Annotated in this window: 52 protein-coding genes (2 of these 52 cut by a window edge); 27 read left to right on the forward strand and 25 right to left on the reverse strand. The window is 46.0% G+C overall.

From position 1 onward, the window contains the following. The 6 genes from hpsO to hisH all read right to left on the reverse strand — a co-directional run. Positions 1–1,098, reverse strand: the 5' portion of a protein-coding gene (hpsO, locus tag QUA38_RS00240; protein ID WP_333158120.1) for a hormogonium polysaccharide biosynthesis glycosyltransferase HpsO. Its footprint begins 72 nt before the window's first position; only the first 1,098 of its 1,170 coding nucleotides appear in the window; it begins with the start codon at positions 1,096–1,098; its stop codon lies off the left edge, out of view. 27 nt (positions 1,099–1,125) lie between these two features. Beyond that, positions 1,126–2,100: a hormogonium polysaccharide biosynthesis glycosyltransferase HpsN gene (gene hpsN, locus QUA38_RS00245; RefSeq protein WP_333158122.1), complete on the reverse strand. Its 975-nt coding sequence runs from the start codon at positions 2,098–2,100 to the stop codon at positions 1,126–1,128. Positions 2,101–2,118: 18 nt separating this feature from the next. Beyond that, on the reverse strand, positions 2,119–3,786 hold the full coding sequence (locus QUA38_RS00250; RefSeq protein WP_333158124.1) for a glycosyltransferase family 39 protein: 1,668 nt from the start codon (positions 3,784–3,786) through the stop codon (positions 2,119–2,121). 194 nt (positions 3,787–3,980) lie between these two features. Next, a complete protein-coding gene (glmM, locus tag QUA38_RS00255) occupies positions 3,981–5,441 on the reverse strand; it encodes a phosphoglucosamine mutase (protein WP_333158224.1) in 1,461 nt (486 codons plus the stop codon). 256 nt (positions 5,442–5,697) lie between these two features. Next, the gene (gene rsmD, locus QUA38_RS00260) at positions 5,698–6,240 is read right to left on the reverse strand and encodes a 16S rRNA (guanine(966)-N(2))-methyltransferase RsmD (protein WP_333158126.1); all 543 of its coding nucleotides are present in this window, start codon (positions 6,238–6,240) and stop codon (positions 5,698–5,700) included. Between the two features lie 178 nt (positions 6,241–6,418). Then, the gene (gene hisH, locus QUA38_RS00265) at positions 6,419–7,054 is read right to left on the reverse strand and encodes an imidazole glycerol phosphate synthase subunit HisH (protein ID WP_333158128.1); all 636 of its coding nucleotides are present in this window, start codon (positions 7,052–7,054) and stop codon (positions 6,419–6,421) included. A gap of 46 nt (positions 7,055–7,100) precedes the next feature. Between hisH and QUA38_RS00270 the strand changes: the two genes are divergently transcribed. Then, entirely contained in the window at positions 7,101–7,607 is a 507-nt protein-coding gene (locus QUA38_RS00270) for a pyroglutamyl-peptidase I family protein (RefSeq protein ID WP_333158130.1), read from the forward strand. A 42-nt stretch (positions 7,608–7,649) separates the two neighbouring features. Here QUA38_RS00270 and QUA38_RS00275 read toward each other — a convergent pair whose 3' ends face one another. After that, positions 7,650–8,132, reverse strand: coding sequence for a flavin reductase (locus QUA38_RS00275; protein WP_190659726.1), 483 nt, complete (start codon positions 8,130–8,132; stop codon positions 7,650–7,652). Positions 8,133–8,418: 286 nt separating this feature from the next. On the opposite strand from QUA38_RS00275, the gene QUA38_RS00280 reads away from it, so the two are divergent. Continuing rightward, positions 8,419–9,618: a glycosyltransferase family 87 protein gene (locus QUA38_RS00280; RefSeq protein ID WP_333158132.1), complete on the forward strand. Its 1,200-nt coding sequence runs from the start codon at positions 8,419–8,421 to the stop codon at positions 9,616–9,618. A gap of 173 nt (positions 9,619–9,791) precedes the next feature. Here the strand turns inward: QUA38_RS00280 and QUA38_RS00285 are convergent, their stop codons facing one another. From QUA38_RS00285 to lgt, 3 genes are all read right to left on the reverse strand, one after another. Then, a complete protein-coding gene (locus tag QUA38_RS00285) occupies positions 9,792–10,631 on the reverse strand; it encodes a dienelactone hydrolase family protein (RefSeq protein ID WP_333158134.1) in 840 nt (279 codons plus the stop codon). A 94-nt stretch (positions 10,632–10,725) separates the two neighbouring features. Next, positions 10,726–11,532, reverse strand: coding sequence for a precorrin-4 C(11)-methyltransferase (gene cobM, locus QUA38_RS00290; protein ID WP_333158135.1), 807 nt, complete (start codon positions 11,530–11,532; stop codon positions 10,726–10,728). Between the two features lie 120 nt (positions 11,533–11,652). After that, entirely contained in the window at positions 11,653–12,546 is an 894-nt protein-coding gene (gene lgt, locus QUA38_RS00295) for a prolipoprotein diacylglyceryl transferase (RefSeq protein ID WP_333158136.1), read from the reverse strand. Positions 12,547–12,968: 422 nt separating this feature from the next. Here lgt and QUA38_RS00300 point away from each other — a divergent pair, with 422 nt between their 5' ends. Together QUA38_RS00300 and rlmN are read left to right on the forward strand one after the other, a co-directional pair. Beyond that, on the forward strand, positions 12,969–14,036 hold the full coding sequence (locus QUA38_RS00300; RefSeq protein ID WP_333158138.1) for an acyltransferase: 1,068 nt from the start codon (positions 12,969–12,971) through the stop codon (positions 14,034–14,036). A gap of 111 nt (positions 14,037–14,147) precedes the next feature. Next, entirely contained in the window at positions 14,148–15,263 is a 1,116-nt protein-coding gene (gene rlmN, locus QUA38_RS00305; protein WP_333158140.1) for a 23S rRNA (adenine(2503)-C(2))-methyltransferase RlmN, read from the forward strand. Positions 15,264–15,494: 231 nt separating this feature from the next. On the opposite strand, the gene QUA38_RS00310 is transcribed toward rlmN, so the two are convergent. From QUA38_RS00310 to QUA38_RS00320, 3 genes are all read right to left on the reverse strand, one after another. Continuing rightward, entirely contained in the window at positions 15,495–16,604 is a 1,110-nt protein-coding gene (locus QUA38_RS00310; protein ID WP_333158142.1) for a class I SAM-dependent methyltransferase, read from the reverse strand. Continuing rightward, positions 16,597–17,289, reverse strand: coding sequence for a phosphoribosylglycinamide formyltransferase (gene purN / locus QUA38_RS00315; RefSeq protein WP_333158144.1), 693 nt, complete (start codon positions 17,287–17,289; stop codon positions 16,597–16,599). Before purN ends, QUA38_RS00310 begins: the two co-directional genes overlap by 8 nt. A gap of 131 nt (positions 17,290–17,420) precedes the next feature. Further along, complete coding sequence (locus QUA38_RS00320; protein ID WP_333158146.1) at positions 17,421–17,996, reverse strand: GNAT family protein; 576 nt, start codon at positions 17,994–17,996, stop codon at positions 17,421–17,423. A 59-nt stretch (positions 17,997–18,055) separates the two neighbouring features. Here QUA38_RS00320 and QUA38_RS00325 point away from each other — a divergent pair, with 59 nt between their 5' ends. Next, entirely contained in the window at positions 18,056–18,946 is an 891-nt protein-coding gene (locus QUA38_RS00325; RefSeq protein ID WP_333158148.1) for a sugar ABC transporter permease, read from the forward strand. Positions 18,947–19,075: 129 nt separating this feature from the next. Here the strand turns inward: QUA38_RS00325 and QUA38_RS00330 are convergent, their stop codons facing one another. Further along, the gene (locus QUA38_RS00330) at positions 19,076–19,693 is read right to left on the reverse strand and encodes a DJ-1/PfpI family protein (RefSeq protein ID WP_333158150.1); all 618 of its coding nucleotides are present in this window, start codon (positions 19,691–19,693) and stop codon (positions 19,076–19,078) included. 78 nt (positions 19,694–19,771) lie between these two features. On the opposite strand from QUA38_RS00330, the gene QUA38_RS00335 reads away from it, so the two are divergent. Further along, complete coding sequence (locus tag QUA38_RS00335) at positions 19,772–20,131, forward strand: hypothetical protein (RefSeq protein ID WP_333158152.1); 360 nt, start codon at positions 19,772–19,774, stop codon at positions 20,129–20,131. A 272-nt stretch (positions 20,132–20,403) separates the two neighbouring features. On the opposite strand, the gene QUA38_RS00340 is transcribed toward QUA38_RS00335, so the two are convergent. Then, on the reverse strand, positions 20,404–20,550 hold the full coding sequence (locus QUA38_RS00340) for a photosystem I protein PsaX (RefSeq protein ID WP_333069608.1): 147 nt from the start codon (positions 20,548–20,550) through the stop codon (positions 20,404–20,406). A gap of 126 nt (positions 20,551–20,676) precedes the next feature. Further along, positions 20,677–21,633 (reverse strand): lipoyl synthase, encoded by a 957-nt coding sequence (lipA, locus tag QUA38_RS00345; RefSeq protein ID WP_333158154.1) that lies wholly within the window; start codon positions 21,631–21,633, stop codon positions 20,677–20,679. 198 nt (positions 21,634–21,831) lie between these two features. On the opposite strand from lipA, the gene QUA38_RS00350 reads away from it, so the two are divergent. The 4 genes from QUA38_RS00350 to QUA38_RS00365 all read left to right on the forward strand — a co-directional run bounded on the left by QUA38_RS00350 (position 21,832) and on the right by QUA38_RS00365 (position 26,863). Beyond that, positions 21,832–22,383, forward strand: coding sequence for a response regulator (locus QUA38_RS00350; protein WP_333046474.1), 552 nt, complete (start codon positions 21,832–21,834; stop codon positions 22,381–22,383). A gap of 286 nt (positions 22,384–22,669) precedes the next feature. Continuing rightward, positions 22,670–23,764, forward strand: a complete 1,095-nt coding sequence (locus QUA38_RS00355; protein WP_333158155.1) for a PfkB family carbohydrate kinase — start codon at positions 22,670–22,672, stop codon at positions 23,762–23,764. Positions 23,765–23,867: 103 nt separating this feature from the next. Then, on the forward strand, positions 23,868–24,959 hold the full coding sequence (locus QUA38_RS00360; RefSeq protein WP_333158157.1) for an RNA-guided endonuclease TnpB family protein: 1,092 nt from the start codon (positions 23,868–23,870) through the stop codon (positions 24,957–24,959). 149 nt (positions 24,960–25,108) lie between these two features. Next, positions 25,109–26,863 carry a Rieske (2Fe-2S) protein gene (locus tag QUA38_RS00365; protein WP_333158159.1) on the forward strand — a complete coding sequence of 585 codons (1,755 nt, stop codon included), beginning with the start codon at positions 25,109–25,111 and terminating at the stop codon, positions 26,861–26,863. A 146-nt stretch (positions 26,864–27,009) separates the two neighbouring features. Here QUA38_RS00365 and QUA38_RS00370 read toward each other — a convergent pair whose 3' ends face one another. Beyond that, positions 27,010–28,755: a CapA family protein gene (locus QUA38_RS00370; protein WP_333158161.1), complete on the reverse strand. Its 1,746-nt coding sequence runs from the start codon at positions 28,753–28,755 to the stop codon at positions 27,010–27,012. A gap of 905 nt (positions 28,756–29,660) precedes the next feature. Between QUA38_RS00370 and QUA38_RS00375 the strand changes: the two genes are divergently transcribed. From QUA38_RS00375 to QUA38_RS00390, 4 genes are all read left to right on the forward strand, one after another. Beyond that, on the forward strand, positions 29,661–30,854 hold the full coding sequence (locus QUA38_RS00375) for a HEAT repeat domain-containing protein (protein ID WP_333158162.1): 1,194 nt from the start codon (positions 29,661–29,663) through the stop codon (positions 30,852–30,854). A gap of 107 nt (positions 30,855–30,961) precedes the next feature. Next, positions 30,962–32,047: a glycosyltransferase family 4 protein gene (locus QUA38_RS00380; protein WP_333158164.1), complete on the forward strand. Its 1,086-nt coding sequence runs from the start codon at positions 30,962–30,964 to the stop codon at positions 32,045–32,047. Positions 32,048–32,182: 135 nt separating this feature from the next. After that, entirely contained in the window at positions 32,183–32,944 is a 762-nt protein-coding gene (gene map / locus QUA38_RS00385) for a type I methionyl aminopeptidase (RefSeq protein WP_190659689.1), read from the forward strand. A 158-nt stretch (positions 32,945–33,102) separates the two neighbouring features. After that, on the forward strand, positions 33,103–34,017 hold the full coding sequence (locus QUA38_RS00390) for an LD-carboxypeptidase (RefSeq protein WP_333158166.1): 915 nt from the start codon (positions 33,103–33,105) through the stop codon (positions 34,015–34,017). Between the two features lie 26 nt (positions 34,018–34,043). Here the strand turns inward: QUA38_RS00390 and QUA38_RS00395 are convergent, their stop codons facing one another. Beyond that, entirely contained in the window at positions 34,044–34,601 is a 558-nt protein-coding gene (locus QUA38_RS00395; protein ID WP_333158168.1) for a hypothetical protein, read from the reverse strand. A gap of 309 nt (positions 34,602–34,910) precedes the next feature. Here QUA38_RS00395 and QUA38_RS00400 point away from each other — a divergent pair, with 309 nt between their 5' ends. The 5 genes from QUA38_RS00400 (at position 34,911) to QUA38_RS00420 (ending at position 41,477) form a co-directional block, all read left to right on the forward strand. After that, positions 34,911–35,693 (forward strand): hypothetical protein, encoded by a 783-nt coding sequence (locus QUA38_RS00400; RefSeq protein WP_333158170.1) that lies wholly within the window; start codon positions 34,911–34,913, stop codon positions 35,691–35,693. A 240-nt stretch (positions 35,694–35,933) separates the two neighbouring features. Continuing rightward, positions 35,934–36,998, forward strand: a complete 1,065-nt coding sequence (gene hemE / locus QUA38_RS00405) for a uroporphyrinogen decarboxylase (RefSeq protein ID WP_333158172.1) — start codon at positions 35,934–35,936, stop codon at positions 36,996–36,998. Positions 36,999–37,293: 295 nt separating this feature from the next. Next, positions 37,294–38,259, forward strand: a complete 966-nt coding sequence (locus tag QUA38_RS00410; protein WP_333158174.1) for an NAD(P)-dependent oxidoreductase — start codon at positions 37,294–37,296, stop codon at positions 38,257–38,259. Positions 38,260–38,683: 424 nt separating this feature from the next. Next, the gene (locus tag QUA38_RS00415; protein ID WP_333158176.1) at positions 38,684–40,276 is read left to right on the forward strand and encodes a B12-binding domain-containing radical SAM protein; all 1,593 of its coding nucleotides are present in this window, start codon (positions 38,684–38,686) and stop codon (positions 40,274–40,276) included. A 304-nt stretch (positions 40,277–40,580) separates the two neighbouring features. Continuing rightward, the gene (locus tag QUA38_RS00420; RefSeq protein ID WP_333158178.1) at positions 40,581–41,477 is read left to right on the forward strand and encodes a M48 family metalloprotease; all 897 of its coding nucleotides are present in this window, start codon (positions 40,581–40,583) and stop codon (positions 41,475–41,477) included. A gap of 66 nt (positions 41,478–41,543) precedes the next feature. On the opposite strand, the gene QUA38_RS00425 is transcribed toward QUA38_RS00420, so the two are convergent. From QUA38_RS00425 to QUA38_RS00445, 5 genes are all read right to left on the reverse strand, one after another. Further along, complete coding sequence (locus QUA38_RS00425) at positions 41,544–42,185, reverse strand: hypothetical protein (protein ID WP_333158180.1); 642 nt, start codon at positions 42,183–42,185, stop codon at positions 41,544–41,546. 30 nt (positions 42,186–42,215) lie between these two features. After that, entirely contained in the window at positions 42,216–42,659 is a 444-nt protein-coding gene (locus tag QUA38_RS00430; RefSeq protein WP_333158182.1) for a Tse2 family ADP-ribosyltransferase toxin, read from the reverse strand. 303 nt (positions 42,660–42,962) lie between these two features. Continuing rightward, positions 42,963–44,837 (reverse strand): ATP-dependent zinc metalloprotease FtsH4, encoded by a 1,875-nt coding sequence (ftsH4, locus tag QUA38_RS00435; protein ID WP_333158184.1) that lies wholly within the window; start codon positions 44,835–44,837, stop codon positions 42,963–42,965. A 229-nt stretch (positions 44,838–45,066) separates the two neighbouring features. Further along, positions 45,067–45,540, reverse strand: coding sequence for a tryptophan-rich sensory protein (locus tag QUA38_RS00440; RefSeq protein ID WP_333158186.1), 474 nt, complete (start codon positions 45,538–45,540; stop codon positions 45,067–45,069). 112 nt (positions 45,541–45,652) lie between these two features. Then, complete coding sequence (locus QUA38_RS00445) at positions 45,653–46,498, reverse strand: M48 family metallopeptidase (protein WP_333158188.1); 846 nt, start codon at positions 46,496–46,498, stop codon at positions 45,653–45,655. Between the two features lie 317 nt (positions 46,499–46,815). Here QUA38_RS00445 and QUA38_RS00450 point away from each other — a divergent pair, with 317 nt between their 5' ends. Together QUA38_RS00450 and QUA38_RS00455 are read left to right on the forward strand one after the other, a co-directional pair. Beyond that, positions 46,816–48,180, forward strand: coding sequence for an ATP-binding protein (locus QUA38_RS00450; protein ID WP_333158190.1), 1,365 nt, complete (start codon positions 46,816–46,818; stop codon positions 48,178–48,180). A gap of 172 nt (positions 48,181–48,352) precedes the next feature. Then, entirely contained in the window at positions 48,353–48,919 is a 567-nt protein-coding gene (locus QUA38_RS00455) for a hypothetical protein (RefSeq protein ID WP_333158192.1), read from the forward strand. 311 nt (positions 48,920–49,230) lie between these two features. Here the strand turns inward: QUA38_RS00455 and QUA38_RS00460 are convergent, their stop codons facing one another. Beyond that, positions 49,231–50,427, reverse strand: coding sequence for a GNAT family N-acetyltransferase (locus QUA38_RS00460; RefSeq protein WP_333158194.1), 1,197 nt, complete (start codon positions 50,425–50,427; stop codon positions 49,231–49,233). A gap of 236 nt (positions 50,428–50,663) precedes the next feature. Next, complete coding sequence (locus QUA38_RS00465; RefSeq protein ID WP_333158195.1) at positions 50,664–51,392, reverse strand: dihydrofolate reductase family protein; 729 nt, start codon at positions 51,390–51,392, stop codon at positions 50,664–50,666. Positions 51,393–51,678: 286 nt separating this feature from the next. Between QUA38_RS00465 and QUA38_RS00470 the strand changes: the two genes are divergently transcribed. The 6 genes from QUA38_RS00470 to QUA38_RS00495 form a co-directional block, all read left to right on the forward strand. Further along, a complete protein-coding gene (locus tag QUA38_RS00470) occupies positions 51,679–52,062 on the forward strand; it encodes a photosystem I reaction center subunit IV (protein WP_333097845.1) in 384 nt (127 codons plus the stop codon). 2 nt (positions 52,063–52,064) lie between these two features. Further along, complete coding sequence (locus tag QUA38_RS00475; protein WP_333158198.1) at positions 52,065–52,997, forward strand: DNA-formamidopyrimidine glycosylase; 933 nt, start codon at positions 52,065–52,067, stop codon at positions 52,995–52,997. A gap of 351 nt (positions 52,998–53,348) precedes the next feature. After that, a complete protein-coding gene (locus tag QUA38_RS00480) occupies positions 53,349–53,564 on the forward strand; it encodes an NAD(P)H-quinone oxidoreductase subunit O (protein WP_015178120.1) in 216 nt (71 codons plus the stop codon). A 116-nt stretch (positions 53,565–53,680) separates the two neighbouring features. Then, positions 53,681–54,634, forward strand: a complete 954-nt coding sequence (gene mdh, locus QUA38_RS00485; protein ID WP_333158200.1) for a malate dehydrogenase — start codon at positions 53,681–53,683, stop codon at positions 54,632–54,634. Between the two features lie 173 nt (positions 54,635–54,807). Continuing rightward, entirely contained in the window at positions 54,808–55,065 is a 258-nt protein-coding gene (locus QUA38_RS00490; protein ID WP_333158202.1) for a hypothetical protein, read from the forward strand. Between the two features lie 973 nt (positions 55,066–56,038). Beyond that, positions 56,039–57,671, forward strand: the start of a protein-coding gene (locus tag QUA38_RS00495) for a PAS domain S-box protein (RefSeq protein WP_333158205.1). Its footprint extends 2,927 nt past the window's final position; only the first 1,633 of its 4,560 coding nucleotides appear in the window; its start codon is at positions 56,039–56,041; its stop codon lies off the right edge, out of view.

Here is a 57,671-nt window from a genome sequence, read left to right on the forward strand (position 1 = left end):
CTGATAACCCCGATCGCCCACATCAGCAGCCAACTCCCGTCCCTCCATCAATTGCTGCAAACACTCCCGCAAAACCCCTGCATTTCCCTCGGGGAATATTAACCCCGCATCGCCGATGACGTGGGGAATTTCCCCGCAGTCGGAACCGATAACCGGAATTTTACAGGCCATCGCTTCAATTAAAACGTGACCGAATTGTTCTTTCCAGCCCACAGTGGTCAAAGTTTTGAATTTATAGCTGGTTTGCGAGGGCAATACCAAACAGTTCATTAAGTTAATGTAGGGGGGAATCTCTTCGTGGGAAACGCTTTCTACCCAGATTATTCGATCGCTGATTCCCCATTCAATACATTTTTCTGCGAGGCGCGTCCGCAATTTTCCTTGTCCTACTAACAGCCACTTCCAAGAGCTTTTTTCCAACCCTGCCAAAGCTTCAGCTAAAGTCAACAGTCCTTTTTCTTCGACAAATCGCCCTACAAATCCTACCACAAAATCGGTCGGCTCAATGCCGAACCTGCGCGAGAAATTAGCGTCTTTACCAGTGTGGCGAAACAAAGTTTCATCTACTCCTAGTTGTGGCATTACTTTTACCGCACCTTGATAGCCCCGCTGCCGCAAAATTTTAGCTCCATCTAAGTTGCCTGCAATAATTCCGTCGGTGTGCTGAAGATTGTAATTTTCTAATACTGAAACAGGCCAATTCAATTGATAAGGCAGATTCCACCAAGTAAAGAGTATATTTTTTGCTTTTAATTTGAGCAGTTTATTTAATAAAATTAATTGAGCGCAAGCAAGGGATTTTGAACCTTGTTCAACTTGGATTATCTGGGGTCTAAAGTTTTGCAAAACTTTAATTAAATCAAAGCCAAAGCTTAGCAATCCTTGATTATTTTGACTAAAGTTGGAGACAGGGATTACTTTAAAAGAACCCTTTTGATAAAATTCCGTTTCTATAATTTTATTTTGAACCCCTCCGGGTTTCCAACGCTGAGGCACTACAACTGTTACTTCAATATCGGATTCTAGGCTTGCTAATATCTTGAATTTTTCCCTGTTAATGTCCACAATATAGGTGTGACTGGCAACGAGAATTCTCATTTAGGGGAAGGGGGAAGGAATAGGGAATTATTGAGCGTTAATGTTGTCTATCTGGGTGTAACTTTGTCCATCATTCCACAGAGATTGAAATACTGTATTTATAGCACTGAGAAAACCCAAGATATAAAAAGCAAATCTAGTTATAATTTTAATGGGCGAGTGGCTTTTATAACAAGGCGGATTTCCCAAAACGTGGCAGTCAAAGAGTTTGGCAAAAAATCGCAGGCATTGAAAAGCTGTTAAATTTTTCAATCCCATTAGAAAGTGATTGTGATAAAATGTGATTTGATATTCGATCGATCGCGTGCTGACATCGTGACACCCGCCGCTCTCTTCCCCTAAGTGAACTAAACAGGCATTGGGATCGTACCAAATTTTCAGACCAGTCGATCGCAATCTCAAACAAAAATCCGACTCCTCCCGCACCGCACTCCCTGCAAACCGCTCATCAAACCTCAGCCCCCACTCGGCAAAAACCTGCCAGCGAAATGACATATTGCAGCCTCTAGCCGAGAGCACCTGCTGCGGTTTTACTGTATGCACCAAATCGATAAAATACCAGGCAATGCCAGCATCCATCGCTTCTGAGGGCAAATATTCGATCGCCAAATCCCCTCCAGAATTATCTAGTTTCATTCTGTCAAAAACCCGGCCCGCCACACATCCCACATCGGGTTTTTCTAAATAGTTGTCAGCGTGAGCCGCTAAAAAACCCTCTGGCAATTGTACATCATCATCAATAAATAAAATAATCTCTCCAACTGCGCGGCGCACTGCATAATTTCGAGCTGCGGGCAAACTTGCCCAATCTACCCGAAACCACCGAATTTTGCCAGCATTTGCCAATTCCTCTAAATAAACTTGAGTTTCCGGTTCGTGGGTGCGAGTTTGATCGATTACCAGCACTTCAAACGTCGGGTAATTTTGCCGAAGCGCATCAGCCAATGTCTCTCGCAGAGGTTGCTCGCGGTTGTAGGTGGGTATCACAACAGAAATCATCATTTGCAGTTGCCACTTTCATTATTTCTCTACACGCCAAAGCCAGACATCGCCGGGTTTGTAAATTGGTGTGATTTTATATTTTTGCACTTTTTCTAGTTCAATTTGCAATGCTTCTGTAGCTCGGTAGAGAAATACATCGCTAAAACCATCAGGAATTTTTACTTGTTCAGGTTTAACTGCCAGCAAAAGCTGTACTTCCGGCTTTAGCAGATAGCTGACAGACAGTATTTTTCCTGTGATGTTGTTGCCTCCGTGAGTGATTACTAAAGGTTTTTTCGCTTGATTGACAATCGCGGCTACTTGGGGATTGTATTTAGTGCTAGAAGGATATTTGTTCCACCAAAGTTGTGACTGTGAGCTGACGGCACAAGAAACTATTTCACTCGATATTAGTGCTATTAAACCGAGCTGCCACAGTTTTTGTTGGCGGGGATTGGGGGTGACTGCAATTTTAGCGGTGAATAGATAGGCAACAGCTATCTGGATTGCTAAAATATAGGGAACTAGATAGCGATCGGCAACGCCTCGCACTGCTATCAATACTATCGCTGTAATTCCGATCGCTGTCAATACAAACAGCCAAACTCGTTTGGGAGTTGAGCGACAGAGGGAGTATATTGAATGTGCGAGCGTTAACAGCAATACTGCCACTACAATCAGTCGGATTAAATCTGTAGTCATATTGCTCGAAGCCAATTTGATGATTCCACCCGCCCAATGCGTGTCGATAAACATTCGGCAGGTGATGAAAATTAAAGGCTTAAGTGAAGATATAAAAGAGAGGGAAAGGCGGGGGAAGCCTACGGTTGATTCGATTTTTGGCGCGTTCTCCAGTAATACCCAAATCCAAGGAGCAAAAAGAACTATTGCTATCGCGGCCGTTACTGAATAAGTAATTAATGTCTTGCCAAAAAGCCAATTCTCTTTGAGAATTACATAAAGGCCGTGGGCAAATATTACTAAAAAAAATAATAAACTACAATACAGTCCTAAAGTCAGGGCGATCGCATAAATAAACCAAACAGCCTTGCTCAATTTAGATGTGGCGGGAGAATTTTGTAGGGCGATCCTCTTCGTTGGCGTAGCCCCCGTAGGGGCGGGCTTCGCTAACGCCCGCAACAGAATTGCATTGGATAGCAAGACGAGGACTGCAAACATCATGTACGGTCTTGCCTCTTGCGCGTACAAGACGTGAAAGGGGGAAACAGCAACGATTGTAACAGCCATCCATCCCACAGACGCAGAACGAAATAATTCCCAGCACAACCAATAAATGCTGGGAAAAACTAAGAAACTAATCAAAGCTGAAAGACTTCTGACAGTCGCCACTTGCGGGCCGAACAAGTGCACCCAAAACCTGGCTAAAATAAAATACAAAGGCGACAGTTGAGGTTCTTCTGTAGCTAAACCTTTAACAGTATCCCACCAAGTTTTTTCGGGATTTATCTGCTGATATTTTCGCTGCAAATCTGCGACGCTAATTGTTTTGCCTTGAAAATCTTGCTGCACCATTTCCGTCCAAGTGTAGCCAGAAATTCGCAGCGAGGTGATAGATTCGTCGAACGAGTAGACTTTGCGATCCAGATTAGTAAAACGAAACCATATCCCCGTTATTAATATGACAACAATTAAAATTTTTAACGAAATTCGATGCAGTCGCCCATTTTGAATTGATTTGGTGTTCATACAATCAGAAATGGGGAAATGAAGAAAGAAGGATTTAGTTATTTAGGGGAGAGGGAATAAGCAAGAGATAATAAAGAATGAGACATTGGTTTCAATAATATCCCCTATATTTATCTAGAGGGTTCTTTATTCTTGCTTCTTTATTATTCCCTCTTGCTTATCCCTTCTTCCTTCAGATTAATTCCCCATTTCCATCAGATAGCTATGTGTTGCTGAACGGCTAAAACTAAATTCTCAGTCCAGAAATTAGCCAATTCTGCGCTGGCAGCTTCCACCATAACTCGAATTAGCGGTTCAGTGCCAGAAGCGCGCACCAAAACCCGTCCCTGTTCGCCCATTGCTGTTGTAGCACGTTCGATCGCATTTTGCATTGCTTCGCACTCGTGCCATTTCAGGCGTTTTTCGCGATCGTCCACCCGAATATTTCGCAGCAACTGCGGATAAGTTTGGAAACTGCCACTTACCAATTGTGCTAAAGATTGCCCGGACTGGCGCACCAGCGAAGCCAAATGCAAAGCTGTCAGCAAACCGTCGCCGCTGACACCATAATGCGGACAAAGAATATGTCCTGACTGTTCGCCGCCCAACATCGCACCGGTGCGCTGCATTTCAGCATGAACGTACTGATCTCCCACGTTGGTTCTAGTTAGTTTGCCCCCCAATTCTTCCCAAGCTCGCTCGAAGCCGAGGTTAGCCATTACAGTAGAAATAATTAAATTGGATGGTAACTGTTGGGAGTCGCGCAACTGCCGGCCCCACAGATAAAGAATGTAATCGCCGTCAATCGTTCGACCTTGGTTGTCAACACACAAAACTCGATCGGCATCGCCGTCAAAAGCAAAGCCCAAATCAGCATTGTGTTCCAAAACTGCGGCTTGCAAACTGTCGAGATGAGTAGAACCGCAGTTAACATTAATGCGAGATCCATCAGGAGAGTCGTGCAAACAGATTACATCCGCCCCCATTTGCGCGAACACCGCCGGACCCAAACCCGCGGCCGCCCCCCAAGCCAAATCCAAAACTATCCGCATTCCCTCCAAATTCATCTGTTCCAGCGAATCACAGAGCGAAGTGGCATAATCTCTAATCAACTCAGACCGATGGTAGTGCTGCCCCCAACCCACGCTAGCAACCGGAACTTTTGCCCCCCGGATTCCCGCTTCGATTTGTTCCTGCAACTGCTGCGACAGCTTGGAGCCGTTTGAGCCGAAAAATTTAATGCCGTTGTCTTCTGGGGGATTGTGAGAAGCCGAAATCATCACTCCGCCGACCGACTCCGAAACGCTTGCCAGATAAGCAACGCAGGGAGTGGGACACAATCCCAAATTCCACACTTCTAAACCGGCGGCCGTCAAACCCGCTGACAGTGCCATTGCCAGCATATCGCTGGAATTCCTGCTGTCTTGCCCCAAAATCACAGGCCCCTGGTTGGGGGTATTTTGGCGTAGAACTTGTCCAGCCCAGAAGCCCACTTGCAAGGCTAGGGGTGCATTCAGCAATTCTCCAACTTTCCCGCGAATGCCGTCTGTGCCGAAGAGTTTGGTATTTGGCAGGGAGAGGCTATTTCCCAGCAGAATCGTATCCAGTTTGGCTGGCTGTACCGAGTTAACAGCCGGAAACTCGCTGCCACGAGGGCGCGAAGGTGTCTGAACCATATTCACTCCTTTAGGAATATTCACACTCACACTTTGGGTTCATGTTACAACTGAAAGTCTTTATTTTCAGCGTAAACTCCATTTATTTCGTCGATTGCTCAAGCAACTTACTGTGACAACCTACGCACAAAGCTTAACTTCATCGGAAAAATTTGTATTGTACCCAAGGGAAAAACTTGGAGTACCGGGCGCGCCAACGCCCGGAAACCCGGTTTCTTTTTGCGTCGAGTAGTGACGCTGCTGCTGTTTGAGCCTATCAGCAACTGCGTGTGTAGAAGGTTAATGCTGTATTGCCGTATATTTTATGGCGGCAAATTTCTAGACCGGAAATCGGTTGTGTCGATAGCTCCGGGCTGTGTTCGATCGCGATTTCGCCGTTTGGTGCTAGCATTTCTTGGCTGGCGATCGTGTTTAACACAGGTTCGTACAAGTCGCTGGCGTAGGGCGGATCGAAGTAAATGCGATCGAACTGCTGCCCCGCTAATGTCGCCAATTTCGCCGTCGCGTTTCCCCGCAATATTTGGAATGTTTGCGACGAGTCTGCTACTTGCTCCCAGTTTTCGCGGATAATCGCACAAGCTTTCGCCGACTGTTCGATGCCAGTGACACTCGCGGCTTGACGACACAAAGCTTCTGCACCCATCGAACCGCTGCCGGTACAAATGTCAAGCCATCTGCAATCTGCGATCGTCCCTTGCCAAATATTAAATAAAGCTTCTCTGACTCGCGAAGGTGTAGGGCGAGTTGCGAGTCCCGGCAGGGTTTTGATTTGGCGATTGCCACAGATTCTTAGGCTCATTTAGGAAGAAGGAAGTTCGGCAACGGATTCTGTAACAAATGTAACGGATGTAATGAATGTCAGGAAGAAGGAAGTTCGGCAACGGATTAGCAAGGGCGGATGTCAGGAAGAAAGAAGACTTTTAAAAATGTCAAACCCGGTTTCGACAATCTACCGGGTTTTTCAAGATTCATGCCACCTAAGCGGGTACTTTTTCCCTCACCAGACTGACAAAATTTGACAGCATTTGCAATCCCGTACTCGAAGACTTTTCCGGGTGAAATTGCACGGCCATCACATTGTCTTTAGCTATTGCCGCCGTCACGTTTTGATTGCCGTGACTCACCATTGCCGATCGCACTTCTAACTCCACTGGATCGACATAATAAGAATGCACGAAATAAACCCAAGGATCGGACGGTAAGTTTTCCCACAGCGGCAAATCCGGCTGAGTAAATTGCAATTGATTCCATCCCATGTGCGGAATTGTCAAACTCGGTTCCGAGCGAAATCGGCGCACTTTTCCCGCAATAACGCCCAATCCCGGTTCTACGCCTTCTTCAGAACTTTCAAACAGAATTTGCAAACCCAAACAAATGCCTAAAAAAGGTTTTCCCGAGGCGATCGCACTTTTTATAGGTTCTATCAAATTGCGCGATCGTAAATTCTGCATTGCCGGGTCAAACGAACCCACCCCCGGCAAAACCACTGCATCAGCCTGCTCGATTATAGCAGGAGAATCTGTAATTTTTGGCACTGCACCCACATTTTCCAAGCCTTTACAGACTGAGTGCAGATTGCCCATGTCATAGTCTACTACTGCAATGACAGACATTGACTTACTTGCCTTATATTATCAATATCAGTATTATTGCACAAATATGACAGCGAAAATCCTGCTAACCTCATTTGATACTTGGCTTCCCCATCAGGAATCCAACTCTTCGGACGACTTATTAGCCAAGATTTCCCAAATCAAATCTTTGCCTGATTCCCTGACTTTTTTGAGGAAACTGCCAGTAGATTTTCAGCTAGCACCTAATTTAGCGATCGCCCAAATCAACCAACTCCAACCAGATACTATTATCTGCTGCGGCATGGCCGAAAGCAGGCAAAAATTAACCGTAGAATCCTGCGCTTGTTGTGAGAGCGACATTATGAAAACAACAGTTAATCTCGAACTGGTAGTCGCTGATTTAGCTGCAACAGAAATCAGTCACGAAGCCGGAAAATTTGTTTGCGAAGCTCTATATTATGCAGTTTTAAAACACCTTGCAAATTCTCAACTTAGCACCCAATGTATTTTCGTACACGTACCAATTTTGACAGAAGAAAATGCTGACAAAATTATCGCCAATTTTTTATTAATTTTAACTCGCCTCCCTTAACAACTGACAACTGACAACTGCCAGTTGCCAATTGCCAACTCTTTAGCCGCCGTAATTCCAACCCGTGCTTTCTAGTAGCAACGGATTGCCTTCTCGGTGGACGCCTGCAGCCACAACTTCTCCCACATAAACCGTGTGATCCCCGTGTTCTACAGCACCGACAACTTTGCACTCGACGTAACCCAGAGAATCCGAGATAATCGGACAACCAGTTTCCGCGCCGGGATAAAATTCTACATCCTCAAATTTATTGCCAACGCGGCGCTGCTGCTTGAAGAATTTCTGGGCTAACTCTTTTTGCCCTGCTTCTAGGAAACTCAAAGCAAAGACACCGCTGGCTTTGATCATGCCGTGGGATTTGGAGTCTTGCTTGACGCAGTTAACAACTAAAGGAGGGGTAAAGGAAGATTGCATCACCCAGCTAGCGGTGAAACCGTTGACTTCCTCCCCGTCTTTGACACCACAGATGTACAATCCGTGAGGGATTTTCCGCAAGATGGTTTTTTTAGCTTGTTCGTCTAGCACGGGCTTACCTGTTCGATCGATAATTCTACACCGCCCAGTTTACCAATGTCGGGCCCACAAACCCAACTGTCTTAAGGGCGATCCCCATACCGAAACTGTTGAGATTGCCAATATTGTTTTTTTCGATACCAAATCTTCTGCTTCGCCCAACATTTATTTTTATTAACTTAAATTAATTTGCTTGGATTTGTTTGCAACTAACTATATCCTGTGTTAAAACTTTAGCCATTAATATTGCAATCTCAAAGTAGTCCCTCAATTCCTTAGTAAAATCGGAGATAATTTGATGACAGAATCGTTTAAGCGGAACTTTGGTTTAGGTCTTTTAGCCGTCAGTATATTATCTCTAATTTGTTTCGGCATAATAGGGATTGGCAGAGACGGTCAACTCAATGCTGATGGTGGCGTCCTTTACGCTGCTGGACGTGCTTGGCTTAAGGGTTTAAATCCCTACAACCACGATTTACTCGTTCAAAGTGTAGCAGGAGTAAAGGAAATTGACGGTCTAGAAAATGCCGCTTTCTTTTATCCTCCTCCATCAGCCGCATTGTGTATGTTTGTCGGTCTGTTCGATTACTCGGTTGCCAAATTCGTCTGGCTCTTACTCAACTTGCTGTCAATCGCAGCTATTATTGCGATGACAGTTCGCACCATCAACCAGCATCAAAATAATAGTGAAAATCAACTGGGTATTTGGGTAATCAGTGCGATGATTATCGGCAACCCATTCACTGCCCACGTTGTCTGGATGGGTCAAACTTCTTTGATCGCTTTTGCTGCGACGATGGGTGCTTGGTTCTTCAGCGAACGGCAAAAATTTGTATTAGCAGGAATCTGTTTGGGTGTAGCCAGCTTTAAACCGCAACTATGCTTATTGCTTGGTATTTGGTTTTTGCTAGAACGGAACTGGAAAATACTAGCTGTAGCCTTCGCAACTGTTACAATTATGAGCGCTTACCCATTGGTGCTGCACGGCGGACCCGTTGATCTCCTGGCAGCGTGGCATCAAGGAATTCAAGACAGCTATAGCTCTTTGCCTTTCAATCAACCGGGGTTTCAAGATAAAGTTGGTATGGAAAGTCTTTTTGCTTCTTTAGGCTTGAAGATACCGGCTATCAAGATTGTGGCAGTAATTTTAGCGGTTCTGCTTTGGGTGTTCCGCAATAGAATTAATCGAGAAGATGTCTTGGCTCTGCTGATGGGTATATCCTTCACATTCCTCGGATATACTCACGTTTACGATTATGTAGGTTTGTTCCCGATTCTGACCTCGCTGTGGCTGTACTCTAGAAATAACCGCAATGCTTTGCTCACCAGTATTAGTTTAGTTTTTCTGCTCTTTTTTCCGAGACGTATATTTTTAGCAGCGGGTCTGCCTTTTTTGATTCACTGGAGAACAATTGTTGTTTTGATGCTGGTAGTTGGTGTTCTTGCATTCAGCATGAAAGCTAAATCTCGTCAAGGATTTCAGCAAGAAATGGCTTGATTTTCGCAGAGTTGCCAGGGGCAGAAATTATCATAAGGGGTGCTTGCCTCATAAACCCGGTTTATACGAAAACATCCTGGTTGGGCGACTAAGTATCTACGAATAAACCGGGTTTATGAACTTCAAAACTCATCGAGAGGCGAAGGGGTGCGAAGAACGAAGAAATCTCAAAACTATTGTGCAACTCCGTGCTTCTTAAACCAATCTTGCATCAGTTTCCAAGCATCCTCAGCTTCTTTTTTCCGGTAACTGGGGCGGTAGTCAGCGTTAAAACCGTGCGGCGTATCTGGATAAAGCACAATTTCTGAACCGCTGCTACCAGTTTTGAGAACTTCCCGCATTTTCTCGACTGTATCGTTGGGAATTCCCTCGTCTTTGCCGCCGTAAAGCCCCAATACAGGCACTTTCAAAGTTGCTGCAATGTCGATCGGCTGTTTGGGAGTTAAATCCGTAGAATTGCCAACTAAACGCCCGTACCAAGCCGCGCCAGCTTTGACTTTGGGGTTGTGGGAAGAGTACAGCCAAACAATTCTGCCACCCCAGCAAAATCCTGTAATTCCCAACTTATTAGTATTGCCTTTTCCGGACTTTTGCGCCCAATCTACGGTTGCATCTAAATCGGACATAACTTGAGCGTCAGGAACTTTCGAGACAACTTTACTAATAATTTCGGGAATCTCGGTGATTTTAGAAACATCACCTTGACGGGCAAACATTTCTGGGGCGATCGCTAAATAACCTAATTTGGCAAAACGGCGGCAAATATCTTGAATGTGGGCGTGAACTCCGAAGATTTCTTGAATTACTAAAATTACGGGAAAATTGCTGCCGCTGGCTGGCATTGCTCTGTAGGCTGGAATTGAGCCTTCTTTTACCGGAATTTTTACCTCACCTGCAACTAAACCAGCAGCATCCGTATTGATAACGGCAGCCGCAATAGGATGAACTGCTAAGGCAAATCCGGCGCTTAATGCGGTGACAGTGATAAATTGTCTGCGAGTTAAATCAGTCATGGCGATTTTAGATTTTAGATTTTAGATTGGGCCATTGAGAATTGGGAATTGCTCTTTTTTCTCTCTTTCTTTTTCCTGACATCCGTTACATCGGTTAGACAGTGCGTTGGCGAACTTCCTTCGAGGGTCTAAAAAGCCGATCGTGCTCTGGATGGTACAAGCGCGATCGCCCTTCTGCTGATTTTCCCAATGCCGGACTAATAACGTACATTGTCGTTCTGATCAAATTATTTTCCCGCGTAGCAACGGCCATTTTGTCAAGGGGAACTAGCACAATTTTTTCATCCGGCCAGCCCAACCGATAACAAATCGCTACAGGCAAATCCGATGGGTAATGTTCCATCAATTTAGCTTGAGCCTGTTCCACATGGCGGGCGCTCAAATAGAGGCACAAACTCGCTTGATGAGCCGCTAAACTCGCCAATTCTTCGCGTTCCGGTACTTCGGTTCTACCGCTAATTCGCGTCAAAATAATTGTTTGCACAACTCCCGGAACTGTCAACTCAATTTTAAGTTTAGCTGCGGCAAGTTGGAAAGCGCTAATTCCCGGGATTACCTCAAAAGCAATTCCCTCGGAAGCCAAAGCTTGCATTTGTTCGCCGACAGCCCCGTAGAGACAGGGATCGCCCGAATGGAGGCGGACGACGCTTTTCCCCTCGCGCACTCGTTCCACCATCAAAGGTACAATCTCTTCGAGGGTCTTATCCGCAGTTTGGATCACTTCAGCATCGGCGCGCACCCCCTGCAAAATTTGCTCTGGAACTAACGAATCAGCAAATAATATGACATCGGCTGCAGCCAGTAATTTTTGAGCCTTAACAGTCAACAAATCCGGATCTCCCGGGCCTGCACCTACAATGTATACCCCTGGAATTAGGGCTTCAGTCTCTGTCAAACTCATTGCTGCTAAAAAATTTGCTAAATTTACGGACTCTTCCGGATGTACCTATTTTAGTTGGAAGTAAGAGATGGTAGATGCACCCTGGTTTTGAACCCTAGAGACTAACCTCTCTGGGGTTTTTTATTGATCCTCTGGCAATTTCTGAGTGATCTTTGCCCGATCGCTATTGGGGGAGACAACATCAGGTAAAGGTCGATCGAGCAAATAAAGCCAAGTTAACCCACCCAACCCTAAAACAATCCCAGTCAAGCTTACCATTTGCGCTGTCCGCAGCGGTCCGAACATCAAACTATCAGTCCGCAACCCTTCAATCCAGACTCGACCGGAACTGTAAGCTGCGATATAAACCAAAAATAAAGCACCAGTTTTTAATCTAATTTTGCCCTGCAAATCGCGGAAAAACAAAGTCAGAAGCAACCCAAATACTGTCAAATTCCACAGGGATTCGTAGAGAAATGTGGGGTGGAAGTATTCAAAATTAGCGTAGGCGGGCGGGCGGCTGTTTGGGGGAATATAAAGTTTCCAGGGCAAATCCGTAGGACTGCCAAAAGCTTCAGAGTTAAAGAAATTTCCCCACCGTCCGATCGCCTGACCGAGAATTGCCGAGGGCGCGATTAAATCTGCCAATTGCCAAAAAGAAACTCGCTGGATTTTCGCAAAAATTAAAGCTGCGAGCGTGCCACCCAAAATCGCCCCGTGAATGGCAATTCCGCCTTTCCAAATCGCAGTAATATCCTCTGGCCTCTGGGCGTATTGCTGCCACTCGAAAGCTACGTAATAAATTCGAGCACAGGGAATAGCGCCCAGAACCAGCCAAATTGCCAAATCGCCCAGCAATTCAGGGTTGACGCGGCGTTTTTGGGCCAAGTATTGGGACAGACTCACCCCAATTAAGACGGCAGAAGCTATCAACAGTCCGTACCAGCGGATGGCTAGAGGGCCGAGTTGAAAGATAATCGGGCCTGGCGATGTAAATTGAAACGCTAAGGGCAGCGCAAGAATATTTAGCACCATAAAAGTTGCATTAATTGTGATGGAAAGCAGTTAAATTTTGCATACCCTTTAACAAACTACAGAGTTTATTTTAGGTGGCTGCGGTCATTTATACGCAATTTTTGGGGAATTTTGCCAAAAATTAACTTTGTTGTCGAGATTTTTGTTATTGCAACCTTGTTGACGTGGCACGACGGACTCAAAGGCTACACTCAGAATCACAGAATTACCTTGAAATGCGTCCAGGAATATACAGCAGGTTGCAGGTTGATGAAGTACACCCGCTTATCGATCAATTCCCGCCGGGACAAGGCCCTGCCGTCTCCCTACTGCACTTCATAAACCGGGGATACGCTGTAAGCATCAGTGAGGCTTGACATAAAAAAACTATGGGTGTTAGTATGCACTCATCAAAAAAATAATTTTTTAAAATAAATATTATTGTGACACCATCCAAATTTTACATTCCTTCCTTAGACGGAATTAGGACGATTGCTTTTCTCATTGTCTTTTTATCTCATGCAGGGGGCAAGAATATTTTCCCTGGACCCTTTGGTGTAACAGTGTTTTTCTTTTTAAGCGGATATTTGATCACAACTTTGCTGAGGCGTGAATATGAACAAAACCAATTCATTAATTTAAAACATTTTTTTTTACGACGTTTTCTGCGAATCTGGCCGGGGTTTTATCTAGTCTTATTCGTAGCATCTACCTTGACATTGATAGGTGTACTTGAAGGAGAAATACAACTACCAGGTTTTTTAAGCCAGGCTCTCCATTATTATAACTATTATGCAACTTTTGCTGGTGGTTACGGAGTAGCTCCTGGTAGTGGTGTATATTGGTCTCTGGCGGTGGAGGAACACTTCTACTGTCTTTTCCCTTTTCTCTACATAAGTTTACTCAAAATGCGTGTGAGTCCCAAAAGGCAAATGTTAATTATTTGGGGAATTTGCTTAGCTATTCTAATTTGGAGATGTTTTCTAGTGTTTGGCATGGGAGCAGGTGAGAATAGCATCATTTTTTTATCAGATACGAGAATAGATAGTATATTGTTTGGCTGTGCATTAGCGGTAAATGGCAACCCAGTATTAGATACTCCCTATGGCTCTGATAGACTGTGGAAGTATTTCGTACTACCAGCCGGAATTACTGTAATTATTTTGTCGTTTATATGTGATTCTATTGAATTTGAAAGTACATTGCGTTACACTATTCAAGGTATTGCACTACATGGTCTTTTTATTGCTGCTATCCGTTTTCCCGATTGGGGAGTATTTCAAATTCTCAATTGGAATTGGATGCGGTTTATTGGTTTGCTTTCATACTCGCTTTATTTAGTACACCATACTGTAATTAAGGCTGTTTATCTTTATTTACCTCAAATTTCTGTAGCTTTGCAAGGAGTAATAAGTATGCTGATTTCTCTTATATTAGCCTATGCAATGTATAGGTATATAGAACTGCCATGCGGAAAGCTACGCAAGCAGTTGTCATCCTCATCAAGTTAAGTGCCAGAAAATATTTACCAAGTCTATTTTCGCCAATTTCGTCACCGATCGGCGGCCACTTTGGTCGAGAAGTTTTAATATAGAGGGTGGCTTTAAATTTTATGATGACCTATGTCTCCTACTTCCGTTTCTCAGGTGTACTCTTCTGGTAATTCCAAGGGTGCGAATCAGTCTCGCAAGACTGCTGTTTTGGCTTTTGAGTCGGGTAAAATTCCGCCCTTGCTGGGGGCTAGTTTAGCTGAGTTAACGGAGTGGGTGCAGCAGCAGGGACAACCGGCTTATCGGGGAAAGCAGTTGTACCAGTGGATTTATGAGAAAGGTGCGCGATCGATCTCTGACATTTCTGTATTCTCGAAACAGTGGCGCGAGACTGTTGCTAAAATTCCGATCGGGCGATCGACCATTCATTATCGATCGGTCGCACCAGACGCCACGGTAAAGTATCTCTTAAAATTGGCAGACGGTCAAATCATTGAAACAGTAGGCATTCCCACCGATAAACGGCTGACTGTGTGCGTCTCAGCCCAAGTTGGCTGCGCGATGGGATGCGACTTTTGCGCTACGGGCAAAGGTGGTTTCAAGCGCAATTTAGAAAAACACGAAATCGTCGATCAAGTCTTGACTGTACAGCAAGATTTCGGCCGCAGAGTCAGCCACATCGTATTTATGGGAATGGGCGAACCCCTGCTGAATTTCGATAATGTTGTAGCTGCTGTCAAGTGTTTGAATCAAGACGTAGGAATTGGACAGCGAAATATCACCATTTCCACAGTAGGAATTCGCAATCGCATCAGCCAACTAGCCGAACATCAACTGCAAGTTACCCTTGCCGTCAGCCTCCACGCTTCCAATCAAAGATTGCGCGAAGAGTTAATTCCTAGCGCCCGCCCTTATCCTTTGGGTGAGTTAGTAGCAGAATGCCGGGAATATGTGCGATCGACTGGACGCAGATTGAGTTTTGAATACGTGCTTTTAGCAGGTGTGAATGACTTACCGGAGCACGCAGCCGAGTTAGCAACTCACTTGCGCGGTTTTCAGTGTCACGTCAATTTGATTCCTTACAATCCGATTCAGGAAGCTGAATATAAGCGACCGACTCCCAATCGAATTAACAGTTTCGTTGCGGCTTTGAAGGAGAAGAAAATTGCAGTTAGCGTGCGCTATTCTCGCGGATTAGAAGCAGATGCAGCCTGCGGACAATTGCGGGCATCCGAGGTTGAGAATTGAATTTTTAACCCCTAAAAATTGTCGTAGGGTGCGTTAGACCTGAGATGTTGGACCCTTCTCAATTAGCCTTTTGCGGGCGGGCAGGATGCCCAACCCATACTCCCGACAATAAAACTCCGTCTTTGTGGAACAGGCATCTTGCCTGTTCTTGAAAATGGTGCAAGATGTGAGTTAGACCGCATTATTTTCTCAATCATCGATCAACTACAGGGTGACGCACTCTACTAATCTCTACAAGCGTTTAACAAGTATCCACCGCAACTCTAACGGCGGTGTTTGTTGCACAGAAAATACATCGCGCCCGCTGGCCCAACTGACAAACCAAGGTGCCGGAGGCCAAGCCGAGTCAGGCAAATGTTTTTGTTCGTATTCAATCACAGATTCATCAGAAATAATTTCTAACGGCAAACCCTCTATTGCTGCTTGCAATTCTTCTCTGGTAATCAGATAAGACCAACACAATTCAGACATTTGTTTTGCCATCTCGTCTGGTTCGTACCCATCTACAGCTAAGAAAGCACTGAATAAGATAAACCCGCCACTTAAAACAGCATCGGACATTTTCCCCAGGAAAAGACGAATTTGTTCGGGGTAGCGGAAATGAGAGAGAACTTCGGTAGCAATGGCTAATTTGTACCGATAAGTTTTCATCCTCAATAATGGGTCTAAAACGTCGCCTTGGGTGACACTTATCGGCAATTTTTCGGCGGTTGCTGCTGCTGATAGCTTCTCAGCAAATATCGGCGTTAGTTCGATCGCATCCACGGGATGACCTAACCTTGCTAAGGGCAAACTATTGCGCCCTGGGCCTGCACCAACATCTAAAATAGCGGCTTTTCCCGGTTCGCCTAATTCGGCCACAATGGCGATGACTTTGGCATCGGGATGGCTGCCAAATAAAGGTTCGGGGCGAATATCCGGCCAGCTATGATATTTCTGAGCCATCGATTCGATTTGAATCTTGGTATTCAGAGTAATGCCACCGGCTAAACCGCTCTGGGAATTGGCGGGAAAATAGGAGACTATGAGATTAGCGTGGGGGGAATTTTTGAATCCTTCTGCTAAGGCGTTGGCGATTAAGGTCCGCAAGTTTTCGGCTTGGGCAGCGTCTATGTTTTGTCCGAGAATGTTTAAGAAGTCTGACAGTAATTTAAGATAGTGGTCTAGCATCGAGGGCAAGCAAGGCAGATAGAATTCGCCCTTAATGCCGATGCTCTTTTTGAGCCTTTCTTTGAGAATTAATTTCAGGCGGCTGGAGTCTATCAGCGGCGGGCCTTTTTCGGGTAATTCGCTGACAGGCAATGCGGGGATAGATGCGGCACTGGTAAGGTTTTTAGTCACAATATTTTCGATTAGATTCGGCAATAAGTGCGATCGCACCGAGCATAATCTTGTGTTCTTGCACCTGAATTCTAGCGTGCAGCGTTTCTGCGGTATCATCAGGCAATACCGGCACTGCCGCCTGCATTAAAATCGGCCCGCTGTCTACTTCTAAACGGGCGATATGCACCGTACATCCGGTAATTTTAACCTTGGCAGCTAGTGCTTGCTCGACGGCGCGAATTCCTGGAAAACTCGGCAGTAAGCTGGGATGAATGTTAATAACGCGATCGGGAAAAGCATCAAGCAAAACTTTGGTAACAATTCGCATCCAACCCGCCATCACTACCCATTCTACATCATATTCTTGAAAAGTTTTGACAATTTTTGTATCTAATTCTTCGCGACTTTTGCAGTCGCGGTGATTGAGCAGAATCGAGGAAATGCCGTATTTTTCGGCTCTGGCTGCGGCTTTGGCTTCTGGGTTATTGTAAATTAATACTGGGATTTTAGCGTTGAGTTCTTGGTTTTGGATGGCTTGGGCAATTACCTCGAAGTTGCTGCCGCTTCCTGATGCTAAAACTCCTAATTTTAATGGAGGATAGGCCGGAGCGCTCCTCTTCGAGGGCTTCGCTAACGCACTTTTGCCAATCTCAGGAGAAATCAGGCAGGCATTGGAACTAACAGATACTGGATTAGCGGTCATAAAGATAAAAACTATTCACTCGTATTCTACTATAGAGGTAAAGGGTAAGGTGTGCTTCGGCGCACTCTACATGGAGATATTGCGGAAGTCCTAAGTATATTATTTTTTTTTACAGACCGACTGATTCACTCCTATTCTACAAGATTATCAAAAAACTCTTCCCTGAGAAGCGAATAAAGTTTTAGATCCCAATATCTGTCTTTCACAAATAGGTGTTGTCGCAATACCCCTTCCAATTGCATCCCCACTTTTTCCATCACCCGAGCGGAAGCAATATTGTTAACTTCACATCGAGCCATAATTCGATTCAGCGACATCTCCCGAAAGCCGAATTCAATCACTGCATTAACAGCCTCGCTCATGTATCCTTCGCCCCAATAGCTCCTAGAAAGTGCGTAGCCAATTTCCGCGCGGCTGTGCGTCATGCTCCATTCCACAAATCCGCAAGTCCCGATAAACTTTTTATCGGCTTTGTGGACTATTCCCCAATCTACCAGTTCTCGTCTCTTGTACATTTTAGTAATTGACTTGAGAAAGTATTTAGTATCTTCGATAGATGTGTGAGTTGACCACATTGTGTATTTTGACACTTCGGGGTTGCAAGCATATTCAAACATATCGCTAGCATCGTTTAAAGTGATTTTTCTGAGCAGTAGCCTTTCTGTTTCTATAGTAGGTAAATGAGCTAATATATCTAGAAGGTTCATTTTGAGATCGACCTATATTGTGATACCATTTAAAACTAAAAGCTAAAATTTACAAGCCAATGGTTCGGATTAAATTTGGGCGTTTTAACTGGTTGGATAATGATACTATCGCAGCTTGGACTTTCCTGGTCCCAGCTTTGCTGTTTCTGGGTACTTTTTTGATTTGGCCGATCGCCTATTTATTTTACCTCAGCTTTACCAGCGGCAGCTTTACCCAGTCGGGAGTGCGTTGGATTGGCTTCAACAACTACTGGCGTCTAGTCACAAACCCGGATTTCTGGCAAATTCTCCAAAATACGCTCTATTTTACTACTGCAACAGTCATTCCCAGTTTAGTGATTCCATTAGGCTTAGCAGTTTTGCTAAATCGCTCGTTTGCTTGGCGAGGAGCTCTCCGCACCGCTTATTTTATTCCTTCAATTACCTCTTTAGTTGCAGTTGGCTTGGGTTGGCGGTGGTTGTTTCAAGCCGAAGGCCCGGTGAATAATGCCATAAATGCGCTCGGCTTAAATCCAATTCCTTGGCTGAGTAGCACAGTTTGGGCAATGCCTGTGATAATTCTGCTCAGTGTTTGGAAACAATTAGGCTTTAATATGGTAGTATTTTTAGCAGGATTGCAAGCAATTCCGGTAAATCGTTACGAAGCCGCAGAATTGGATGGAGCTAATGGTTGGCAGCAATTTTTGTACATCACTTTACCCGGTTTGCGGCCGACTTTAGTATTTGCTACCGTGACAACTGCTATTTTTACCCTGCGGAGTTTCGAGCAAGTTTACGTCATCACCGGCGGCGGCCCTTTGAACTCTACTAATTTGCTAGTTTATTATATTTACGAGCAAGCTTTTTCGCAATTTGATTTTGGCTATGCAGCCGCAGCGGCAACTTTCCTGATGGCTGTAGCTTTGCTATTAGTCTATTTACAACTAAAAGTTTGGGGCGAAGATGCTTGATATCACATCCGGTAGCATCCTTTGTGTATGGGCGGGGCGGGTTTACGAGATTGTTTGTTTTAGGCAATTATGGTTGATAAAACCCGCCCATACGCACAAATTCTCCAATTAACCATGCCCATTGCCCAATTACCAATTCCCAATTTTATATTCCATGTGCTCTGCTGTTTGTTCAGCTTGTGCTGTTCCCAAAAGTTTGCCAAGAACGTGCAAAGACATATCAATTCCCGCAGCAATTCCCCCAGAGGTGATGATTTTGCCGTTATCTACAAATCGCTGATTTTCGATAATAGTTGTATTGGGAGCTAATTCTCTCAATAACTCCAATGCCCGATGGTGTGTAGTTGCTGCCAAACCTTCCAACAAACCAGCTTTTGCTAAAAGTAGCGAACCCGTACAGACAGAAAGCACTAATTCTGCTGTTCGCGCAGAATCTTTTATCCAATTAATAACTGCTGAATTATCGATTAGCTTTCTCGTACCTTGTCCTCCCGGTACAATTAAAATATCCGGTGGCGGACAATCGGAAATGGTGCAGTCGGGATTCACGCTCAAACCGTTGCGGGCTTTGACAGCAACGGGATGTTCGGCTACGGTAGAGACTGCAAAAGGTCGTGAAGCGAAGCTATCCCGAAGGGAATCGCCCTTATTTAATTCTGATGTCACCGAAAACACTTCAAAAGGGCCTGCAAAGTCAAGTACCTCGACATCATCGAACATTAAAATAGCTACGTTCCTACTTGCCATAAGACATACTTCTGATAGAGACCAAAAATATCGGCGATTTGTTATCGTACAACTGGTATAATTTAAATTATTAAAGCTATGCCGAAAAAAAATCGCCATTGCGCCCTAAAAATCAGTTTTTTGTGTCTGGCTTGTGGCTTAGCAATTGCTGTAGCACCAATTTTTACACCAGCTCAATCCACAACTCAATTAGAATTTCGCATTACTCAATTAGAACGTCAAATTTCTGAACTCCGAGGACAAATCTACAGTTTGCAGAATCAAGGTTCTAGAGTTAACAGGGCTCCGTCTCCTTCCGGTTCTGGTCGGACAAATCCTAGAATGCTGTCGGGAGACCCGATGTTTGACAATTTAGCAACTTTGGCAATTGAAACGAAGCAAGATGTTATCAAAATTCAAGAGCGGTTGTCAAAGCTAGAAGCGTCGAGAAATCGCTAGAGAAGTCATTAGTTATAAGGAAGAAGGAAGGCAGGATATGGATTTTGACACGGATACACGGATTAATTATTGAGCCAAAGTCTGGATCAGGATTCAAGGGTCAGAAGGAAGAAGTTCGAGGGAAGAACTTAGTAGTCAGTAGTCATTAGTTAGAGGGATGAAGTAATATTCTCCCCAACTCAAAACTCTTTCCCTCTCCCCCTCTCCCTCTCTCCCATTCTCTGACGTTGAGGTCGAGAACAGCAGGGTCTGCTAAAACTTAACTTGCAGAACTATTCAATGATATGGAAATAATAGGCTGCAACCAGAAAATTGATCGCTAACAGCAACAGAAACCAGCCTGCGCGAAAGGTGTAAGGGAATTTTCCCGTTTTCATCACGGACTCGGATTTTAATTGGTTCTTCGCTATCTCTGGCATAGGTAAAGCTCCTAATTGATAATGTCACTCTATTTACAAATAGCAGAGAGCGTCGCACTTATGCACAATCCTCTAGAGTTATTTTTTGTAACAAGGAGTTGATACCGAGTTGAATTTAGATTAATTTCAATCGCTCTCTCCGGCGTGGTAGGAACTGCGGACGAGAGGCCCCGATCGCACGTGCTCAAACCCCATCTCCCGCGCGATCGACCCGAAACGGTCAAATTCGGTCGGCGTCCAGTATTTACGCACTGGGAGGTGCTCTAGAGATGGTCTCATGTATTGACCGAGGGTGAGCCGATCGCACTTGGCGTCCCGCAAATCAATCATCGCTTCGACTATCTCGGCTTCGGTTTCCCCGTGCCCCAACATCAAACCGGATTTGGTGGGAATAGTTGGGTCATATTGCTTAACAATACGCAAAACGTCGATCGAGCGATCGTACTTCGCCCCCCTCCGCACCGGCCCTTGCAACCGACGCACCGTCTCAATATTGTGGTTGTAACAAGCCGGTTTAGCCTCTACCACCGTGCGAATCCGCTGTCGCTGCAACTCATCGAGGCCGGAATTCTCCCCCTCTGAACTCCTCCCCGTTCCCCCCCAAAAATCCGGCGTCAGTACCTCAACTTCAGTATGCGGGTTAAGAACGCGGATTTGGGCGATCGTCCTCGCAAACCAACCCGCACCCCCATCCGGCAAATCATCCCTCGCCACCGAAGTCAGCACCGCATAGCGCAAACCCAACAACTGCACAGCCTCGGCCACCTTTTTCGGTTCCTCCGGGTCGAGGGGCATCGGAGAATGACCTTTATCTACTTGACAAAAAGCACAAGCGCGGGTGCAAGTCTGCCCCATCAACAAAAAAGTCGCCGTTTTTTGCGCGTAGCACTCGCCCCGGTTGGGACATCTGCCTTCCTCACAAATCGTGTGAATTTGCCGCTGTTTGATAATTTTTTGCACTTGGGAAAGTTCGCTAGCTTTGCCAACGGGCCTACGCAACCACTCCGGCATCGCCTCGATTTCACCCCGCATTTTGGCGGCAACTGCTTTGACTGTAGGAGTTTGAGGAATTTGGGGCGACATATAATTAAGTGGCGATCGAGTTAATTCCTTCGATCGTATCCGAAATCAAAGCCCCTGAACTTGTAGGAGTATCACCCGAAATCAGAATTGCGCCGACGTGCAACAAAACTAAACTCGCCCAGAATTATGGGTAGAATTCTGTTAGGGATATACTGAAGGTTGCAAATCATCACTCATTCATTACTGAAGGAGTCAGTCGTGGCTGGTCAAAAAATCTTGGTAATCGATGACAGTAAAGTCATCCGCGTCCGAGTCCGAGAGATGTTGCCTCAGGGTAACTTTGAAGTTCTAGAAGCAAAAGACGGCGAAGAGGGACTCAAACTGATCCGTCAAGCCCGTCCCAATCTAATTATGTTAGATTTCCTACTGCCGAAAGTCAGCGGTTGGGAAGTGTATCAAAAAGTGCAAGCCCATCCTGAGCTTTCTAAGATACCTTTGGTGATCATGTCGGGTCGCGAAGAAGAGGTGATGGAAAAAATTCCGAAACCCTTCGAGAAGCATTTTTTTGCATTCATCGCCAAACCGTTTGAGAAGAAGCAGCTAACCGAGGCAATCAAATCGGCGATGGTACTGGCCAAAAAGAAACCAGTGCCGGAAGCCCCAGCCGCCGCCGCTGCACCCACTTCTGGAGGGGGCGCCGCCGAAATTCAGGCGATGACTGTGAAAATGGCGAAAATGCAAGCGGAAATTGATGCACTCAAAAAACAAATGACTCAGGTGATTACGATCATCAAGCAGAAATTGAAATAATTCTGCTGTTTTTTGAAGGCACTTATGTAGAAGGAAACTTCCACACCGTGAAACTTTCACTTGAGTCTCAAGGGCTGCGATTTTATCCGCATTTTTTTGCCAAATTGTTTGAGCGAGTGCGCTCGCTAATAGCCTGCAACTGGTTTCTCAAAATCCCAGTGAGAAAATCAATTAAAAGTTAAAAATAAAACAAGGGAGGAAATTAATTATTAATTAATATTAGGATTTTTAATTCCCGCTCGTTCCACACTCAATTATCAACTCCTCAGTCTCATTTTTTTGGTTAATGACTAACGACTATTCCGATTTTTTGCCTCAACTGCGTGCCTCAACAGAGCAATTATTGAAAAGATTAGACAGCTTCGCTCAAGCGCAGGTATTAGCGATCGGAGATTTGACCTTGGACGAGTTTCTTACCGGACAAGTAGAGCGAATTTCCCGCGAAGCACCTGTGTTGATTTTGCGCTACGAAAATACTCAGCAAGTACCCGGAGGTGGCGCAAATGCTGTCTATAATTTAGCCAAACTGGGAGGCAAAGTAAAAGTTGCTGGTTTGGTGGGAAAAGATGACCAGGGAAAGGCTTTGTGCGGTATTTTTGAGGCGGCGGGAATTGATACGGGTGGGATTTTAATCGATTCGCAGCGTCCAACTGTTACCAAAACTAGAATTTCCGGGCACGCGCGGCAGTCGGTGACTCAGCAAATTGTCCGCGTCGATCGCAAATCGGACGAATTGCCGGATTTAGATTTGCAGTTGCAATTGGCAGACTACATCCGGCAGCAAATACCGAGAGTAGATGCAGTGGTTTGTTCCGACTACGGCGACGGAGTTTTGACAAATTTGGCGATCGAATCGGCAGTGGTTCCCGGCAAAACAATTGTAGACGCTCAAACAAATTTGCAGCGATATTCTGGAGCAATGTTATTTACTCCGAACTTGCCAGAAGCGGAGCAAGCCGTCGGATATGCTATCAAAAACCCTCAAACTTTAATGCAAGCAGGACGCGATTTATTGAACTTAACTCAAGCTCAAAAAATCCTGATTACTCGCGGCGAAGAAGGGATGACTTTGTTTGAAAGGGCGAACGGCGAAGAAATCAAAAATTCACCCCCTCCAACATCCATTTGTGAAAAGGGGGAATTTGCCATTCAAAGTTGGGACATTCCCCCTTTTAACAAGACTGATGTATTCGACGTAACAGGTGCTGGAGATACAGTTGTAGCAGCAATGACTTTAGCTTTGTGCGTCGGTGCATCTGGTTGGGAAGCGGCAGTTTTGGGCAATTTGGCGGCTAGTATTGTCGTGCGTCAATTCGGTACGGCGACAACAACCGTAGAGGAGATGAAAGAAGCTTTGCTATCGCTGATGAATCTGGAATGAGTCGCAAACAGTAACCTTCGGGCGATCGATCGAGATTGAGCTTGACTAAAGCGCCAAATAGTTTGCTAAAATTATCCATAGTTCGTTATTGAGAGAAAGTTTTGTGTTTGCTATTAAACGAGCGCTGAAACTAAATAACAAGGAAGCGACTTTAATGGCAAAACACGCAGGATTCCGGCGCGTAGTATTTAACATGGGGTTGAGCTTGCGTACTCAAATGTATGGCGAGGGGCAATTTACGGACTCCAAGGTACTCAACGAAGTTAAAAAAGTTCTCACCAACTACGTTAAGAAACAGCCTGAATTTGGTTGGATGAACCAATTATCTAGCCGAGTTTACCAAAATGCGTTAATTGACTTGAAAGATGCTTTTAGTCGGTATCGCTCTGTCCAAGCAGGTCATCCAAAATTTGCTAGCCGCCGATCCGGTCAATCTTTTAGGGTCGATTCATCTAACGGCAAAGTTTTATTAAGCGCTGGCAAAACCATCAAGATTCCTACTTTGGGAACTTTTAGACTCGACGAACCCCTAGATTGCGGCTACGTATCTCAAACTTTTACGATTTCAAAAGAAGCAAGTCGCTGGTTTGTTTCCTTTTGCGTTGATGCCGAACGTTTGCCAGTTCATCAATCTGAGAGTTCTGTAGGAATCGATGTCGGCATTAATTCTTTTGCCACCCTGTCAAACCAGCAGGTCTTTGATGCACCAAAACCGTTAAAGCAAGCGAAAATCAAGCTTGCTACCTTGCAGCGCCAAGCATCTAAACAGGTAAAAGGCTCCCAAAACCAGCGCAAGACCTACAATAAAATTAGCCGACTTCACGCGCGGATAGCTCGCATTCGCTTAAATTTTCTTCACAAGCTAACAACTTATTTAGCTCAAACTTTCAAACTAATTAAGATTGAAAACTTGAACGTTCAGGGGATGATGGCGAATCACAAGCTGGCTGGGGCAATATCCGACTTGGGTTTTTACGAATTCAAGCGTCAACTCGATTATAAGTGCAAAATGTATGGAGCAAATTTAGTGTTAGTCGATCAATGGTTTCCTAGCACGAAAACTTGTTCTAATTGCGGCACTAAAAAAGATATGCCGCTAAGCATTCGGACTTTTGATTGTCCTGCTTGCGGCAGATCTTTAGATCGCGACTGGAATGCGAGCATCAATATTTTAAATTGGGAACCCTCGGCTTGAGGGGGATAGCCTACTTATCTTGGGATTAGCCGTCTACCCAACAGCGTAGGAAGTGAACATCGATTGTGTCTAAAGATGGCTTTAGATAAGTTCGAGTAAGTTTTACGAAGCAGTTAATCTAGTTTATATATAAAGTAGTTTAAAAACTTATGGCTGAGATTTCAGGCTATTACGTTCGCGCTGCGAAACTTGCAGAAGTCGAGACAAAGGGCAGTTTGTTAGTGAATTTGGAAAAACACACGATCGCCCTTTTTTACTCACACGATCGGGTATACGCGATCGACAACCGCTGTCCCCACATGGGTTTTCCCCTCAACGGCAGCAGTTGCAAAGATGGCATAGTCACCTGTCCTTGGCACTATGCCCGCTTTGATGTCGCCAGCGGCGGTACTTTTGACTCTTGGGCCGACGACGTGCGATCGTTCCCAGCGGAAATTCGCGACGGGGAAGTTTGGGTAAATTTAGCACAACAGCTTGACCCTTACGCCCACCAGCGCCAGCGACTTCAAGATGGGTTAGAACAAGGAATTTCCCTAGTCATCGCCAAGTCAGTGATTGCCTTGCTAGATCAGGGGGCAAGTGCCAGCGAACCTTTCCAAATCGGATTAGAATTTGGCACCCGCTACAACAAGTCGGGATGGGATACGGGTTTAACGATCCACACCTGCTTGATGAATATCCTGCCTTATCTAGATCCAGAAGACCGACCCCCCGCCCTCTATCAGGGACTTTCGGCAGTGGCCCGCGATAGTGCAGGCGCACCTCCTCACTTTGCGGTTCACCCCTTGCCTAATGCTGAGGTTGATGCAGAGACACTCAAAAGCTGGTTCCGGCAATTTATTGAAATCAGAGACAGTGAAGCGGCGGAACGATGTTTGTTGACAGCAGTACGCGCGCCTCTTGAACGAGAACAAATTGCTGATATGCTGTTTGCGGCCGCTACTGACCACCGCTACATTGATGTCGGTCACAGCCTCGACTTTATTAACAAGGCGTTAGAAGCCCTGGATGCAGTGAATTGGGAAGGGGCAGAAACTGTTTTCGCGAGTTTGGTGGCTGGTTTGGCGAATGCGGCGCGCATGGAAGAGTCGAGTTCTTGGCGCTACCCTGTGGATGTGGTGGCAATTTTAGAGTCAGCAATGGCGCAGTTGCCGGCAGCTTTAGAAATGGGCCGATCGCACCGGGGCAATTGGTTGGGAAGAGAACAGTTAATTCCGATGTTGTTGGGCGAGGATGTATTGGCGATCGTCGATGCACTTTTAACTGCCTTGAAAGAAGGTTGTAGCGAAGAGGAATTAGCGAGTGCAGTCACTTATGCTGCTGCCCTCCGCGTAGCCCGGTTTAATACGAATAACGACCACAGCGACTGGAATTCAGCGCACCATCCCTTTACATTTGCGAATGCGGTGCATCAAGGATTGCGACGATCGCCTTCAATAGAGTTGCTGCGGGGAGTTTTCGATGCAGCGATCGGCGTATATCTCAACCGTTTCTTAAATGTACCGCCTGCGCGACTTCCAGAACCAACAGATGTAGTTGAGAATCCAGAAGAATTGCTCAAACAACTGCCAGACTTGTTGGACAGACAGCAACAGGTGAATCAAGTCGGTAAATTAGTTGCAAAATACTTATATAGCGGTGGCAAATCGGAACGGTTGATGGCAGTTTTAGGAAAACTGATGCTGCGGGAAAATCGGGATTTCCACGTTATTCAGCAGGTAGAAGCAGCATTTCGCCAGTATGCTTTATTAGAGAATGCGGGCGATCGCATTGTGGTATTAGTGGCGGCAGCAAGGTATTTAGCCGCCCATGCCCCGACAGTGCGATCGCAAGCACAAACTTATCAAATGGCCGATCGATTGCACCGGGGTGATCGCTTATTTGAAGAGTCACCGGAAGTATAGCTTCTCATCAGAAGGCACTTCTTCAGTAAATATAGCTACCGCCAAGGCGGCGCCGGACGAGATCGATTGCTGAAACCCTTGCTCTGATTACGTCTGCCTCCTGCCTCCTGCCTTCTGCCTCCTGCCTCCTGCTATAATTGCCCCGATCATTTCTTGGAAATTATTCCCTTGTCATCAATTTTCAAATCTGTCTTGGGAAAATCGCTCTTTGTTAAACGGTCAATCAACCCCACAGTCCTAAAATTGTTATCAACAGCCGGCACACCTCGCCCGTCTAGTTGGATGGGGATAATCTTACCAGAAACAAAATCTCCTTGCGGAGTCATTTTCACATCCAAAATTAGGGATTTACCGAGTGATCCTGCTGTGGACAAAGTGCGATAACCCAAAAAATTTCCCAGCGAATAAGCAACCAATTTCCCTTTATAAAGTTCCATCGCTCGGGGAACGTGCGGGCCGTGTCCCAAAATCAAATCTGCTCCCGCATCAATCATCGTCCGCGAAAACAAAACCATATTTCCCCGGTTTTCTCCGTAAAAAATTTCAGTTTTATTCCTCACATTGATAGCTCCCGTTCCTTCAGCTCCAGCATGAACTGATATCACTACAATATCAGCGTTTTGCTTGGCTCTTTTGACAACTTCGGCTCCCGCTTTCAGTTCCAGCAAGGAATTGTGAACGTCGCCGTAGTTGCTGAAACCGATAAAGGCAAAATTCACACCCTTGACATTTTGATAAACAATTTGATCTCTTTTACCAACAGCCTTCATACCGTTGCTGTCGATGTTTTTAATCGTGTCATTAAATCCTTGCTCGTTAAAATCGTAAGAGTGATTGTTGGCAATACTCAAAATATCAAAACCAGCATCTTTGAAAATTTTGGCATAACTCGGAGGCGTCCGAAAGGCAAACAGCATTCGTCCGCCGCCTGCTTTGGAACTGTAAGGATAATCGGTCATCGTGCTTTCAAAATTGCCAAACAGAATATCCGCTCCTTTGAGGTATGGTTTTACCGACTCTAATAACATCTCTTTTTTTGCCGGCAGTTTGTTGTAGGGATAATTTGTGCCGGGGATCATGTCACCAACTGCTTTGATGCTGACAGTGGCGGGCACAATGGCAGGTTTTTTTGCAGCCGGGGAGGGCGATTTTGGAGTGGGAAGGGGTTTGTCTGCGGTTGGTGCCGGTGTCGAACTCACTTCTTGTACCGCAGGCTTTGACGTTAGAGAGTTATTAGTAGCGGTGGTTGAGGATTTGTAAAGTTGAGAAGCCAGCACAAAGCCGGATATCGGCACGAGAATTAGACTCAGAGCAGCCACTGACAGCCCAGATTTTTTAGTTTGAGTGCGGGCTAATTCTGGCTCCGGTGATGGCTTTTGCTGCCTTTGGTTTGGGGGTTTTCGAGTTGGGATTTTAGGGGGTTGGGGCGGAGATTTTTCGGCTGTTTGAGGGGGCGCAGTTGTGACATTTTGAGGTTTTTCTAGCTTGGCCAAAGTCACAGGAATGGGAGAAGCGGCTACACTAGCGGCTACTGCTGCACTCGCAGCTACTGCTGCATTCACGACAACTAATGCACTCACGGGTTCGGAAGTCAAGCGTTTTTTTAATTCTACCGTCTGAGTCCAAGCGGGCAATTGCTGGCCGTCCTGCCGCCCGTAAATGGTCACTGAGTAAAGGTTATTTGGTTGCAGCCGCTGCAACCCTTTAACTGCGACTCGGAGACAGGCTTCTGCTGCTGGTAAATGTTCTGCTTCCAGCAGAAGGTGCAGGGTGTCATTTTCCCGGCTGGCTTTAGCCGTGACGCCGAAGCTTTGGAGTGCTTGGCCGATCAGAAATGCGATCGCCCTAGCATCGCCTTCTTTTGCTAAATTTAAAATATCTTGTTGGCTCACAAACGCCTCTACTCTCACACTAGAAATTTAGCTCGATCTTATATCAAATTTGGCGGGACAGCGTTAAATACCGATTGATTTAACTTAAGTAAGTGGGTACAAATAAACAAAACGTTGGCAAAAGACGCCTGCGTGAAAGGGTCTACTCGCTGTCACTATAGCTCCTAACTAAATCCGGCCCTACTTTTACAAGATAGTATGATTTTTGGCGCTGGCTAGCTGAATACAATATTTCCTAACGGTTATCTTAGCCGATCGCCCAAACACTTCTATCCGGCATAATTGCCCCATTCAAATTAACATCGCTCAAGTCAGCGCTCTCTTTATTACAGCATTTTTTGTAAATAAAACTGGTTTATGAGCGTCGAGAGTGCGTCCTTGAATGTACGGAAAATATGCGGTTTAGCAGCAAAGAATTAACGAAAAAACCTAGTTTCTCGTTTCCACTGTCAATCCCCCGGTCCCACTGGGGCCCCAATTCAGACAATAACGATCAACCTGCAGGCTCGGAAGCTTGTTAAACTCTTGGTCATGCCACGCTATGAGTGAGAAATCGACGGCGAGCCAAAATCGTCTGCTAGCGCCCCCGCAGGCTGCGCTGCGGGGGCTGCACTACACACTGCACGTAGGTAAGATTAGCTGCAATCAACTTTCTGGATGCCGCTGCTAAAGTCGCGGCCGCCAATGTAGTTGTTCGTTTTAAACTAATTATTTAAAGGAGTTGCACGTCAATGACACAATTGTGCTTATAAGATCTGGCTCGGTGCCCTCTCAAACCAGGGTTTTTCGCTAGTCTGGTGGTATTTGTGAGTTAGTTAAGCCCATAGCCGCTAGGATCGAGCTAACTCAAGGTTAAACTAAAGCTCGTCATGCGGCGTTGCCTCTCAAAACCCGGATTGAGTCTTATGGCGCATTACCGCTCCTGTGTATGTTTGTTCACCTGCATTGCCTGTCTGGGCGCTGCGTTCAGTCCAAGTGCCGACGGAGGGCAACAGGTACTCAATACCTCCTACCGGGCTGTTTCCCAAGGAATTGCTCAGGCGAACTCTCCCCCGGATGATCTCCAGGATGCCAAGCCTCCAAAACCTTCTCCAGCGCCTGATAAAAACAAATCTCAGCCGTCCAAAACGTCCAAATCTAATTCTAAGCTGCCGAAATCGGTATCCAATTTGATCGTCATTTTGTCTCGTCAGCGGGGGTTCTTAATGTTGGGTTTGGCAGCAGTTGTCGTCACGGCAGCGGCAGTATTTATCCTGCTCAAATTAGTTAGCAGTGACGAGTCAAATTATTCTAAGCGAAGACGGGGAAGATTTGAGCGCCACAACCAAAAAAACTCTCCATTCACTAATCTCGATTCTCCTACAAACTCCCACGCAATTACACAGCAAGAGGCTTCTTTTGGGCTATCCAAACCGCTCTCAGCCTTGCCCTACCCTTTGGATTTGCCAAAAGACTACAGTATCGAGAACAGCGATCGACCTTTTATCAGGGAACCCGGGGAACCAGAATCCCAGGATGCAGCAGTCGATGGCGATCGAATTAATTCCGACACCTCGCCATTGGAAACTCACAGCAATGGTTACAGTAACACAGGTTTCAACATTCCTGAAACAACTAATCAAGGCGATTCCCTAGCGAGTCGCAAGAAAGATATTGCCCTTCCCGAAACGGATGGTAGACCTAAAGTTGATATTATTGAAGCACTGATTGAAGATTTGCAACAGCTAAATCCAGCAAAGAGGGGCAAAGCAATTTGGGAACTAGGTCAGCGGGGAGATTCCAGAGCAGTTGAGCCGTTGCTCGATTTGTTACCAAATTCCGACTCGAAGCAGTACAGTTTAATTTTGGCAAGTCTCTCGGAAATTGGCATTCGCACGCTCAAACCAATGAATAATGCTTGGTCAATTTCGCTGCAGAATGAAAATCCCGAAGTGCGTAAAAATGCAATTCGCGACTTGACGCGGATTTACGAATTGGTGAATCAAATCAGTTACTTGTTGCACCGTGCTACGGACGATCCAGATCCCGAAGTTCAGGAAGTTGCTCGCTGGGCAATCAATCAGTTGAATCGCATCCGTCCGCGTTCTGGGAGGGATTAATAAATGTAGCAATTTAAAAATTATTTGAAAATTGAAATGTGAAATGGGAGAATTTCTAATTTAGATTATGTTAAAATTAGTAAATGCTGACTAATGACTAAGGACGAATGACTAATAACTCTTTAAAACTATTGTTCCTGTCAACTTCGGTCGGTCAACTAGGTTCGGGGTTGGGTGGCGGTGTCGAACTTACAGTCCTTAACATTGCTAAAGAATTGCAGAGCCGCGGTCATAAAATAGCAGTCGTAGCACCAATAGGTTCAGTCTTAGAATCAATTCCAGTAAGCGAAATAACGGGCGATTTGCAAGTAACCGCCCAAACACAAGATTACAATGATCCTATTGTGATGCCCGCAGATTCTGTGCTGGCGAATATGTGGGAATATGCTCGCCAAGTTCAGGATGAATGGGATGTCATTGTTAACTTTGCCTACGATTGGATGCCGTTTTATTTGACACCATTTTTTAGGACTCCGATCGCACATTTGATCAGCATGGGATCTCTTTCCGCAGCCCTCGATCGCATGGCCGGACAAACCGCCGTCCAGTTTCCTGGTACGATCGGAGTTCACACCGCTTCTCAAGCCAAAACATTCGCCTTTGCCGATGAATGTCAGTTGTTGGGAAATGGCATAGATTTATCCCTGTACGAATTTTGCAACAAACCGCAGTCTAAATTAGCTTGGCTAGGCCGCATCGCCCCGGAGAAAGGCTTAGAAGATGCAGTAGCAGCAGCGAAAATTACAGGCATTCCCCTGAAAATTATGGGCAAAATGCAAGATGAGGATTATTGGAAAAAAATTTGTGCAGATTACCCGGATGCTCCGGTAGAATATTTAGGATTTTTGACAACAACCCAAATGCAAGAGCAAGTCCGGCAGTGCCGAGCATTGTTGATGACGCCGCGTTGGGTGGAAGCTTTCGGAAATGTCGCGATCGAGGCTTTAGCGTGCGGTGTGCCTGTGATTGCTTACGAGCGCGGGGGGCCTGCGGAAATTGTTAGAGACGGCCTAACGGGCTTTTTAGTGGAGCCTGATAGTGTAAATGGCTTGGTAGGTGCGATCGCCCGCTTAGACCAAATTGACCGCAGCGCTTGCAGGCGACAAGCAGAGGTAGAATATTCTTTAGCAGCTTTGGGCGATCGTTGTGAACACTGGTTCAAATCTATCACTGCTAGTAGGGTGCGTCAGTAATAATACTGACCAATTTTTAGAAAGATTCGCTGACTGACGCACATTATAAATTTATTGAGCAGCAGTTCAACTCTATTCTAAAGTTGAGTTAAATAAACTCTTAATCGACCACAAAAAAAGAAAACTGAAAAAACTATGGCAACCGAACGTTTAGTGCTTTTATCCAGTAGAGAAATCGAAAAAATGCGCCAAGCAGGCCGTTTAGCGGCCGAACTTCTGCTACATCTAGAACCGATGGTTAAACCGGGAGTAAGCACTCTAGAAATTAACGATGAAGCTGAACGCTGGACTTTGGCACACGGAGCAAAAAGCGCTCCCCTAGGTTATAAAGGATTTCCCAAATCTCTGTGTGCTAGCGTCAATGAAGTAGTCTGTCACGGCATACCCAATGCAAAACAAATTCTTAAAGAAGGGGACATTATTAATATTGACGTAACACCTTTAGTTGATGGTTATCATGGCGATACTTCCAAAACTTTTTTTGTGGGCAAACCTTCCCCTGTAGCGAAAAAGTTAGTTGAAGTAACCGAGGAATGTTTAAGAAGAGGAATTGCGGAAGTCAAACCGGGTGCTCGTACTGGCGACATCGGTGCCGCAATTCAAGAATATGCTGAAGCACAAGGTTTTTCGGTAGTGCGAAATTTTGCGGGACACGGGATTCACCGAGTCTTTCACACTGAACCGGAAATTCTGCACTACGGCAAACGGGGCACAGGAAAAAAGCTCAGACAAGGCATGGTTTTTACGATCGAGCCGATGATTAATGAGGGCACTTGGGAAGTGGAAATTCTCGCCGATGGTTGGACATCTATCACCAAGGATGGAAAGCTTTCGGCTCAATTTGAACACACACTGGCTGTGACTGATTCTGGGGTTGAAATTCTGACTTTGCCTTAGCAATCATTAACAAACAATCCGAAAAACTCACTCCCAAATCAATAATCAACCATATCCCGTAGATACTGTCTTGATAGGTCAAGACAGTATTTACAGAATTACGATCGCTTTACCAAACACGATATAAATAATAACAAATAACTAATAAGTAATAACTAATGAGTGACATAAAATTTCTGCAACCAGGAGATTTGCTCAAAGTAATTGCCCCTAGTGGCACTTTGCGAGAATCAACCAACTTTGAAAAGGGTGTAGAAATTTGGAAATCTCGCGGCTATCGACTTGAATTAACACCGGGTTTTGACGATCGCTGGGGCTATTTGGCAGGTTCCGACGAAAACCGGGTCCGACAGTTGGTAGATGCCCTCAATGACCCGGATTGTCGCGGTATTCTCTGTGTTCGAGGCGGTTTCGGCAGCACTCGACTTTTGGAAAAAGGAAATGTGGGAAAGGCGGAAAATTCCCAGTTTCCAACTCCCGATTCCCATCCGCCGAAATGGTTAATCGGCTTTTCCGACATTACTGCTTTGCTGTGGAATCACGATAAATTGGGTGTTTGGGGTGTTCACGGGCCGATGCTGACAACTTTGGCGGGTGAACCGGATTGGTCTGTCGATCGACTTTTTGACTGCATAGAAGGTCGTCCCTTACAATCTTTGCAAGGTAAAGGATGGGGCAGCGGAAAAGCCACCGGGCGACTGTTTCCGGCGAATCTGACGGTTGCTTCTCATTTGCTCGGAACCCCGTATCAACCGGATTTGACCGGGGTTATTCTCGCATTTGAGGATGTTTCCGAAGCTCCTTACAGGGTCGATCGAATGCTGACTTTTTGGCGGATGGCGGGGGCTTTCACTGGGGTGCGGGGCATTGCTTTGGGGCGCTTCAGTCGTTGCGAGATTGAGCCGAGTATTCCCAGTTTTAGCATTGAAGAAGTCTTGCGCGATCGGCTGGGGGATTTGAATATTCCGATTGTCTCCGATTTGCCCTTCGGGCACGAGGGGGTTAACGCTGCTTTACCTATGGGAATTATGGCGAGTCTTGACGCTGATTCGGGATTGCTCAGTTGCGGGTAAAAACTACTTTTTAGATAGCCTGAAAATTATTCATCAAAGTTCTGTAAAAGAATTGTCGATTTCAGAATATTTAAGGTGCGTTCTGCATGGTAGCGAAACTGAAGCATAAATAAAGCATAGGATGATAGTAAAATTATCAGAAAAAATGGGAGGATTTCTAAGGGTGGTTTTTCGGTGACAAATAAAAATACAAGCCAACCCAATCCCAAAAACAGTAAAAAGACAATAGATAAAGTGGGAATAGTCATCTTCAATGGCAACACCGAACCGCCTTCAATGTCTTGAATTTGTCCTGTCGCCACCAAAAAGCCTCTCCAATCTCCGCCAGTAATTGTCGCGCGGAGGAAATCACCATCAAGCTCGATTTGGTAGCAGTAAAGAATTCGGCTCCCCCCTATTATAGCTTTGCGAACGATTAAACCTGTACGAACTTTGGCAGCAAGCCGTTGGCGGACTACTTTTTTGGAAAATGGTATATGAAGGATTGCTTCCCGGTAGGGAAAGAGCGAGTACAATAGTTTGAAGAACGGATTTAAATTTAATGGCATAGCAAAAAACACATCGTGAATTGCATCACTTGCCACTACCTAATTCTAAGCAGGGATGTTTCATTCTATCAAAGTTTTCAACCTCCAACCACTATAAGTAAATCTACGGAGGTTTTGGGCGATCGACATTGTGTGATCGCGAATCGCTGAAGGTTTGCCCCTACGTTCACGCTATATGTAGAGGGGTGGCGTACATCCTGCCCAATAATAGTTTACAGCAACAAAATATTCCAGTCGGGTGAGGCTAACACTAGATAGCTAAAATTACATTTAAAATGGATTATATGTGCAAATGTTGCTGCCAACACAGCAAAAAGATTTTAAAACTTTCGCAAAGAGGTTGATATGAGAACACACAAGTTGTTAAACAGGATTGCTGCCACTGTGCTAGTTGCAGGATTGGCACTCACGGGCATTTCGTCTAGTGCAGTGGGCGAACAGATAGGGAATAACGATCGCATAGATGGAGTAATTCGCCGCACTTCCCCGATTTACCGTTTCCGAAATATGTGGGTTCCGGGATCTCCGACGGAAGAATTGCGCGGCCAAGAATACACATTCAGCGCGAGGGAAGGCGACAAAATTGAAGTGTTTTTAGATACAGATAGAAGTCGCGGTTTTACTCCTGTAATGGTGCTGTTTTACGGGAACAACAAACAAGTCGCTTTTACCCAAGACCGTTCTTTTAATTATCAAATTCCCCGTACTGGGGATTATAAACTGTTAGTGTTAGCAAAAGATGCTGCCCGGGGCGGTAACTACACGCTGGAAGTTTCGGGAATTGATGGAGGCGACAGACAATCTCGCAATTCGCGGGACGATTGGTACACGAGGCGAGATGACGATCGATATGACGGTCGATATGACAGAGAACGGCTTTTGCAAAATGATTTTGACTTGCAGTCTGTTGATTGTCGCGAGAGACGTTCTCTGGTGAGAGTAAGGTTTGACGATGGTAATCAAGATTCAACTTACTGCGCGGTCCCGAATAGAAGGTTTCCGGCGGGAGATTATTACTACAATTCACGGACTAGAGATTTAGACTCGGCGAGGCGGAATGATAGTAGATTCGATGCGGGCCGCGATCAATGTCGGGTAGTTGTGGGCGGAGTTTGCGTGACGAGGTAGGTAGGTCAAACTGTAGCGCGGAATCAGAAACCCGGTTTCTACGAAGAAACCGGGTTTCTGAGCTTATACATAGGACTTATACCAGTCTTTTATATACGAGTCGATCTCTGGCTATCGCCTCACTTTCTTTGGCCATGACAAAATACACATTTGTACACACAACGATTTTGTCAAAAAGGACGATCGCACAGTGGTAAGCTACCAAAGGCATTGAAATATCTAAGGTAGAGAAAAGTTAAAATGTCAGCATTAAATGAAGTTCCCTTGTTGTTGCGGGCAGCCCGCGGCGAAACCCTAGACCGCCCGCCCGTGTGGATGATGCGTCAAGCCGGCCGCTACATGAAGGCTTATCGAGATTTGCGAGAAAAGTATCCCTCGTTTCGCGAACGTTCCGAAATTCCCGAAGTTGCGATCGAAGTTTCCCTTCAGCCGTGGCGTGCGTTTCAGCCCGACGGCGTAATTCTGTTTTCGGATATTGTCACCCCCATGCCGGGTTTGGGCATCGACATGGACATCGCCGAAGGCAAAGGGCCGATTATCCACGCACCCATCCGCACTCAGCAGCAAATCGACAACCTGCAACCGCTGAACCCGGACGAAAGCTTGCCGTTTATCAAAACTATCCTGAAATCCCTGCGCGAGGAAGTGGGCAACAAATCCACAGTGCTCGGCTTTGTGGGCGCGCCCTGGACGTTGGCAGCCTATGCCGTTGAGGGCAAAGGTTCTAAGGATTATGCCATCATCAAAAACATGGCATTTTCCGATCCAACTTTACTGCATCAGTTGCTGTCGAAATTCGCAGATGCGATCGCAGTTTACGTGCGCTATCAAATCGACTGCGGCGCGCAAGTAGTGCAAATGTTCGACTCCTGGGCAGGCCAACTCTCCCCGCAGGACTACGACACCTTCGCTCTACCTTACCAGAAACAAGTATTCGAGCAAGTCAAAAAAACCCATCCCGACACACCGCTAATTCTTTTAGTCACCGGTAGTGCCGGCCTCCTCGAACGCATGACAACATCCGGCGCGGATATCATCAGCGTCGATTGGACAGTTGATATGGCCGACGCGCGCAAGCGTTTGGGCCCCAACATGAACGTTCAGGGAAATCTAGATCCCGGCGTGTTGTTTGGTTCTCAACCTTTTATTCGCGATCGAATTCTTGATACAATTCGCAAAGCCGGTCATCGCGGACACATCCTCAATTTGGGACACGGCGTATTACCGGGAACTCCCGAAGATAACGTGCGTTTCTTCTTTGAAACCGCAAAACAAGCCGACAAATTGCTTGCAGTTGCTGCTTGAAATTGATTCCGAACTGGTTTTAACTGGTTCCCAGGCTCTGCCTGGTGAACCGATATCCAGAGGCTCTGCCTGGCGTAACATGGAAGCAGAGCCTCCGGATCTGCGTTACCAGGTCAGAGCCTGGTAATGAGTAACAACCCCTGACAAATCTCCCTTATAACCGAGTAGATCTCCCCCAAAATCCCCCTTAAGAAGGGGGACCTTGACAATAATCTTGTCCCCCCCTTAAGAAGGGGGACGAGGGGGGCTCTTAGCCTCAGCATCAAGTCAAAAAACCCTCTTCTCCTGCGGCAAAATGAACTCCAAAAAAATTTTTGTGACGGGTGCAAGTGGCTGTATCGGTCACTACATGGCCGAAACTTTGATTCAAGAAACAAACCACGAACTGTACCTCTTAGTTCGCAACCCAGAAAAATTAAAATTTGACTGGAAAGCCCGCCCCGGCATCCATATAATACAAGGCGATATGCGAGATATCGATCAACACGCCGAACTTCTGCAAACAATTAATGTCGCGATTTTAGCTGCGACTGCTTGGGGAGGAACTCAAGAAGTATTTGACGTTAACGTAACCAAAACTCTCCGGCTAATTCAACTACTTTCGCCAGAGACTTGCCAACAAGTAATTTATTTTTCAACGGCAAGTATTCTCGGTCGAGACAACAATTTGCTCAAAGAAGCTGGAGAGCTGGGAACAGATTATATTAGTTCAAAATACAACTGCATGGTACATTTGTCAGCGTTGACAAATGTACCTCCAATTACGGCACTTTACCCGACATTAGTATTGGGAGGAGACGCAGAAAAACCAGTCTCTCACTTGTCATCTGGTCTACCACTTGTCGCCAAATGGATTGGTTTGATTCGTTGGTTTAAGGCTGATGGCAGTTTTCACTTCATCCACGGCGCAGATATTGCTAAAGTAGTTAATTATTTAGTTGAACATCCACCTGCTTCCGAGGAACCGCGACATTTTGTGCTAGGAAATCCGGCAATTACAGCTAATGAAGTGGTAGAACAAGCTTGTCAGTATTTGAATAAAAAAATATTTTTTCGGATTACTCTGTCACCTTGGCTGGCCGATTTCTTTATTTGGCTGTTCCGAATTCAGGTGGCTGCTTGGGATAGATTTTGCATCAGCTACCGCCATTTTATCTATCAAAATCTTGTGAATCCCGAAAGCATAGGAATTCCTAGTTACTGCGCCACAGTGGCAGATATGTTAAGAACTAGCGGGATTCCCGGCAAAGATTCAAAGTAGGCCAGAAGGAAGAGGGAAGTTCGGCAACGGATTATATAACGGATGTCAAAAAGAAGGAAGAGGTTCGAGGGAAAAGGGAATGTGTACCTTACGAGATATATGTAGGGTGCGCCGAGGCGCATTTTACGAATAATGTAAGTTTTTCAAATTCTTTTTTGCCTTAATCCCATGCTTTTTAAATGCGATTATCGTCAATTAAGGGCCAAATACGATAAGATATCAGCATTTGCAAACTTTAACAGGGAACTGCAAGCTAAAAATTGCGCTCAATTTGTTGGTCTTAGGGGGTGTTACCCCTCGCCAGATATTCGATCGAGTGCAAGATCGTAATTTTAGCCTTAACATGAAGTCTTGAGAGTCGATCCAACTCTCAAACACGCCAGCCCGATCGCAAGTTGTTTACTGATGTGAGGTTTAACATATAATGCGAGTTCTTCTAGTTTACCCGCTGTTTCCGAAAACATTTTGGTCTTACGAGAAAATCCTAGAATTAGTTGATCGTAAAGTGCTGCTACCACCGCTGGGTTTGGTAACAGTAGCAGCTATTTTACCGCAAGAATGGGAATTTAAGTTAGTCGATCGCAACATCAGACAAATCACCGAAGCAGAATGGGAATGGGCAGAGCTCGTTATTCTCTCGGCAATGATTGTCCAAAAAGAAGATTTGCTAGACATAATTCGCGAAGCAAAACGGCGCGGTAAATCCGTAGCTTGCGGCGGCCCTTACCCGACTTCCGTACCCGAAGAACCTCAAGCAGCAGGCATAGATTACCTGATTCTCGACGAAGGCGAAATCACCTTGCCGATGTTTGTCGAAGCAATAGGGCGTGGCGAAAAAAGCGGAATGTATCGATCGGACGGCATAAAACCCGATGTTACCACAACCCCGGTTCCGCGCTTCGATTTGCTGGAATTAGACGCCTACGACTCTATGTCAATTCAATTTTCCAGAGGCTGTCCTTTCCAGTGCGAATTCTGCGATATCATCGTCCTCTACGGCCGCAAACCCCGCACCAAAGAACCAAAACAATTAATCGCAGAACTAGACTGTCTCTACAACTTAGGCTGGCGGCGCGGCGTGTTCATGGTAGACGACAATTTTATCGGAAACAAACGCAATGTCAAACTGTTGCTAAAAGACTTACAAGTTTGGCAAGAAGAACACAAATTCCCGTTTACTTTCAACACAGAAGCATCCATCGATTTAGCCCAAGACCAAGAATTGATGGATATGATGGTTGCTTGCAATTTTAATGCAGTGTTTCTAGGAATTGAAACTCCCGACGAAGAAAGCCTGCAAATGACAAAGAAATTTCAAAATACCCGCAATTCCCTCATAGAATCCGTAGAGTTAATTGCCAAATCCGGTTTGCGAGTAATGGCCGGATTTATCATCGGATTCGACGGCGAAAAACCCGGTGCAGGTCAGCGCATTGTAGACTTTGCAGAAGCAGCAGCAATTCCAAGCACAACCTTTGGAATGCTGCAAGCTCTGCCGCACACTGCATTGTCCCACAGACTAGCAAAAGAAGGACGGTTGCGCGACACATCTGGCAACCTCAACCAGACAACTTTGATGAACTTCATTCCGACGCGGCCGCTAGAAGATATCGCGAGGGAATATGTTCAGGCATTTTCTGATGTGTACGATGCTGAGAAATATTTAGACCGCACCTATCGCCACTTCTTGATGCTGGGTGCACCTACAGCAAATATACCTGCAAGAATTCCCAGTTGGATAGACTTGCGAGCACTGCTAACTGTGGTGTGGCGGCAGGGAGTCAAGCGCAAAACTCGCTGGAAGTTCTGGCATCATTTGTTCAGCATTTTCAAGCGCAATCCTGCGGTTTGGGATCATTATTTGACTGTGTGTGCTCACAATGAGCATTTTCTGGAATACCGCCAGATTGTACGGGATGAAATTGAAGCTCAATTGGCTGAGTTTTTGGCTAATGAGTCTCAAACTGTATATCAAGAACCTGTTGCTGTTGAGGAAAAGCAAGTGCAAGCGGTTTAGGGTTGGAGAATTCAAGCGCAGATAAACGCAGGTAAACGCAGATGAATGTAAGATTGTCTGCGTTTATTTTATTTTTAATCTCGTTTCCAGGTTCTGGCTGGAAATGCCATATCCTGCGACTCTACCACCTCTTGAGAGCAGGAGAGATATCCTCCCGATGGATTCCCAGTTTCTCAGTGAAAAAGTGAAATACTACTATTGGCGGCAGCAGTTATTTCGCCAGGTAGAGGCGCGATCGCCCGCAAATATGAAAATCTAATTACAAGATAAAAAATATCAAAATAGCGATCGCCCTCAACCCGCCATGTTAGGAACAAATCAACTCAGAACAGCCGCTCTCTTAGGACTCCTAAGCGGCCTTCTCGTTTTAGGAAGTTATTATTTAATCGGCAACGAGCAAGGACTTTACATCGGTTTAGCGCTAGCCGCTTTCTCAAGTTTTAGCTCTTGGTACTATTCCGACACAGCCGCGTTAATGGCTTACCGCGCTCAGCCGATCGCCCGCAGCGAAGCACCTGAAATCTACGATATGGTAGCATCGCTGAGCGAAAAAGCCCAAATTCCGGTGCCAAAAATATTTCTAGTTCCTACTCAATCTCCGAACGCATTCGCCACAGGAAGAGACCCGGAACACGCGACAATAGCAGTTACTGAAGGCATCATCAATCTGCTTTCCCGCGAAGAATTGGAAGGCGTTTTAGCGCACGAACTGACGCACATCCGCAACCGCGACACACTCACTCAAGCAGTTGCAGGAACAATTGCCGGTGCAATTACATTTGTCGGGCGAATTCTGACTTTTGGAGCGCTTTACGGCCCGGTAACGCGCGACAGCAGACAAGGACCAAATCCCTTTGGTTTGCTGTTTTTAATCATTTTAGCACCGCTATCAGCAACGGTAATTCAATTGGCGATTTCTCGGACGAGGGAATTTGCAGCAGACAGCGGTGCGGTGGAAATTACCAATAACCCGATCGGCTTAGCAAACGCCCTGCAGAAATTGGAGAAACTGGGTCATGAAATTCCCATGCACGGCAATCCTGCGATGTCGCCGCTGCTGATTGTGAATCCTTTTTCGACTAAAGGTTTGCAGTCACTTTTCCGCACTCACCCGCCGACAGAGGATCGCATTCAACGGCTATTGGAAATCGCTCAGCAGCAGCAAGGTACTCCAGTTATGGCCTACGTGCCCGGAATTTAATCGCTCGAAAATGCAGCAACAATATTTAGAAACCCGGGTGTTTGAAGCAACCGGGTTTCTGTTTGTTTATAACGATCGCTTTATGGAGGGACTAATTCTTCGAGAGGTAGAGGCCGATCGCTTTCTCCGTAAATATCGCACAGTTTTGGAGTTACTGTGAGGGGTGATGGCTCCATTGCAAAAATTTACCCCATGCAGCAATTCATCAGGCTTGTTCTTTAAGTCCGGTGATGCTAGTAGTGGTTTATAAACTTCACCTTCATAGGGCTTCCAAACATATCCCAGACTGAACGATTGAAAAACCGAAGATGCTCCCGTTGCTTGCCAAACAGCTTCAGCTAAAACCAATCCAGGAAACGCCAAGCCAGGCTCTTCAATCAATTCGCTGTAGGTTCTAAACTCATCTACTTCCATACCAACTAAAGCATACCGAAACGGTGGAGCAAACCGCAAACGCAGATACAGAAATCTACCTATTTCCGTCATTAAATCAGCACTTTCTGGAGTGTCAATGCCAATCTCACTGCTCCCACTTGGACAAACTCGACACCACCAATTTTCTTCTATATCCTGAAAAATTTCTGCCCGACATTGGGAAACTCTACCGTTTGAGAGCACCCAGAAACTTTTATTGAAATATTGAGCAAATTGCTGTGCTTCAGATTGCTTTGTGCCACATTCAGCCGATAAGCTAAACACCCATGCCATTGCTGTTCTCCCGTTGAGTAAATTAAACTATCAAACTTTCTCCCATTCATTCTGTGTCTGGGCCAGGGCGGCTTCATATTTCTCTAAAAGCATTGTAGCGCTTGGCAAAATACTGACATGAGTTGGACCATTTTGCACAGCTTCAATATCTCCGAGGATCTTGCTGTCGTCAATCTGCCAAAGAGGATCTTTTCCTGTTCCGCCAAATTTTGGGGGTTTGCGGGATTGTGGTAAGCCTTCGATAGAGAGGGATACAGACATTCCTTTTGTGTTTCTAATGGCTACAGTGACAGACTCCTCTGAAGACTTGCGTTCTGTTTCTGGTAGTAAATAACCTTGTTCATCCAACCAGCCTTTGGGCACTTGCTTAACCTCAATGTCACTACTGGGTCTGACTCCCAGTCGCCTGGCGTTGGGCCCAATTTTTGGTTTACCGTTTTCTTCTGTCATGCCTCGATAATAGAGTCTTGCCATTAGCTTTTTATCAGCCCAACTCGATCGCCAGACCAATCATAATGTAATTGCTGCATTGGTTGGATGCGATCGCTCTTTGTTGTTGCAGCTAATTCGTGAGATGTCACTGCTCATTTATTTTGATTTGAGTATCAGGGAGAGCGCCCTGTGATTGCTCTCCCTTAATACAATTACTTGCGATCGCACAAACGCGGGTTTGTCCGTTTGCCGTTGTCTGTTTCAGTCGGCTCATCGTGGAGTGCGATCGCAAAACGCAGATGATTTGGAACCATCTGCGTTCATCTGCGGTTTAATTAAACCCTATTAAACTGAAGCCGCAACCTTATCTAAAGGCCGCACTTGACCGAGGAATTCGCGAAGTGCGTCACCTTCCACCACCTCAGTTTCCAACAGTTTCTGCGTAATTGTTTCCAACAATTCTCGATTTGCTTTGAGAATATCCAAAGCTTGCTGATGTGCAGTTTCGACAATTTCCTTCACTTCTTGGTCGATCGCCTCAGCAGTCTGAGCACTTACCGCACGGCGGGCATTTCCCATACCGTCATTGAGGAACATTGCTTGTTGACCCCGATCGTAAGCTAGAGGCCCCAAAACCTTACTCATCCCGTAAGTCGTCACCATCCGTTCAGCTAAATCAGTCGCCCTTTGCAAGTCGTTTGAAGCGCCGGTAGTAATGCTGCCAAACACGACTTCCTCAGCCGATCGCCCGCCCAGCAAAGTTGCAATTTGACCCCGCAACTCCGATTCATCTAACAAGAAACGGTCTTCAGTCGGTACTTGCAACGTGTAACCCAATGCAGCCATACCGCGCGGGACGATCGATATTTTGGCCACTTCGCCGCCCCCGGTCAGTGCAGCACCAACCATCGCGTGTCCGACTTCGTGGTAAGCCACAATCTTTTTCTCTTTTTCATTGAGCACCCGGCTTTTCTTTTCCAAGCCAGCTACAACGCGCTCAAACGCCTCAAAAAAGTCTTCCTGCGCCACAGTTAGTCGCTTGTTACGAGCGGCTAACAAAGCAGCTTCATTGACCAAATTTGCCAAATCTGCGCCCGAAAAACCGGGGGTACGAGTGGCGACGGCCTTCAAGTCAATATCCGGGCCCAACTTCACTTTTTGAGAGTGAATGTTCAAAATTGCTTCGCGGCCGGATAAGTCGGGGCGATCGACCAAAACTTGGCGATCGAAACGGCCAGGGCGCAACAAAGCAGCATCCAAACTTTCCGGGCGGTTAGTTGCAGCCAGCACAATTACCGTAGTATTGCCCGCAGCAAAACCATCCATTTCAGTTAACAGTTGATTCAGAGTTTGTTCGCGTTCATCATTCCCCCCGAAGCTAGCGTTACTGCTACGAGATTTGCCGATCGCGTCCAATTCATCAATGAAAATAATACAAGGAGCCTGTTTCTTAGCCTGCTCAAATAAATCTCTAACTCTTGCAGAACCAACACCTACAAACAGTTCCACAAACTCCGAACCGGAGATGCTAAAAAATGGCACCCCAGCTTCACCAGCCACTGCTTTTGCTAACAGCGTTTTGCCAGTTCCTGGAGGCCCGACTAACAGCACGCCTTTCGGGATTCTCGCGCCAATTGCCGTAAATCTGTCAGGAGTTTTCAGGAATTCAACAACTTCGACTAATTCAGTTTTAGCCTCTTCTACTCCAGCCACATCAGCAAAAGTAATTTTCGCCGATTCGCCTTCTACATAGACCTTAGCTTTGCTTTTGCCCAGCGAGAGCGCGCCCTGTGGCCCGCCACCCTGCCTGTTCATGAAAAATTGAAAAATCGCCACAAAAATCAGCGGCGGAACTACCCAGCTTAAAACACTGCCGATCCAGCCATTTTTGGAAGGAGGAGTTGCCGCAAATTCAACGCCTTTTTCTTGCAAAAGTTTAGGCAGTTCCAGGTCAAAAATTGGCGTAGTTGACAGCACTTGACCGGGTTTGTCACCTTCGCCTTTGAGTTGGTAGCGAATTTCATTTTGACCTACCGAAGCTCGGACTACATCTTGTTCTTGTACTTGATGGACGAACAAGCTGTAAGGAACTTGCGGAATTTGGGGACCGAACAAATTCGGTAAAAAGATGTTTGCCAGCAGAAACAAACTTGAGAGCAATAACAAGACATTGCTAATTTGCCGAAAACGAGGTGGTTGGGGCTGGTCTTTAATGGCCATTGATAACTGTCATCCTTTGATTTAAATCCGTTTTATTCATCTATTTTCTCATCAACTAGGCAGACAATGTTAAGCGGATTTCCTCACTTTATCGGGTGGGTTAACCCGCTAGCACGGATTTGCTATTATTAACAATGCTTTTTTAACGAACCGCGTAAACGCTAAGGACACGAATGAAGAGAAGAGGGTTATAGTATTTAGGGTGCGCCGAAAAACACCGAATATTTATTTATGCAGCTTCTGGGTTTAACTGAATCATTTCCCAAGTGGTATAAGTGCCGATCGCACCCCAAATCACGTAAGGCAAAAGTAACAAAGCGGCGGTTTGAGAAATCGGCAAAACAGCCAAGGTCAATACAGCTCCCAAAATCTCGCCAGCCCCTCCCAAAATTGTCCCTACTTTGAGACTTTTGGCTCTGAGAGTAGCAGGAATATAAGCAACTGTGACAATTTCTAAAAGCAAGTACAAAGCCATCAACAGCCATGTTTTAAGGCTCCCTGGCTCCTGTTCCCACACAAAAATAGCGCTGCCGGCCCCGCAAGAAAAAATCACCGTCCAAATGAACGGAATAGCAGGCTCAAAAAACATCCAATTCGGTCTTTGAAGTTTGACTGCCCAGTTAATATCGCGCAGTTTAAAAAATAGAGTGCCCATGGCGACTGAGAAAGTCACGCCGCCGATAATCATCCAAGATTCAATCATGGTTTTCAACTTTCCAATTGCTCGATCGCTCATTAAGTCGATCGTGCCAACTCAAAGCCGAACTTTGATCCGCCTTTAGTAATAACTTTTGTAAAGCCCTATGCAATTATTGCTAACCGCCAGACAAATTCTTAGCAAACTCTTCGCGTCCAGATACCAAATTAGCTGGAACGCCGTTAGGGTAATTTTGCGCGATTAAAGCTTGCAACTTTTGAACTCGGTTTTCGGGGTTTGGGTGAGAACTCAAAAACTCCGGCGGCGCTTCGCCCTTCCTAGCGGAACCGAGAATTTGCATCACCTCAACAATACCTCTAGGATCGTAACCAGCTTCGGTCATAAACCGAAAACCGAGCTGATCGCTCTCAAGTTCATCCGATCTACCGTACCGTAAACCGACCACTTGATTGACAGCTTGAGCAATTAATGCAGCCTGCTGGCCCCCACCGCGATCGTCGCTAGTAGCCACACCAACCGCCGTTACCAAAGCCCTACCCAACTGCTGTTTTGCCAAGTGTTCCGCACCGTGTCGGCCCACAACGTGACCGGCCTCGTGCCCCAGTACAGCAGCCAACTGAGCCTCGGAATTCAGCCGTCGCAGCAGCCCCGCAGTAATGAAAACTTGTCCCCCCGGTAAAGCAAAAGCATTCACAGTTTCGGGGTCTCGCAGCAGGTGGAATTCAAACGGATAACTCGCTTGTTTCGCCGCCGAACCGTTGACCACTCGTTCTCCTACTCGATCGACATACTGCTGAATACTCTGGCTGGGATAAAGCCCCCCGTACTTGGCGGCCATTTGATCTCGCGCCTGCAATCCCAAAACTATCTCTTGGCGGGGAGAAAGCTGCACCCGCTGTCTCTCTCCAGTTACCGGATTTTGTACGTCGTTTGTAAAATAGGTGATTGCTCCAAAAAATGCCATTAATAGCCCGATCGCGGCTCGAAATAAAAATTTATTCACAGGCTTTATACCTAAAAAGTTTAGCGAGTAGATTACCAGCCTGGCACCTACCTCAACATCTGTCTGAAGTATTAATAATGGAATATTGTGGTAGCAATTATTGTAGGACTTCTGAACAAGGCTTTTTTAAACGAACCGCGAAGGCGCGAAGGACACGAAGGAAGAGAAGAGAAGAGAAGAGCGTTATATTTGTAAATGGTTGGTTAAGAGTTAGTTAATGATTTTTACTTCACAATCGCTTTAAGATTCTCTCGCTCTTTTCTTCCTTCGCGCTCTTCGCGTCTTCGCTGTTCGTTTTTTTTAATCCCCCATTTCCAATGTTTCAAACTACCCGCCGCCGCCTCGCTATTTGGTACACTGCCGTTACTGCTGTATTGTTACTTGTCTTCGCCACTGGTTTCTATTTCTATGTCCGCAATACTTTGATCGATCGCATTGATGACACTCTCAATCATGTTGTCGAAGTAATAGAGCGAACTCTCGTTATCGAACCGCTAACTTTCCCCAATACCACAGATAAAATTAAATTGCAAGTTAATATTCAAGCGAGTTTTCGAGATAGCACTGATGCAGTAGAAGACGACCACATAGATTTAGAATGGTTCAGTCCTACGGGTGAATTGCTGTGGTCTACATTATCGGAACCGCTGAATATTCCCATTCACGCTAACCGTACCGGCGAAACAGTTTGGATAATAAATAATAAGTTACAGTCCGATCAAAACTATTCCCTCAGACAAGTAACGCAGCGAGTACAAAGCGGCCGCCAAGTTCTGGGATATTTGCGAGTCAGCCATCCTTGGTTTGAAGTGACAAAACCCATCCGCCAATTAATTCTCGATTTGATTTTGGGCGCGAGTTTAACTCTAATTTGCGTTGCAGCTATTGGCTGGCTGCTGTCGGGATTGGCTATGAAACCTGTGCGGGAATCTTACGGGCGTCTCAAACAGTTTACTGCTGATGCTTCTCACGAACTCAGAAATCCGATCGCCACTATTCAAACTAACGTCCAAGTAGCTTTGGCGGAACCGGATATCGAACCGCTGCAGCATCAACAGCTACAAGTTATCGAACGTCTCACGCGCCGTTTGGGGCGCTTGGTTGACGATTTGCTGTTTTTAGCCAGACAAGATAGCGGTATCGTGCAGCAGCAGTGGATTGAGGTTCCTCTCGATGCTTTGCTGATGGAGGTAATAGAAGAACAACAGGCGATCGCCACTACCCAAAATCTGTCTCTTTCTTTGGAAATTGTCGATCTGCCGAACGCTGAGGAAAACTTTACACTGTTGGGCGACTGGGATCAACTAGCCCGACTTTTTACCAATCTCGTCAGCAACGCGGTGCAGTACACCCCCTCTGGCGGTCAAATTCAAGTAGAATTGGATGTGGCAGCTAAAAACAAAAGAAATTCGCCGATGTTACATCCAGCGCTGCAAATAAAAGTAACAGACACGGGCATCGGAATTTCCCCAGAAGCCCTGCCGCATTTATTCGATCGATTCTATCGCGCAGATCCCGCCCGCACCCACCGCAGCGCCGCTGGTTCCGGTTTAGGATTAGCTATCGCCAAAGTAATTGTCGAAAATCACCGCGGCCAAATCCGCATTGACAGCCAAGTCGATCGAGGTACCGCCGTTACCGTCACCCTCCCCGCCCACAAATCAGAACAATTCCGCCTTTAAAACTTCCCCTCTTCCTCTCTTCCTCTGCGCCCTCTGCGGTTTAAAAAAATCTACCCCTCAAACCCTTATTCTTCCTACCTCGCGCCCAAACCCAGCTATTAAAATTCATTTCCGCCATAGATTAACATAAACGTTGTTGGAAAACCTCGATCGAACTTGTGAGGAGTTATTTATGTTTCGCCACAATCTACCGTTTAAAAAAATCAGCTTGCTAACAGCCACCTGCGGAGGTTTACTCGTTAGTCTCGCAACACTTTCCCAAGCCGGCGGCCCACCGCCCCAACAAGGAAAACCCGTTTCCCAACCCACAGAGACTCCTGCAGCCACTGAAGAACCCGTCAGCGAACCAACTCCGGCTGCAAGTCCGGGTCCCAGCGAGATGCCCTCTACACCCACAGATGCGCCTCCCCGCTTCCCCATTCCCAGTGCGCGAGTTACGCCTGCCGAAGGCATGATAGTAATTAAACTGGTAAATACCACCAATGCTGTCATCAATTATCAAATCGTAGGCGTGACCCAGCCGCGCACTCTGGGCGAACAATCTGAAATTCTGCTTCAAGCCCTCAAAGTGCCAATCACCCTCACTTACCAGCGCCCAGACGGCGGATTGGTGCTGGTTCGCCCCCAAGCAACCGCGATGCCGGGTATGTTGCAAGTCAGTTTCAGCGCGACAACTGAGGTGGCCGCTGATACAAAATCCCTGGAAATTCAGGAAGATGGGAGAGTATTTTTGAATTAGGTTAATTGGTTGACGGTTGACTGTTACCATTCGTCTCAACTTAAGGCTAAAACCCATAATAAATATCGTTTATAGTTGAGTTTCGCTCCCCCCTAACCCCCGTTAATAAGGGGGGGACAAGAGTCTTCTTACGTTCCCTCTAACTCCCATTAATAAATGGGGAAGAGCATTAAAAGTCCCCCTTCTTAAGGGGGATTTAGGAGGAGCGAAACTTCGATACCAACGAGATATACACAGGGTTTTAGTATTATGTTGACACCGATAGGCTGTTAGTAATTCCCAATTTCCCATTCCAAATTCCCAGTCAGCCGTCAATCGCCGAGTAACAACGGAGGTAACTTAGTAAAAGGTAAATCCTCGTTGATTGCATCAATTTCTTCCTGTTCTCTTTCGTTGATTTGACCGATATATGACTTGAGAATTTGGGCCAGACGGTTGTTATAAAATCGGTGCAAACTATAATTGGGCGTAGCTGGAAAGCCGCGCCGTTTTTTGTGCCGTCCGCCGGCACCGGGATCGAAGCTTTGGATGCCCCGATCGATCGCCCATTCGATCGGCGTATAGTAACAAGCATCGAAGTGCAAGCAGTCGATTTCCTGCAAACTGCCCCAATAACGCCCGTACAGTCGATTGCCCTTATACAAACAAAAAGACATACCCACAGGCTGTCTCTCATCTTCCTTGTCGTAGGCGGCTACAAATAAAACTCGATCGCGATAATTTTGGTGCAACTGTTCAAAAAATCGCTTAGTCAAATACTTGCTTCCCCACCAACCAAATTTGTCGCAAGTATTCTCATAAAAAGCATACATTTGAGCAAACATGGCTTGGGGAATTTCATCGCCAGTCAGCGTTTTTACCAACAAACCAGCTTGATCGACTGCTTTGCGTTCGCGTTTGATATTGCGGCGCTGGTTGGCATTAAATGCACCTAAATAATTGTCAAAATTTTGATAGCCTTGATTTTGCCAAATATAGCTGTGGTGCAGCCAACTGCTGAAACCGTGGCGTTCCATTCTTTCGCGCCATTCTGGATCGACATAAAGGAAATTGCAACCAGAGATATTGTGGCGATCGCAAAAATGGTCGATCGCGCTTACCATTACTCCCGTTAACTCGTCTTCATCTTCTCCATCGGCAATCAAAAACCGATAGCCTTCAGCCGGAGTAAACGGCGTCATTCCCATCAATTTGGGATAATATTGAACACCCAAACGTTGAGCTAAATCCGCCCACTGATTATCGAATACAAATTCGCCGTAACTGTGACTTTTGACATAAAGTGGCGCGCAAGCAATCAACTGTTTGTCTCGCCAGACTGTTAAGTGATGCGGTAGCCAACCGGTTTTACCTGTTGCACTGCCCGATACTTCGAGATTGTTCAGCCAATCCCATTCCAGAAATGGAGTTTTTAGTGGCATCGCCAGGGCATCCCACGACGCTTGCGGGATTTCGCCTATTTTGCTAATCCAGGCTACAGAATATTCAGGTTTTGGCTGTTTCAGCATAGGGAGATTTGAGCGTAGAGCGATCGAACTTCATTTAAGTTAATACAATTATTCGATCGCTGGGAAAGCTGAATGGCAACTGGTGTCAACTAAACCTTGAAACCTTACAAATCTCGCTTTTGTCGGAGACCTGGATCCCCCTAAATCCCCCTTAAGAAGGTGGACTTTGAGCGGAAGGGAGACTTGGAGTGCTTCCGGTTCCCCCCTTGTTAAGGGGGGATCGGAGGCCTTAATCGTCAAACCCTAGTCTCCGAGTACCTTTGAGCTTCAGTTCGATCGACCCGATAATGCAAAAATACCTCTTGTCCCACCTGTTTAACCGCCACAAGTTCCAATTTCGGAGCTAAATCCGCCAAAAAACCCTTTCCCTCAACAGCCGTCGGTGCATCCGCCCCGCCCAAAATTAACGGACACACCGTCAGCCAAAGTTCGTCTACCAAGCCTGCAGCCAGCACAGACGCTACCAGTTTTCCTCCGCCCAGAATCGCCAAGTGTTTGATACCCAAGCTTGCTAGCTGTGGAAACGCATCAATCCAATCAATCTCTCCACCTGTGGTTTTCGCATAGATAATTCGATCGAACTTACTGTTTGTCATCGGGTAGGAAGATGGCAATGCCGTGTGCCTACTGTCTTGCCCCGTCAGCAGCCACCGAGGTACCGGTTGCTGGAAAAATCGCAAGTTGGGGTCAAATTGGGGCAATCGCGAACATACAATTTGCACCGGTTGTGGCGGCTTCCCTTGCAGTTCCCTCTGTTTGAGCAATTCCGGCGAAATCACTCTCATCGTCGTCCCATAAGCCTGTAAAGTGCCGTTGCCGAACAAAACGGCGTCACTTGCTGCTACTTGCTGTTCGAGGTGGGCTTTGTCGTTGGCAGAACCGAATCTCGCGGGCGATCGTACTGCATCGGCTATTTTACCGTCAGCACTGATCGCGAGTATTACTGTTGCGTGAAGTCCAGTCATTACTTATCAGAATTTCGCAGAACATTTAACTGTAGCAATTCAAAACTATTTGTAAAGTTTGTTTTCAACTCGCTCCGACTGGTTTTATTTGACGGATAATGTGGGTTTATTTATTTTGCAACCCCAGCGATTTCACTACCAAAGTATTTACTTTTCTTTACAAACAGCCGACAAAAAACGGCGCGGGAGGTAAAAAATTCGTTGCAGACTTTAAATGCGCCGCGCGATCGACTAGAGTAAAAAAAATGGCTTGATCCGTTTATTCATCGCAAAGGAAAAAAAGCTCATGGTTCAACGCGGTTCAACAGTCCGGATTCTCCGCAAAGAATCCTACTGGTATCAAGAAGTGGGCACCGTTGCTACGGTAGACCAAAGCGGCATTAAATACCCAGTTATCGTTCGCTTTAACACCGTAAATTATGCAGGCGTCAACACCAACAACTACGCCGAAAGCGAATTAGTGGAAGTGGCAGCACCCAAAGCAAAAGCGAAAACAGCGACTGCTGTAGCTTCCGGCGGCAAACAAACCACGCTCGACGAGAAAACTCGGAAAACCGGCAGCGGAGGAGCCCCCTCTCAGCCGAAAACTTCGACGGACAGCAAACCCGGCGCCGAAACGCCCGGCAGCGTCGAAGGTTCGCCTCAGGGTCAAGGAACAGAACAGCGCTAATTGTGCCAGAACTGCCAGAAGTTGAAACTATTTGCCGGGGTTTGAATCAAGCAACCCTCGATCGAGAAATGTTGGGCGGGGACGTGTTGTTAAACAGCACGATCGCCCGCTCAATCTCTGCGACCGATTTTTTGACAAAACTCAAAGGAAAGTCGATCGCCCGCTGGTACAGACGCGGCAAATATCTACTGGCAGAACTATCTCAATTCCCAGAAGGAGAAAGAGAGAAAGGGAAAGGGGGAGAATTTAGAGCTCAAACTCCAAGCTCTTCCCCTCTTCCTTCTTCCTTCCTCCTTCCTTCAAAAGCCGGCTGGTTGGGCGTTCACCTCCGAATGACCGGGCAACTGCTGTGGGTGAACAGATCCGAACCCCTGCAAAAACACGCGCGAGTGCGACTGTTTTTTGAAGGAAACCAAGAATTGCGGTTTGTAGACCAGCGCACGTTTGGGCAAATGTGGTATGTGCCTGAAGAAACCGAGGTTTCCAGCACAGTTATCGGTCTGAAACTCTTAGGCCCCGAACCGTTTTCCGACGAGTTTACAACAGAATATTTGGCCCGCAAGCTGCACCGGCGGGCGCGACCCATAAAAACAGCTTTGCTAGACCAGTCACTGATAGCTGGTTTGGGCAATATTTACGCAGACGAAACTTTGTTTTTGTCGGGAGTGATGCCCACAACTCTGTGCGCGGATTTGACCGCAGAGCAAATTGGGCGCATCCATACAGCTATTATTCAAGTTTTACAGAAGGCGATCGCATCCGGCGGCACTACTTTTAGCAATTTTCTCAACGTCCAAGGTGTCAACGGCAACTACGGCGGCGTCGCTTGGGTGTACAATCGCGCCGGTCAACCCTGCCGCACTTGCTCCACAACCATCGAACGTATAAAATTAGCAGGGCGATCGACTCATTTTTGCCCCGCGTGTCAGCAATAAGCAGAAGGAAGAAGGAAGAAGGAAGAAGGAAGAGGGAACAAGGCGCAAGAGGAAAGAAGGAAAAAGAAGGAAGAGGGCAGAGGGAACAAGGCGCAAGAGGAAAGAAGGAAAAAGGAACAAGGCGGAAGAGGAAAGAAGGAAGATGGAAGAACTGATATCTTGTACCATTGTCAATAAGGCTGTCAGGGGCGGGCGGGGCACTGAGCCCACAAGAATATTGAACTATTGTGAAACAGGCCCGAAATCTTGTTAAGCGAGAATGGGTGCCAGAGGTCAGAAGAAAGAAGAAGTCCTTTCCAGGCAAATCTAGATTAAAATTTGTATAGTTTTTTAAACTAAACAAAGCAAGTTATGGCAATCAAGAAAGGCAGTATAGTTCGCGCGGTACGCGAAAAATTGGAAAACAGTCTAGAAGCCAAAGCCAGCGACCAGCGCTTTTCCTCCTATATATTTGAAACAAAGGGCGAAGTGATGGATGTTCGCGGCGACTATGCCTTCGTCAAATTTGGCAAAGTTCCCACCCCGAATATTTGGCTGCGGGTAGACCAACTAGAAGATTTTAAGTAACTCACCAAAACTAAACATCACTGCTCTTAATGTAGCGAAGGGTGCACACCGCGCACCTTTCCCCAATTAAGCTGATTGCTAAAATCTAAAATCTACCATCTACAATCTAAAATCCAATGAATTCTCCATCAAACCGCGTATCAATTATTGGTGCAGGCAAAGTGGGCAGTACCTTAGCCCAGCGAATTGCTGAGAAAAATCTGGCAGATGTAGTATTGCTAGATATTGTGGAGGGTTGGCCGCAGGGCGTTGCTTTAGATTTGATGGAAGCCAGGGGAGTGGAACGCCACGATCGCCAAATTGTCGGTACAAATGATTATACAGATACAGCCAACTCAAATATCATAGTAATTGCCGCCGGAGTTCCGCGCAAACCCGGTATCAATCGGGAAGATTTAATTAAAATTAATGCTCGAATTGTCACGGAAGCATCAAAACAGGCGATAGAGCATTCTCCCGAAGCAATCTTAATCGTCATCACCAATCCCCTAGATATCATGACTTATTTAGCTTGGGAAGCTGCGGATTTGCCAAAACACCGAGTCATGGGTATGGGGGGAGTTCTCGACTCCGCCCGCTTTCAAACTTTTATTGCCATGGAATTGGGCGTTTCAATTGCTGAAATCAATGCAACTGTCATTGGTTCTCATGGCGATTTGATGGTTCCTTTGCCACGCTATTCTACTGTCAACGGTATTCCCATTAATCAACTTATGGATGCTGCGGCGATCGATCGAATCGTACAGCGAACTCGCCACGGCGGCGCAGAAATTGTCGGATTGATGAAGATTAGTAGTGCTTATTTTGCACCCGCATCTTCTGCCTGTTTGATGGTAGAATCAATTTTACTCAATCAGTCACGACTGTTGCCTTGCTCCGTTTATTTGCACGGCGAATACGGCGTGCAAGATATATGTTTGGGGGTTCCTTGTCGCTTGGGATATCAGGGAGTCGAACAGGTAGTAGAACTCGAACTCAGCGATAGGGAAAGAGCAGCCTTTATCGAGTCGGGCAAAGTGGTTGCCCAAAATATTGAGGAAGCCAAGGCAATATTGAAAACGGCTTCTTAAGCTTGTAGCAGTTCGGCGATCGCAGCAGCCCGCTGACCACTTCAATATAATAATTTATATTGAGTATGACAGGGCGATCCATCAGTCGGAAGTTGGCTTCTCGGATTTCCACCGCGCTTGGATAAAAAATATCATTGATCGTGCTTGTGAGGCTGTATTTCACAAGCCGAAAAATGGCAGCAAGGAACCGATCTATAAATATAAAATTTACTTTCAAAAAATTGGTAAAAACGCAAAAACTGACAAAAGCAGTTGAACTTGGTCTGCGTGACAATACCATCAGAGTTTCTCTACAAATTCAAGCAAAAACCTGCCATCTTTTCTTTACTACTAAACCAACAGCAGAAGCAGCCGGTTTTGGCTTATCTCTCCCTCGCGAGCCGATTGCCGAACTACACGGTGGCACTTTAAAGGTAGAAACTGAAATGTGAGTTTATACGAAATTTATCATTACTTTGCCAAAACTTTAATCGTCGCGATCGCCCTTTCTATTGATCAAGCTTGAAATACCTTTATTTTACCCAAAAATGTGAGAGCCTAAATGTTTGTATTATTTAAAATTTTTACACTTGTTGTCAAAAATCACAAAAATTCGGCAAAAGTCTCCGCGCGTGCGAAGCTATCCCGAACGCGCGTTCGGGACCGTTGCGGTAGAAAATCGCCTTTGAGTTGAGCCAATTTAACCATAGCCTGCAACTACCTCAACTGTTTGACCGAAAACTAACCTCTGATTCTGTGAATTTTAATCATGTTAAAAAATTTATATTCCTTACATAAAAAGATGAGAATGCAAGGAAAAACATCTCAAACTTCTGGTTACCCTAAAGGCTGTAAAAAATATAATTTACGACAGATAAATCAAGCATTACTTAAAACTCTAGAAAAGGCGATGGTCTAAGTTTAGACAAATTTTAATAGAGGCGAACCCAACAGGATATTCGTTCGCCAAAACAAAGAAACCCTTGCTAGAGTTTTCGGTAATAATAAAAAGGTGACAATTGCAACCGAAGGCGAACCAAAAAATGTCAAAATTAGTCAGAGATGCTCCTGCCTATCGCGAAATGGAACCGAGTTTCTTCGTTCCACTTTCGGAGCTTCCCTGACTTAATTACGTTAAAAAACCGAGTTTATGTGTAAGTTTGCTTAGCATTATTCTCAATAATTGACAATTTATGACGTAGCAAGTTATGCCTTTTTTCAGTAAATGTACGGAACCTAAGATGCTCGATTGATTTCCCAATCTCGAAAGAATACGGAAATGCAGCCTGAGTATCTGCTAAGTGGTAGCAGAAGGAGGAAAATATGTTCTTTGCCTTTTTGAGTTACCAGACTCAACTTGCAGAGCGCTATTGAGATGCCATCAACCTCGATACCAAACCGCAAAATAACTAAAGAAAAAGCATTATGTTTCATGAATACCTGTATCACGAAGTAACCAACCTGCGCGAGAAACTAGCTCACCTAGAAAGAGAAATGCAGTCTCAAACCTGGTTCAAAAAGCTGCAAGCGCTGATGGGAGTTATTAGCAAAATTCGTGAATCCCTAGACTTAGAAACAATATTCAAAATCACAGCCACCGAAGTTCGGCAACTCCTAAATGCCGATCGAGTCGCAGTCTACCGCTTTCTTCCCGAATCCGAAGGGAATGAGGGCGAAGTAGTGTCCGAAGACGTACTGCCCCAATATAGCCCATTTTTGGGAACCAGAGTCCGCGACTACTGCTTCGGCGAACAATTTGCAGCTAAATACACCAAAGGATACGTTCAAGCAGTCACGGACATCTACAAAGCCCGGTTGAGCCCTTGTCACCTCAAAATCCTCAAGCGATTTCAAATCCGAGCCAACTTAGTCGTACCCCTACTGCAGGGGAAACATTTGTGGGGATTGCTGTGCATTCACTCCTGCGGTCAACCCCGCCAGTGGCAAGAAGACGAAATCGAATTTGCCAAACAAGTAGGCGACCATTTAGCAGTTGCCATCTACCAAGCCGAACTGCACTTGCAAACCCAGAGGCAAATAGCAGAAATCGAATCCACGCAGCAGAAACTCCGCGACAGCGAGCAAAAATATCACCAAATTCTCGATTCGATCGCCGATATAGTATTAGTCAAAGGCCCTCAATCAAAAATCGTCTGGGCTAATAAAGCATTCCGCGACTATTACGGCATGACTCAAGAGGAACTTCAAGGAATCGTAGACGCACCTTTCTCCGCTCCCGACCATACTCTCGAGTACATTAAAGATGACGCCTTCGTATTTGAAACCGGACAGACTCTAGAAATTTCCGAAGAACCGATCACGCGGCACGATCAAGAAGTGCGAATGTTTAGTACAGTCAAAACACCCATCCGCAACGCAGACGGCCAAATCGTCATGACAATCGCCGTCTCCCGCGACATGACCGAACGCAACAAAACAGAAGAAGCCGTCAAAGCCAGTGAAACCAAATACCGCAGCCTGGTAGAAACATCCCAAGACATGATTTGGTCGGTCGATGCTTCAGGATGCTACACCTTCGTCAACCCCGCAGTTAAGTATATCTACGGTTACGAACCAGAAGAAATGATCGGTCGGCCGTTCTCCGACTTTGTAACACCAGAACAAAGCCAGAAAGATTTAGAAGTTTTCGCCCGCCTGGTGGCCGGAGAATCAATTTTCCAGTACGAAACCACCCAAATCGCCAAAGACGGCAGCATGAAACATTTAATGTTTAACGCCATTGCCCTCTACGACGAAACGGGAAACTTCCTCGGCACGACCGGTACAGCCACCGACATTACCGATCGCAAGCGAGCAGAAGCAGCCTTACAACACGCCAACGCAGAACTAGAGCGCCGAGTAGAAGCACGCACGGCAGAACTGCGCCAGACTTTTGCCGCCCTCACGGCCAGCGAAGCCAGGTTCCGGACTATCGCGGCCACCATCCCCGGAGCTCTGTTCCAATTTTGCAGCAGCCAGGGAGTGTGGAGAGTTGACTACATGAGCGATCGCATCGAAGATATTACCGGCGTCACAGCAGCAGAAATGATGCAAGACT

It is taken from the genome of Microcoleus sp. Pol12B4, from assembly GCF_036701385.1.
Taxonomy (GTDB): Bacteria; Cyanobacteriota; Cyanobacteriia; order Cyanobacteriales; family Microcoleaceae; genus Microcoleus.

Excerpts from the sequence above, each read along its gene's own strand:
- hpsN (WP_333158122.1), bottom strand. The coding sequence starts at position 2,100 with ATGATGATTTCTGTTGTGATACCCACCTACAACCGCGAGCAACCTCTG.
- QUA38_RS00250 (WP_333158124.1), bottom strand. The coding sequence starts at position 3,786 with ATGAACACCAAATCAATTCAAAATGGGCGACTGCATCGAATTTCGTTA.
- glmM (WP_333158224.1), bottom strand. The coding sequence starts at position 5,441 with ATGGTTCAGACACCTTCGCGCCCTCGTGGCAGCGAGTTTCCGGCTGTT.
- rsmD (WP_333158126.1), bottom strand. The coding sequence starts at position 6,240 with ATGAGCCTAAGAATCTGTGGCAATCGCCAAATCAAAACCCTGCCGGGA.
- hisH (WP_333158128.1), bottom strand. The coding sequence starts at position 7,054 with ATGTCTGTCATTGCAGTAGTAGACTATGACATGGGCAATCTGCACTCA.
- QUA38_RS00270 (WP_333158130.1), top strand. The coding sequence starts at position 7,101 with ATGACAGCGAAAATCCTGCTAACCTCATTTGATACTTGGCTTCCCCAT.
- QUA38_RS00280 (WP_333158132.1), top strand. The coding sequence starts at position 8,419 with ATGACAGAATCGTTTAAGCGGAACTTTGGTTTAGGTCTTTTAGCCGTC.
- QUA38_RS00285 (WP_333158134.1), bottom strand. The coding sequence starts at position 10,631 with ATGACTGATTTAACTCGCAGACAATTTATCACTGTCACCGCATTAAGC.
- cobM (WP_333158135.1), bottom strand. The coding sequence starts at position 11,532 with ATGAGTTTGACAGAGACTGAAGCCCTAATTCCAGGGGTATACATTGTA.
- lgt (WP_333158136.1), bottom strand. The coding sequence starts at position 12,546 with ATGGTGCTAAATATTCTTGCGCTGCCCTTAGCGTTTCAATTTACATCG.
- rlmN (WP_333158140.1), top strand. The coding sequence starts at position 14,148 with ATGTCTCCTACTTCCGTTTCTCAGGTGTACTCTTCTGGTAATTCCAAG.
- purN (WP_333158144.1), bottom strand. The coding sequence starts at position 17,289 with ATGACCGCTAATCCAGTATCTGTTAGTTCCAATGCCTGCCTGATTTCT.
- QUA38_RS00320 (WP_333158146.1), bottom strand. The coding sequence starts at position 17,996 with ATGAACCTTCTAGATATATTAGCTCATTTACCTACTATAGAAACAGAA.
- QUA38_RS00325 (WP_333158148.1), top strand. The coding sequence starts at position 18,056 with ATGGTTCGGATTAAATTTGGGCGTTTTAACTGGTTGGATAATGATACT.
- QUA38_RS00330 (WP_333158150.1), bottom strand. The coding sequence starts at position 19,693 with ATGGCAAGTAGGAACGTAGCTATTTTAATGTTCGATGATGTCGAGGTA.
- QUA38_RS00335 (WP_333158152.1), top strand. The coding sequence starts at position 19,772 with ATGCCGAAAAAAAATCGCCATTGCGCCCTAAAAATCAGTTTTTTGTGT.
- QUA38_RS00340 (WP_333069608.1), bottom strand. The coding sequence starts at position 20,550 with ATGCCAGAGATAGCGAAGAACCAATTAAAATCCGAGTCCGTGATGAAA.
- lipA (WP_333158154.1), bottom strand. The coding sequence starts at position 21,633 with ATGTCGCCCCAAATTCCTCAAACTCCTACAGTCAAAGCAGTTGCCGCC.
- QUA38_RS00355 (WP_333158155.1), top strand. The coding sequence starts at position 22,670 with ATGACTAACGACTATTCCGATTTTTTGCCTCAACTGCGTGCCTCAACA.
- QUA38_RS00365 (WP_333158159.1), top strand. The coding sequence starts at position 25,109 with ATGGCTGAGATTTCAGGCTATTACGTTCGCGCTGCGAAACTTGCAGAA.
- QUA38_RS00375 (WP_333158162.1), top strand. The coding sequence starts at position 29,661 with ATGGCGCATTACCGCTCCTGTGTATGTTTGTTCACCTGCATTGCCTGT.
- QUA38_RS00380 (WP_333158164.1), top strand. The coding sequence starts at position 30,962 with ATGACTAATAACTCTTTAAAACTATTGTTCCTGTCAACTTCGGTCGGT.
- map (WP_190659689.1), top strand. The coding sequence starts at position 32,183 with ATGGCAACCGAACGTTTAGTGCTTTTATCCAGTAGAGAAATCGAAAAA.
- QUA38_RS00390 (WP_333158166.1), top strand. The coding sequence starts at position 33,103 with ATGAGTGACATAAAATTTCTGCAACCAGGAGATTTGCTCAAAGTAATT.
- QUA38_RS00400 (WP_333158170.1), top strand. The coding sequence starts at position 34,911 with ATGAGAACACACAAGTTGTTAAACAGGATTGCTGCCACTGTGCTAGTT.
- hemE (WP_333158172.1), top strand. The coding sequence starts at position 35,934 with ATGTCAGCATTAAATGAAGTTCCCTTGTTGTTGCGGGCAGCCCGCGGC.
- QUA38_RS00410 (WP_333158174.1), top strand. The coding sequence starts at position 37,294 with ATGAACTCCAAAAAAATTTTTGTGACGGGTGCAAGTGGCTGTATCGGT.
- QUA38_RS00415 (WP_333158176.1), top strand. The coding sequence starts at position 38,684 with ATGCGAGTTCTTCTAGTTTACCCGCTGTTTCCGAAAACATTTTGGTCT.
- QUA38_RS00420 (WP_333158178.1), top strand. The coding sequence starts at position 40,581 with ATGTTAGGAACAAATCAACTCAGAACAGCCGCTCTCTTAGGACTCCTA.
- QUA38_RS00425 (WP_333158180.1), bottom strand. The coding sequence starts at position 42,185 with ATGGCATGGGTGTTTAGCTTATCGGCTGAATGTGGCACAAAGCAATCT.
- QUA38_RS00430 (WP_333158182.1), bottom strand. The coding sequence starts at position 42,659 with ATGGCAAGACTCTATTATCGAGGCATGACAGAAGAAAACGGTAAACCA.
- ftsH4 (WP_333158184.1), bottom strand. The coding sequence starts at position 44,837 with ATGGCCATTAAAGACCAGCCCCAACCACCTCGTTTTCGGCAAATTAGC.
- QUA38_RS00440 (WP_333158186.1), bottom strand. The coding sequence starts at position 45,540 with ATGATTGAATCTTGGATGATTATCGGCGGCGTGACTTTCTCAGTCGCC.
- QUA38_RS00450 (WP_333158190.1), top strand. The coding sequence starts at position 46,816 with ATGTTTCAAACTACCCGCCGCCGCCTCGCTATTTGGTACACTGCCGTT.
- QUA38_RS00455 (WP_333158192.1), top strand. The coding sequence starts at position 48,353 with ATGTTTCGCCACAATCTACCGTTTAAAAAAATCAGCTTGCTAACAGCC.
- QUA38_RS00460 (WP_333158194.1), bottom strand. The coding sequence starts at position 50,427 with ATGCTGAAACAGCCAAAACCTGAATATTCTGTAGCCTGGATTAGCAAA.
- QUA38_RS00465 (WP_333158195.1), bottom strand. The coding sequence starts at position 51,392 with ATGACTGGACTTCACGCAACAGTAATACTCGCGATCAGTGCTGACGGT.
- QUA38_RS00470 (WP_333097845.1), top strand. The coding sequence starts at position 51,679 with ATGGTTCAACGCGGTTCAACAGTCCGGATTCTCCGCAAAGAATCCTAC.
- QUA38_RS00480 (WP_015178120.1), top strand. The coding sequence starts at position 53,349 with ATGGCAATCAAGAAAGGCAGTATAGTTCGCGCGGTACGCGAAAAATTG.
- mdh (WP_333158200.1), top strand. The coding sequence starts at position 53,681 with ATGAATTCTCCATCAAACCGCGTATCAATTATTGGTGCAGGCAAAGTG.
- QUA38_RS00490 (WP_333158202.1), top strand. The coding sequence starts at position 54,808 with ATGGCAGCAAGGAACCGATCTATAAATATAAAATTTACTTTCAAAAAA.